Source organism: Agrobacterium tumefaciens (genome assembly GCF_005221325.1).
Lineage (GTDB): Bacteria > Pseudomonadota > Alphaproteobacteria > Rhizobiales > Rhizobiaceae > Agrobacterium.
Genome location: NZ_CP039893.1, coordinates 114,869 through 172,539, shown reverse-complemented (window position 1 = coordinate 172,539; position 57,671 = coordinate 114,869). Strand labels below are relative to the sequence as shown.

The following is a 57,671-nucleotide window of genomic DNA, read 5'->3' as shown; positions in this document are numbered from 1 at the left end:
TGTCGTGCAAGTCGAGTAAACCGGGAATTGCGATGATCGCGGTCAAACCTCCGCGACCTTCGATCTGTTTCAAATGATTGGAAATACATAACGGCTACATATAGTGGCAAGGATAGTGAGATATGCGCGTAGGAATTGCAGGTGCCGGAGCAATCGCGATGGGCTACGTGGCCTTTCTGGATAAGCAAGGTCACTCGGCAAGCGTCTGGTCTCCCACGGGGGCCGGAACGGTGGACCTCGCCAAAGGAGCCGCCCTGACGATCACCGGTATGATCGAAGGCGAGTTCAGTCCAGCGATCTGCCGTTCAGCCGAAGAGCTGGCTTCAAACGATGTCATAGTATTGGCGTTGCCGGCCTACGGCCACCGATCCGTACTCCAAACACTCATACCGTTCATCCGCAAGAACCACACGGTCATCATCAGTAGCCACCTGTCCCTTGCCGCATTGTTTCTCTCAAAGCGTCTTTCCGAACGCGGCATCGAAATCCCGATCGTGGCCTGGAGTACGACGGTGCTGACCAGCAAGCAACGCGGCCCCAACACATTCAACATCGGGACCATCCGGGACAAAGTCGATATGGCAACGGTTCCAACTCGTTTCGCAGACGCGGGACTGGCGATATGCGCGAACGTCTTCGGTGACCGGTTCAACCTCAAAGATGACATTCTCACGATCGCATTAAGCAATCTGAATCCGCAGAACCACCTCGCCGTTGCTCTATGCAATCTGACGAGGATCGAGCGTGGCGAGTCCTGGGGCCAGAATACGAACCTAACATCGGCGGTTGGGAACCTAATCGAGGCGCTCGACCGTGAGCGCGTAGCGATCGCCTCCGCGTTCGGGAAGGATGTCCGCACCGTGTTCGATCACTACAGGCTAACCCACAAAGTCAAAGGTGATCGTGTCTGGGAATTGGCGGTTGCCGTCATTGCTCGCGGAAACGACCCGATGGGCCCGAAGAGCCTTGATACACGGTACATCCTTGAAGATGTTCCCTTCGGCCTGATGCCGACGCTCTTGCTTGCCGAGCTCGCCGGCATAACCGCGCCCCTTCACAGGAGCGGCGTGAACATCATCAGCGCTTGTTATGACCGAGATTTTGGTCGTGGCAACGATATCCTCGAAGAGCTCGGACCGCTGATGCGCGAAAATCTTCTTGAGCGAGTTGTCACCGGGTTTCCTCTTAATGCCCACGAGCTCAGATCGGTTGCGCAGGTTAGCTAATGTTCAAGAAACTCAATAAAGTGCCCCAGGGAGCCATCACGGTCTACATCGATGGTGAGGCAGTCGCAGCCGAGGCCAATGAAAGTGTCGCCGCAGTTCTTTTGCGTCAGGATCCTGTCTGGTCACGAACGACCCCAGTTTCCGAAACCAAGCGCGCACCTTACTGCATGATGGGAGTCTGCTTCGAGTGCCTTGCCGTGGTAGACGGTGCATCTGTCCAAACCTGTCTTGTCTCGGTTCGCGATGGAATGAGGATTGAGCGGCAACTCGGACGGCGGAGGATTGCATTATGAGCCGTCAGGTTGATCTGCTCATTGTCGGCGCCGGGCCTGCAGGTATGTCGGCAGCGGTCGTGGCGAGGCGCTACGGACTGGATGTGCTGGTTGTCGACGAACAGCCTACCCCGGGCGGCCAGATCTGGCGTAATATCGAAGCGGTTTCGGGTACACCGCGGATGGACATCCTCGGCAAGGCCTACGCGGAAGGGCTTGATCTCGTCCGGCAATTCCGCGCCAGCAGCGCTCGTTACGAACCAGGCACGCAGGTATGGCAGGTCGAAGCCGGCCCGCGGGCCTATGTCACGCGCGATGGTGCCGCAAGCTCTATCGAGGCGAACTACCTCCTTCTGGCAACGGGTGCGCAGGAAAGGCCGGCACCATTTCCGGGCTGGACGTTGCCGGGTGTGATGACAATCGGCGCTGCCCAGATCGTGCTGAAGACGTCAGATCACATCCCATCTGAGCCGGTCTGGATAGCAGGGAGTGGCCCTCTCTCACTCCTTTATGCAGCTCAGCTTCTTAAAGCGGGCGGTCGGATTGCGGGTTTCCTTGACACGTCTCGTGCAGGCCAGATCAGCAGCGCGCTGCCCGATCTCTTTTCCGCGTTGAAAAGTGCGCCAATGGATATCCTCAAGGGAGTCGGCTGGCTCCAGTCGATCAAACGGCGAGTTCAGTATATCCAGCACGTGGCCGAGATCGAAGCGACGGGCAAGGAAAGTCTTGAGCGCCTTCGCTACGTGACGGCGAGCGGCCAGTCCGCCACTGTCGACGCGAAGCTTTTACTCGTTCATGAAGGCATTGTCCCGACAATCCATCCGACCCTCGCTTTGGGCTGCCGACACGTCTGGAACGCCGATCAGGACAGCTTCGCGCCCGAGCTCGACAGTTGGGGCGAAACGTCCGAGGCGAATATCTTTGTCGCCGGAGATGGGGCCGGGATCGGCGGAGCAAAGGCGGCATGCCTGCGCGGCGTGCTGACGGGTCTGCAAATTGTATTCAAGTCCGGACGAGTGTCACAGCTAGAAGCCACCCTTCAGGCGGAACCGACACGCAAACGCCTTAGGGAGGCCCTTGCAACCCGCCCGTTCCTGGACAAGCTGTATCGCCCCCGCCCATCGATATTCGTTCCACCCGACCATACGATCGCTTGTCGGTGCGAGGAAGTAAGTGTCGCATCCGTGCGCGCCCAACTTACATCGGGTCGGCCGGGTCCTAATCAGATCAAAGCCTTCACCCGTGCCGGGATGGGTCCCTGTCAGGGCCGTCAATGCGGATACACCATTGCGCGTGTTCTTGCGGATGCGGAAGGTCGGGCCGCCCCGGATGTTGGCCTCTATCGTGTGCGTCCGCCATTGAAGCCAGTCACGTTGAGCGAACTTGCAGCCCTCGACAGTCAGGAAAGATCGTCATGAGCGGGAATGCATTGGACACGATTGTCATCGGCGGGGGATTGCACGGTCTTTCTGCTGCGATGAACCTGGCACGAGCTGGCAAAACGGTTGTGATCCTGGAGCGTTCTTGGGTCGGCCGTCATTCTTCCGGGGCGACGGCTGCGGGCGTCAGAACATTGAACCGCGATCTCGCGGAGATCCCGATCTCGCTCGAGGCCATGGACATGTGGCATAACATTGAGCGCATTGTCGGCGACAGTTGCGGTTTCCATGCTTACGGGCAGATGAGCATCGCGGAAAAGCCCGAGCATCTCACCGTTCTGGAGAAGCGTCTCGCCAAGATTCGATCGGCGGGTTACGACCATGAGGAACTGATCGACCGCGCGGAGCTTCTGCGCCTTGTTCCTTCCATCTCGCCACATTGCATGGGCGCACTGATCGCTCGAAACGATGGTGCCGCAGATCCCCACCGTACGCTCAAGGCTTTCCGCCAGGCGACAGAAGCCGCCGGCGTCACAATTTACGAAGGCGCGGGTGTCATCGCGATCGAGCACGCGGGCGCCGACTGGCGCGTCAGGACGGAGACGATGGAATTCATCGCGCCAACCGTCGTCAACGCCGCCGGAGCCTGGGCGGTTAAAATCGCCGCCATGGTCGGCGATGACATTCAGATCGGCCACAAAGCCTCGATGATGATCGTCACGGAACGCACTGCGCCTCTGTTGAAGCCGGTCGTCAGCGTTGTGGGCCGCCCGCTTTCCTTCAAGCAGTCGGACCAGGGGACGCTTGTCATCGGTGGGGGGCTTCAGGGAAGAGCGGATCTCGACGCCCAGCGAAGCTTCGTCAACTTCAAAGAGCTCTCAAAGGGTGCCCGTGCCGCGACAGATCTGTTTCCCATCGTGGGGCAATTGCGTATCGTGCGGACATGGGCTGGCATGGAAGCCATGACAGCGGATCACCTACCCATCATAGGCCCGTCGCCCAATGCAAGCGGCGTTTTCCACTCCTTCGGATATTCCGGTCACGGCTTTCAGCTTGTTCCTGTCCTGGGAGCTATTATGACCGATCTGATTGTGCATGGCGGAACGAACAGAGTCATCGAACCTTTTTCAGCTAAGCGTCTGATAAGAGAATAGGCCGACCACGTGGCGCAATAACGCGCACAGAGGTGGTTCGGTTTGTCTGAACAGTTTCGGGCGTTTCGCTAAGTGGATTTCCGCCTCGATTATGCTGCCACCATCATTGGTGCCAGCGCGTTTAAGTAGGCCTAATCCGGCGTCTGCCGGTCAAGGGATGAATGTGGGCGTCGGCTATTGTAGAAGGTCAGATATCGGCTGATGCCGACGCGGGCCTCGGATACTGTTTTGTAGGCGTGGAGGTAGACTTCCTCGTATTTGATCGAACGCCAGAGCCGTTCGACGAAGACGTTGTCCCGCCACGCACCCTTGCCATCCATCGAGATGGCAATCTCAGCCTTCTTCAGCACGGCGGTGAAGTCCATCAATCCCCGCTGTCCAGATTTCCCGAGCCAGCTCTCTCCGCACAAGTTACAAACAAATCAACAATCAAATGCTCTTATCTCATGAGAGACGTACAAAATTGACACCCCAATATATCCTGCCAAACATTAGTTTATTTATTAAGTTATCTCTTAAATTGTATTGGCGCGAATCCAACGACGCTCTGCCTCAAAAATCAATGTGATGCTTATGCGCTAATACAAAGGTAATGGACCTAGCGGTCGGCGCAAGCGAGGCGCGATTATCGAACCAACAAACGCGCTAACCATCCTCAGAATCGTGTTTCGTTTGGTGTTGTCAATAAATAATTTGGTCGGCAATTTATGATTCAAATGGTCGGCGAGCAGAGTATCGGCACACATATCCGCGGCCGGGTTTGGAGGTTATAATTAATATAACGAGTGGGTGGGTTGTTGGCGCGCGAAAAGACTAGTTCCGCTTGCGAAACGAAAAGCCCCTCAGGTTGGTCCACCGACGATTACAAACGACTTCTGTATGCCGCAAAGCACCCGACGAGTTGGTTTTTGGCGAGCCAAAACAGCCAACGTTCTCTAATATGCCACATGAGTATTGCGAGTTCTTAGAACAATTCCCTACGCGATGTCGGCATGCAGAGCCAAGATACCATAGCGTCTCGATCATCCCCCGATTGAGGGATGAGCGAATCCCCAAAGAGGCCTAAGCTTGTATTTCACGTGACGATACCAATATAGTATAGATTAAGAAGTTGTTAATTTATCTGAAGAATATTTATTATCACGTTTTAAGTTTCTTAGCCAAGTTACATTATGTTATTTGCAATAACGCAAAATAATGTTCGTTCCGAAAGTTGACCGATTGCGAACGTCGCGACTCCACAATACAATAAAACGAAATTTTATTAAGGATGACAGAAATATAGAAAAGATACAATAAACACGGCACTTATTGAAACAATATTAGATATTTTAAACATAGAAACATCCGTGCATTGGGTAAGCCACTTAGTTGGGCAGGGCGATCATCTTTTCATAGATGTGAGCGGCGACGGCAATATCCATACTAGCAAGTCCCACAGTGGTGAAGTGCGCCGGTCCCCCGCGAGCGGATATAGCATCAAAAAGAGACTTGTCCGCCCGTATTGCGGAGTAGTGCTTCACACCGACGCTTGGTCCAACTTCGCTCAACTTCTGGCCTTTTCTTGAGAACAGCAGTGCTAGAGCGTTCACGTTTCGCTCCTCCATAGCAAGCATGTCGTCGCAGATTATTGATGCTTTAGCCTCAATTAGAGATTCGAGATATCGCTGAGGAACATCGTCCATGCTAAGGGAGAGCGTCACAGCTTTCGGTGCAAGATCTCCTGGATTAAAAGCAGGTGGTGAACTGGTAGCAATAATTACAAGGTCCGCTCCGGAAAGAGCGGACGTTTCCCAAACGGCGGCAAGAGGAATTTTTACAGTGTCCGCCAACTCTCGGACAAGGCGCTCGTTCGAAGTCCCTCTGCTTAAAATCCAAATTTTTTTGATTCTAGAAGAAATATTTTCATTCAAGGCCCTGACGATCTCACGGCCAAGCTCTCCAGCTCCAAACAGGAAAACCTCAATTTTATCTTTGGCTTTTAGCAACAAATCGACACAGGCGGGGGCAAACCACGCGGTGCGGCCGAAGGATATAGCTTTTCCCTCTAGCGACAGTAATCGCTCGCCGGTGGATTTACGCCGGAGAACAATGTCGATGTGCCTTAGAGGAAGATTGTTCCGTTCATTGGAGGGAGAGAAGTGGATATTCTTGACACCAGAATAGTCTTTGAAGCACCCAATCAGAACGCCTTCTCGCCATCCGTTGGGAATTGAATCAAACTGAAGATACTTCTTAACCTGTCTCTTCTCGAACTGGCTGTCCCAGTAGTCTTGAAGAGAGTCTTGGACGAGAGCCGGCGTAATAGCGACGCCGAGTTCCTGCAATTTTTGCTCAGACCAGTGGCGCTCACTGATTTCCGTCGTCATTTCTTATTATGAGCCCTCTTAGCCCCATCCGCCTTATATACGGGGCGTAGCGGTATACTCACTCCGACAATAACACTGAAATGGTCTTTGAAAACGCACCATTTGCGCTGATTGAATAATTTCAGCAGTACCTTTTGAATTTTAAAAATCAAGTGACGACAAATTGTTAGGTCGGCCTAGGGCGACTTTTGCGACACATGTGGGCCCAGCAGCCGAAAATTCAAATGCGCTATTCAATGCTATCAATCTGTCGTGTTTTTACACGGCATCAGACGGTCACCAATGACGTCAATGGGCATCCTTAGTCAATATAAGAACCAATAGCTCAGACTTACCACCGGCAGGTATTTTGTAGTAAATACGAAAATTTCGATGACGGCAGCTAATTGGCAGGTTCGAGATTTGACGCTTTTCCTGAGGACCGGTGAGATGGCGAGCCGCTTGGAACAGGCGAGAACGGATTTCACAGCTTTACTGCCCGAAATCCTCTACTTTCAGCCTTCCGCCAATAGACCAGGCCGGTTTGATGATGAGTACATCCTAACTGATCAAAGGCTGGTTTATGTCTACCTTCCTGAAGATATTGCACGCCAATGTGCCTTATGTCGGAACCTACCTTCCAACTCCTCCAACTGCGGAATAATGGCAACTGCAATACCCCCGTGGCTGATGGATGCCCGCAGGCTGAATCGAGAGATGCGGGACGGGAGCGATAGAGGAGGCATCGTCAACTACTATCAAGGCCCACACACAAATCAGTTCTTTGTAGCGATTATGCCAAGCAACTGCTTTGTTCGGTTCGCGACCCGCCGCATCGATAGTCAAGGCTACGGTTTCTATGCACGGGGAGGAAATTACACCGAAGAGGGAGAAGATGACGATGAGATGGACGACGAGAACGAGGCTGGTGAAGCGGAAGCAATAGAGGCTCAGACCGGAGACATTATCAACTATCCGATCATTGCTTTAGGTTCATGCAATCTTTCAGCCTAATTCCCATCAACTAATTCCAATAGAGCCAACATATGAGTGTGTGCCTCGAATTTCGATTGTTTTCATGTCTCCAGATCTTATCGATATTCAGAATAAAAAGTTTCTATTCGTCTAGAAAATTATTTTTCATTTTGGAAATTTTCCAAAAACTGCAGTAATATTTTTATATTTGGCAATTATGTTTAATGTTTACTAGTTTTTTGGCTTTGATTGAGTATCATAGACAACACAAGTCAAAATTATTTATTTACTTCTTTATGTTTATAAGAACAAGTTATCAGACACGCTTTGACAGATTATTGGCTTCTACAAGCTTGTCTATAATGCGTAACCCGGCGTTATAAAAACTAGACGGCAGCTCATCATCAAGAGCAGCCTCACGAAGGAAAGCTGAACGGTTCCATCGATTAAGTGATTATCGAACGGTTGGCTAGTGCTTGGTTACCAACTATTGTAAAAATCATGTTGAACGGCAAACTAAATGCACCACCCGTAAATTCTGCGGCGTTTTTACAGTTATGAATATCCGTAACTCCTTACGCGACAATGATGAAAAGTTTACAACCTCACCGCATAAAAGACGTTTAACAATTTTTGCTAAATTTTGATAACGGCTATACTTACCATTTATTTCGTTCTACGAATATAAAACCACAATTTTCACAATATTATATTTGCAAAACATCATCCAAGAGACTGAAAATAAACCAGTAAAAACAAGTTTCAAACCACTTGCCTCTATCACAACACACCAACACAACAAAGAACGAACATCTTATTCAAATAGCGACAAGTCTGAAACAAAACTGGTGCAATCTATCACATTCGAAATGGTGGTCCTTCAAACGCTTCGACAGCTGTCGCGCTCACCAAAGGGAATTTCTGTTCCTGTCGACGCGCATGGATTAGAAACTCCTGAGCGATACCGTGAATCAATTTATTCTCCATATCTGCGTCGAGCTGCAATAGCATATCGGGCGTGATCTGGTTCTGGTTAGCAAATAGCAGGGCATATCGATATCCATCGATCCCTTCCAGTATGGGCCTCAGCCGAGGCTCCCTCCAAAGTTGAACCAACTCTTGGATAATAGAAAGACCTGCAGAGGGGCGTAACATCTGCTCAACTCTGGTCCTGGCCACGCTCATGAAGCTCTCCACGTCTGCTAACTCGTTGCGAATAATATGCCAACGAAAATCCGCGTTCCAATAACGACTTTGCGCCATACACCTGAGCAACGAGATAGATCCTCCCTCAAGAATAAGCCCGCCTTTGGCCTCGTGATTGTGCACCTCCGCAATGAGCCGTTCATGAGCTTGCTTGGCTGTAATGATACCCTTTACCAAAGGGCGATCATCAAGGTATAGACGAGTCGTTCCTTTCAGTTCTTCCACTGTTGGTCGCCCGCTTCCGGTTGATAGTTGAGGACAGCATTGGACGCGATCGAGCGAGAGGACTGGGAGGCCAGTCTGCTGGGCAAGAGCTATCGCAGTCGATGTCTTTCCTGTGCAAGTTGGACCGAAAATTAGATGCAGGTCCATTGGTTTTTTGCGGTATCTTGAATACAAATTGGTTCTTGGACTAGAGAAGTGTACTATCAGAGGCGGTTATATTGTCTCCTTGAAATTCATTATTGAAGAGTAACTGGCTTTACCGCCTCCCAAAGGGCAACTTGTTTTTCAACAAAGTGTGGGGCATGGCTGTCTCCTTGAAAGCAATTTGTCACTAACGAAGGCACCCTTAAGTCAAATAAGGCTGGCTAAATCAGCAATACAGAGGCAGCTATTCATGCCACTCGGGGACGTTTTTCCGCGCTTTACTGCCACTTGTCTGCGCTTATTACATCATTGCTGGCGACAGAGTGAGATATTTTGTACTATTTGATTTGATGAGACGTCAAAATAAGGGCGGCTATTCACAATTGAATGTCCCTATAGTTAGGCACATATGGTAGCAATTTCTTAACAACGGCGTCTATTATTTACTTCCTGCAGTCGTTGTCATTGTAACAAAATCAACGATATTGTTGAAATAACAGCGCCATTTCAATAAATGCGACAGTACATAATTTTTTAATTATACATCAGCATATTATGGCTCACTTCAACATAAATGAACGCTCAATACAATAACATACATTTTTTACGCCATTACATTCGTTGTTAAACATAAATTTTGCATTAATGTGCAATTTATAAAACGTGCAATACTTGCAACAGGATCCGTAGATTAGTTTCTAGTGCGGTAGTTATATCTCTTCCAAGAGTGTTCGAGAGGATTGCCCTTTGCCAAAATGCCTCCACAATTGTGGATAATTGCACAGACGGCGTTACACGCGGTCTGAACAGCGCCCTCCACCCATCCACCCGTGAAGGAACAACTGCAACCCGCCAAGTAAACTCCGGTATCATTAGTCGTGTCCAGCGTTTGAAAGAAAAGTTCTTCAGAATAAAAATCCTCGCCACGCCGGTTGAGTTTGAAAGCTCCCCCGGCATTCTCGTCTGTAAGCCAATCATGTTGAATAACATTTTGGTCGTAATCAGCGCAGGCGGGAACTAGATGCTGGGCAAACGCCGGGAAAGATCTCGAAATCGCGTCTCGCAGCAGACATAATCGCTCTTTTTTGTCGGGGACCGCCAATAGCTTGTGGGAGTCGTCCTCCCATGTATAACTGATGAGCACCAGACCTTTACCATTCGGATCCTGCGGCTCATAGTCCAGGCAGTACACTGCTTTTGCGATCCCGTCCATGAGGACACAGGAGGGGAGTATATGGTCTAACCAGAATTTTCGTTCAGTCAGCAGGAAGAGTTTTGACGAGCCTGTCATATGGCTGTTATCAACAGCTTGGTTCACTGGTGCACGAAAAATGGTGGTATCGCATGTCAGACAATGCCTGAGTTGGATATTTGCGAGTCCAGATGTAACCACCACCTTATCATAAAGTTCAGATATCCTGCTCTTAAGCCTTATCTTTATTTTTGTCTCTTCCTTCTCAATCGCCCTGACTTGAACATGGCGTATACGCTGACTTACAGACACACCGTTAACCACTTGAGAGGCTATTCGACGAGGAAGTTCTGAGATTCCCTCAGAGCACATCCACTGATTTTCTTCATATTCGTTTACGACCAAGCGAAGGATCTCAATAAACCCGCTTTCAAAAACAGGACCAAACCCGCCAGATCCTATTCCCATTAGCTTGAATAGGTCCCAATCATGAGGGAAGCTCCATGTTTCACCACCAGGAGGATGCGTGCCCAGAAAGATCCTCTCTATCGCGGAAGAGAAGGACTCCCTCCCGAAACGGTTCAACCAAATTTGCCAGGAGTCACGAGCCCGCCTAATGTCTCCTGATTTCAAGGCCTGAGTAATTGCGACAGGCGAAGCCAACACAATATCTCCCTCATGGAAACCGTCCTTCAAGAACGCACGCCAACCATTGTAAACGCGATGGAACAGCTTCGGTGGCTGCTGCCCGGCGTTCCACATGTATCGGACGCCTTGGTAGACCAAGTTAGTGTCGACTGTGCCGGGATTTGGGAACGGCCTCATCGAAGACAGGCCGTACCGCTCGAGGAAGAAAAACAAGCAGGATGCAGCAGGAGGAAATCGCATCGCCCCCATTTCGGCCACGACGCTGGGAGCGTCCTTGAAAGCATGTGACCAAAGCTTGCCTCCAACCCGATCACTTGCTTCATATATTGTAACATCGTCTACCCCAGCATGAAGCAGTTCGCTTGCCACCACGAGTCCGGAAATGCCAGCGCCAATGACCGCCACTTTAGGCTTAGGAACATCTTCCGGAAAGAAGCCGATCCGTCCACTATCGGAGCATTGGTCAAAAAACGGTCTGTAGTCATAGAGCAAGTCGATTGTTGGAAAGGAACCTGACGAAGCCTTCAGCATCAGGTTTTGACCATAAGCGACCATGTCAAATGGTATGGCCTCTTCAAGGGTCATGGTAAACCCGCTAACGCGTTTCATCGTGCCTTTCTCGTACAGCGGCATTTGCAGGGTTCGAAAGCGGGCAGTCTTAGAGATTGAAATGGCCACGAAATGACTAAGATCGCTGGGTGCACATCTTTTACCGCTCAGCAAAAACAGGGTTTGGAGAAGTTGTGCTTCGGAAAAATCCATGCAAAATGGTGCAAGGTCGATGGCAACGAGGCCACTCACTGTTGCTCGCGCCCAAGGTTCCGATTTAAGTATCCGCCCCAGAATTTCCTTTCCAACATAGATGTAAGCGGAGAGAACTGCTACCTTTCGACCAGCTGAGATCTCGGGAAAGCGACCGTCGGCCAGCCTTTTGCAAGCTAACCCAGCGCTGCACTCGGTGGAGATTTGAGTGATCCTCCTTCCCCTAGAAGCTTCTCGTTCTAAGAAGGCATCGGAAACCCTCCGGTCCATTTCATCAGCCTTATCGACCATTATCAGATCCACCATTTTGGTAGAGAAATGATCGCATTGGTTATCAAAGAGAGCTGAAGCTGACATTGCTAGATAAGATTCGTCTCTGTGTAGATAACCAACGACATCAACCGTTTCTATTTAAGTTGAAAATCGGGGAACATACTGTTCGTTGACATGCCAATGGAAAGCGACAATTTGGACTTTTTTTAATATGATATTCACTCGGGTCCACCTCGCTGCTCAATCAAGTTGAATATTGATTGACAATTGATACAATACTGTTTGCGTTTGAAAAAGCGACCTTAGTGCCTACAATCATTCGTATCACACGCCGTAATTGCTGAATTCCCACCAATAATCGCGCAATTTGGGTCCACGCTTGGTATATTTATTTGGTCTGAAATGGGTTTGAAATCCCCAACTCATAAAGATGGTGGCCATTACCTCGTTAGCACAAACCCTAGAACGCATCAGACTGAAGGAATACTCCTGCCTAGAACTAGTGGAAACTCTGATAGCGCGTTGTGAAGCTGCAAAATCACTAAACGCCCTTCTGGCTACAGACTGGGATGGCTTGCGGCGAAGCGCAAAACAAATTGATCGCCATGGAAACGCCGGAGTAGGTCTTTGCGGCATTCCACTCTGTTTTAAGGCGAACATCGCGACCGGCATATTTCCTGCAAGCGCTGCTACGCCGGCGCTGATAAACCACTTGCCAAAGATACCATCCCGCGTCGCAGAAAGACTTTTTTCAGCTGGAGCACTGCCGGGTGCCTCGGGAAACATGCATGAGTTATCGTTTGGAATTACGAGTAACAACTATGCCACCGGGGCGGTTCGGAACCCGTGGAATCCAAGTCTGATACCAGGAGGGTCAAGCGGTGGTGTGGCGGCTGCGGTGGCAAGCCGATTAATGTTGGGCGGCATAGGCACCGATACCGGGGCATCTGTTCGCCTTCCCTCAGCCCTATGTGGGGTAGTAGGATTTCGACCGACGCTTGGTCGATATCCAGGAGATCGGATAATACCGGTTAGCCCTACCCGAGACACTCCCGGAATCATAGCGCAGTGCGTAGCCGATGTTGTAATCCTCGACCAGATAATTTCCGGCACACCGGCGAGAATGCCACCCATACCGCTGAGGGGGCTAAGGATCGGCCTCCCTATAACCTACTTTTATGATGACCTTGATGCTGATGTGGCCCTAGCAGCTGAAACAACGATTCGCCTGCTAGCAAACAAAGGCGTAACTTTTGTTGAAGCCAACATTCCTCACCTAGACGAACTGAACAGTGGGGCCAGTTTACCAATTGCACTCTATGAATTTCCACACGCTCTAAAACAGTATCTCGATGACTTTGTAAAAACTATTTCTTTTTCTGACGTGATTAAAGGAATTCGTAGCCCTGATGTAGCCAACATTGTCAATGCGCAAATTGATGGACATCAAATTTCCAAAGCTGCATATGAACTGGCCCGTCATTCCTTCAGACCAAGGCTTCAAGCCACATATCGCAACTACTTCAGACTTAATAAATTAGATGCAATTCTCTTCCCAACTGCACCCTTGGTGGCCAGACCCATAGGTCAGGATTCCTCAGTTATACACAATGGCTCGATGATGGACACATTCAAGATCTACGTGCGAAATGTGGACCCAAGCAGCAACGCAGGCCTACCTGGCCTGAGCATTCCTGTTTGCCTTACACCTGATCGCTTGCCTGTTGGAATGGAGATCGATGGATTAGCGGGTTCAGACCAACGTCTGTTAGCAATAGGGGGGGCATTGGAAGAAGCCATTGGATTCCGATATCGTCCCGGTTTACCCAATTAAACCTTCTATTTTTACAATTCTTTAGATTGATGACATACCACCATGTGTTGCGTCCATAGACAAGGAGAAATTATGTTCTGGAAAAATTAATAATCTGAAATGAATATTTCTTAAACACATCGAATTGATGTAACAATAAAACGCTCTATAAATCCACGATAGATAAACAAATTCATTATTGAAAATGAAATATAGCCGTTTTAGCAATATGTCGCTTCGTAAATGATAATGCGTATTCGGATTTAAATGAAACAAATTCCTAAAAAATGTAATTTTACTTAGTTAAAATGATATCTAATCGGATTACATAATATAACATCGGCCTAATGTATTCAAACCAATCTATATATCTATGATCCGCGTTCCGCGATCGGTTACAAATTTCTCAAATCTGCATTATGAAATTCGCGGCTTTTTTGAAATGAAGCGCGGCGTAAGGATAGATGTGACGGAACATGACCCAGCTTTGAATGTGGATGCACCTGTCACAACCACATCATTATTATACGCTATCGACGGCCCACTTGGCACACAAATATGCGCGGCCTTACGAAAAGTCAGCAATTTCAGCCAGCGCAAAATCCGCCAAGCGTGACTAGCGGTTGATCGCCTTTTTTGGATGAAAATAGTTCAAGCTTTAAAATTGATGCTCCCGAAACTGTAGGCACGAATCACGCAAGGCCAGCTTATATAGAGGGGCCCAATATTAGGTTGTCTCACACAAAGAAACCTCACATCATGAACTTCTCAGATACTCCGTTGGCTGATTAATATCCACAACCTGTAATCATTTTTAAATAATTTGTGTCGTCAATCTAGATGTTACAATTTTACATTGCTAAATCTATGCAAAGAATGAGATGTCAAAACGGAATTGAATTAACCGAGCTTCAGAAATTAAATTTCAATAGCGGACTATATAAAAAAAATTATGATAAACATATTACTTCGTCCATGATGAACAGAAAGTCATACGGTATTATGTTGTGACAACCCTTCCATAACCGCACCAATAACAACATCGGAAATCGTCTTACATATTGGACACACAACGATTATATTAATGCTGAATAAATAATTTTTTACTTAGGTCGAATCGTTACATTTTGTTACAAACGGACACCGTTGCTTCATCCCCGCCAACACACCTCTGCACGTTAGACCAAACGCTTCCACAAGGAAGTGAAAGCCATATCACACCACATCTTGGGCTCCTTTTTCAGCCCGTTATCCTGAAAGAGAGTCTTGCCGACCGCGATTATTTCAACACAGAAAGGACCAATCCGGGATGGCGCTAAGAAGCTATTGCCGCCGATCTTCATATGCGAGAAAATCGGATGTTGAAGCGACGTACTCGGAAGAAAAGCAATGTAAGCATCCAAATCATGTGTTTCTTTGCTTGTATTTTGATAAACATTTTTCTGCCACAACCTCATAGTTTGTTTTGTTATCCCTTCGGCATAGGGTGGGACGGTGGAGATAACTGTGCCTCCGTCGGAAGCGCCGTCATAAAATCGCTTCTGTGCATACCCTCGCATTTCTTGAAACGAGCAATAAACGTACATCAAAGATACATTGGGTATATCTGTTGGACCTGGGCAGCCCGCAACTTCGCAAAAGCGCTTGACCACTTCGTCTTTAGGTGGATCAATGGGAGCATCAGTATTAGTGATTAAATTTATCCACGAGCGTTGAGCAGCTATGAGGCTTTTTTGTGCAAAACTGCGGTAAGCATTTGCTGTGTGAATTAGAACGAGTTTAAGTTCACGCCGGTCTTGTAGATTCGAGCTGTCGATAATGTTGAATACTGGCTGACTGTCATACATCTCGAATTAGTGACTGATTTTTGAATATAAGTTCAGTTATATCTCATAATTAAATGGGCTTCGGTGCCCCTATTATTGGTGACTCAATAGCATCAATCACGGGATTTTTTTTGAATTGATTGCGTCCAATCTCAGCACCGAAATATTTCGCCTTTCTACCCCATTAGACTATCTATCGTGATAGTGGATTTGTTACAAATGGGACCCGCCGCCGACAGAGGCGTGATGTCAGGCCAGAACTTTGAAAACTTGCGCAACTATCGTATAGTGGCCGACAAATTGACGCCGACCTAACTGACTGCTTAGCATTTGAGTGAATTACGCAAGGTAATGCGCTACACTGAATTATTAGCTCAAACTGTCCCATGTTATATATTATATGAGTGTATATTTTTCGCTTATTTATATGCGCCCAACAATTTTTTTGTCACTTAAGGGTCGAAATTACTGCAATTCCAATCTTGCATCTTGGAAATTCACTTCGGTTCGCAAATGGCTGTGAATGTAAGAATACTTTGTAATTCACGCATCCCAACGTGTTGTGACCTCCCTTTTTTTGCAGGTGCTTTGTCAGCGTAAGCCACACAAGGTGGAAGGAACCGTTTGGCCAGCTTGGACGCTTCACTGGGATCTACCAGAAAACGTTACTCCCCTTGAAGTTCTCGCACGCCATTCTGTCCCGAGGCTTCTAGAGCGGCTCGAGGAAAATCTGGCCTTACAAGTCATTGAGCACAGAGGAATGTTCAATTTAGGAAAACGAATTCAAGAATGCACCGCGAGCTCATTGTTGACCGCGCTGTGCAAAGGAGGACGCAATCTGAGCGAGTTGGACGTCTGTTTAACTTTAGATAACGTACCTATCGTTTCTCATGATCTTAACACTTGGCGAGTGTCTGAAAATTTGGGAGATAAGCTCTTCAACAAAATTCACTCATCAGCCATCAAGGATGTGCCTGTTATTATTCGAGAAGTGTCAAATGGGGTAATACAAGATCAGTATCTTGAAACCGTTGATCATATTCCCTTTTTAGACGAACTATTAAGGAAAGTATTTTCGGCTAATCCAGATGCCACCATTTTCCTAGACGGTAGGAACTATGAGGCTCACGTGATTGTGGCTTGGCTTAGCCACCGACCGGAATACCATCAAAGAGTTGTCGTACTTTTCTATACATTCGAATACCTAAACGGTGCTGCCTTCGTCGATGCAATTTTAAAAGCTCAGCCCGCATCTGATTGGAGGAAATCAATCGCTTTAATGCCCGCTGTTTTTCCTGAAGAACTTTGCAGACTAGCCTGTTTGCGTCAAGTTACTGAACCTACCGTTGATGATTTGTATTTGGCAGGCAAAGCCTGGATTGATTCCATTCTAATGCAAGACATGCGGATTGTGGCGATACATGTTGTTTTCTCCAGGGTAACCAGAAACTTGTTGGGCCAAGTTATCGATAAAGATGTCTTGTTAGCTTTCGATTCAGATGAAGCCGCAGTGAGGCTCGCGTATTACGTAAAGGAAGATGCGATGATCAGAGCTAAACGCCCCCACCTGAAGTTTGCAGCGGTCAATAGATGCTATGACTTCGCTGCCTCTCTGGAGTGCGGCGAGCGGGGAGAGTTCTCCATCGACATTAAAACAGGCAGGGCTCGACGTCATGAGACAGACGAGCGGAAACACTTACGTTGGAGAAAAGGAACACCAGGAAATTCGGCAACGATTGCGGACTGGGTAATCTCAGACCGATCTGAAGATGAAATGGCTGTCTGGGAATGGCGAAATCAAGGCATTGATCGTGAAGTTTCTCATCTCAGCCCCCATCTGGACGTCAATGTAGACACGTCGAAATAAAGATATCCGAATTAGCATAATTTGTTTATTGCTTTCGTCTATCAATATGATTGATTGTAATTGTCGTCTTATTAAAAATGTACTTTTTATTTTATAATAAAGTTTCGTATATATACATTTTTGGCTTGAATATAAACTGGTAAATACTGTTTCTTTTTCTCTAGATTGAACATCATACTCATTGCTGATCCATATAGATTTCCCGAACATGAAGCCATTTACAATTGAATATATCCTGCCGCCGCCGCTTTGCACCCGCCGCCGCTTTGCACCCGGTCGAGCTTGCACATCGCGAGGCATTCCGCCACCTGGTTTCAAAATTATTCCACCTTTAATTTTTCTTGCTGTTTCGTTTGTCTGCGAGGTAATAACCATCCGGCCTAGACTGCGGACCTCATGATCTTGGCTCATCAGCGATGATGCGTTGGATCTTTTCCGGATCACATTGCTCGTCGATCAGGAACTGCCGAACACCTCCGAAAGCCTTGCAGGCTCTCCGTATCCATTCGCCGAAGGCCGTCTGTCCTGATGTGGTGATTGGCTTTAAGTCCATGGCTTATGTCATGCGCTACAGTGATTTCCCCATTGAGGTCTTGTCCGTCGACGATCTTGGTCGTCGGCGGGATTGGTCTGACGCGGAGAAGGTTCGGATCGTTGAAGAGAGCCTGCAGGGATTTCGGCAGGGCTCGGCGACGGCGCGGCGTTATGGATTGTCGCGGTCCTTGTTGACGGCTTGGCGTCGTCAATATCGGAGCGGGCTTCTGAGTGGTTCCGCGCCAACAACCTTCGTGCGACTTTCGATTTCGCCACCGGCGGCGACATCTAGCGAGGTGGTCTCCCCGCCGCGATCTGAAGACGACAAGACGATCGAGATCGGCCTGCGGAACGGCCGACGGCTGACGATCCTGGCCTCGCTTGATCCGACCATTCTTGCCCGTCGTGGATGGGTCATGATCGCCTTTCCGGCCAAGGTGAAGGTGTGGATCGCGGGCGGGGTGGCGGACATGCGTCGCGGCATGAACAGCCTGGCGCTGAATGTGCAACAAGGTCTTGGCCGTGATCCTCGTGGCGGCGAAGTCTTCCGCTTCAGGGAGCGCAAGGGTGATCTGATCAAAGTCCTCTGGCATGACGGCGTCGGCATGTCGCTTTACATAAAGCGCCTTGAAGCTGGCAAATTCATCTGGCCGGTCAGCCAGAACGGGTCGGCCGTGCCGGTGTCGGCGGCGCAGTTGGGATATCTCCTGGAAGGGATCGACTCCGCAATCGACGCTGGGCGCAACGACCTGCGACGGCGGGCTGATCGCTATCATTCCTCTGTTTTGTTGGGCTTTCTGCATGCGACATGGTAGCTTTCGGCCATGGATGATGCTGCTTCGGAGATAGCCAGACTGCGCGCCGCGCTTGCGGCATCGGAAGCGCGCGTCGCCTCCGCCGAGGCCGATCTCGCACAGGTGCGCGCCGTCGTGATGACGTCCGAGGCAATGATCCGGCGCCTCAAGCTCGAGATCGCAAAAAATGCGCCGCGAGCAATATGGCCAGAGTTCGGAACGGGGCGCCCGGCTGATCGACCAGATGGAATTACAGCTCGAAGAACTCGAGGCCGACGCCACCGAGGATAAGATCGCGGCTGAACGCGTGGCAGAGAAGATCACAAATGTCTCCGCCTTCGAACGCCGTCGGCCGGCCCTCAAGCCGTTTCCTGACCATCTGCCGCGGGAGCGCCTGATCATCGAAGCCCCATCGACTTCCACCTGCTGCGGCTCAGCCCGGATCGTCAAGATGGGAGAGGACGTCACCGAGACGCTGGAGGCGATCCCGCGCCCGTGGAAGGTGATCCAGACGGTGCGCGAGAATATCAGCCAGCCACCGGCGCCCTTCCATGCGACCCCGAGGGGATGGACGGGACCGAACTTGCTGGCGACGATCTTGTTTGAGAAGTTCGGCCAACATCAGCCGTTGAACCGCCAAGCTGAGCGCTACGCTAGGGAAGGCGTCGATCTCAGTCTTTCCACGCTTGCCGATCAGGTCGGAGCCTGCGCGACGACGCTGCAGCCGATCCATGATCTAATCCGCGCCCATGTGCTGGCCGCCGAGCCGCTGCATGGTGACGACACCACCGTGCCGCTTCTGGTTAGGGGAGCAATAAGGCAGGCACGGTTATGGACTTACGTGCGCGATGACCGGCCCTTCGCCGGCGGCGCGCCTCCTGCGGCACTCTTCCACTTCTCTCCCGAATTGACGCAGGGCTTGGAAGGATGCTCGCCTGAGCCGACGCTGCGCAGAACTATTACGACAGCTTTGATTTCCTTTCGCCGGCCAAGACTGGGCCAACACAGTGGCCGCCTATCGGCTTTTCTCCAACCCAAATGTTAAGGAGGGCGAAATCCTCAACGGCCATCTCGCCCCGACAACTCAACGCTATGATGCTTCCAAAGGTCCGATCCTGGTGCTGGAGGACACGACCGAATTCACCTATCAGCGCCGTAGTCCACATGCCATCGGCTTTATGAAGAGCGTCAACAGTGGCCGTGACAGACAGGAGCGGCTGCACCACTACGGTTAGCGGGATATTGATCCGTTCGAGCCTTGCGGTGACCTTGGATTGATATGTTTGCGTGGCACCAACGGCTGAAGCGCAAGTGTACGGCCTTCCACTTGCCGTAGCGTCCTGGCAGGTCGCGCAATTGCGCGCCAGAGTCCAAAAACCAAATACAACCAACGATAAACGACCGGTTGTCCAAGCCAGTGCATCGCGGATCATCAGCTTTGCCCGGTGGCAACGCCGAAATCTTTGACCACTGAACATCGCTCAATTCATATCCCCTGGCTGCCATCCACAGACCTCCGTGCCTCAATACGGTAGCATATGAATAGGCCTTCAAGCAATTTAGGCCCCCCGGATGTCGATTGGTCCTAGCCTCATAACACCAATTTTCGTACAGCGCTCTATGTAATTCGAGTACTTTGACAGTCCCGCTGCTGCAAGAAAACGTCCCAGCAAAAAGCGCTTCAACTTCTATTTAAGTCTCAGATCGTTTAGCTCAATTCGCAAGGAGTGACTGATGCTTTCCCCGAATTGAACCAGTGGATGGTTTTCGGCCCAGTCTGTTCGAGGCTCTATGCCGAGTGCGAATAACCCCGACTGGTATGCACGCCAGACTGCTAGTTTAGGCAGATGGGCGTGGCTGTATGTCAGGCCAACGGAGATGCCGAGGGCAGGATTAGCTAGCAAGATCGGATCGGTTTCGAGAACCTGGTTGCTATCCACTACATCGACTTTTTCACCGTATTTATCATTCGGAGCGGGTGGGTCTAACAGCATTTTTGCCAAGAGATGTTCGGGCAGCCCGGTTATCTCCAGATCCTCATCCAGGAAGGGGTACCCGTAGTTCAGGTGGTAAATGATTGCGTGATACGTGGGAACAAAACCTCGGTTCGTGACCGTATCGTTGATATCCAGCACTGACCCAAAGATGGGCAGGGTTAAGCGTCGGCGCAACTCGATCGTTTCACCAAAGACGCAAGCCTGTCTAACCAAACCCTCGCAAAACACGTCTCCGGATTCAGGGTCTACACCATATCTCATCAGTCTCGCCTTCTCAGTCGAAATCCGGCCGTGGTGCGGCACTTTCTTCGATTTCAGGTGCGGATGATTGTAGTGGGAAATGTCTATCTCGCGCGGTCGACTGATGTGATCAAGGCCGCAGGTCACCATGAAGCCATCGAAGTTGCGCATGAAGCCCCATCCCTCCTCCGAGCCGGGATCGACTGTGGGAAATCGCATTTGCGTGGGCGAGTGCCACCCGATATTGATGCCTTTGAAAGAAAGGCTGGCAATGTCGAAACCACGATCGACCGCCACTTCGAACGCCACCCCAGTCGCGTTGCGGGCAATCAGAATGCGTTGGCCGCGGCCGGGGCCATCATCCAGCGTCGTAAGTCGTATGTCCGCGACACCTCTTAGATCAGGCGTTTTCTTAAGCAGGTTGATATCCATATTGCCCTCTTTAGTTCGTCACGCACGGCAGCCGTTCCCAACCCAACGTTGCTCAGGACGACGTTGGTTCAGGTTCGGTGTGGTATTGCAGGTTGTTGAAAAGTCGTCGTAACCCAGTCTCATCTACAGCTAGCGCTGCCTCGGCCGGTGAGAACCACTTGAGTTGACGCTGGCCTTTCTCGGGAAAGCCTTCCTCAAGTTCGGATACAGACAGGAGATGGACTTGAACCAGGCACGGGAAGATTTCATCTTTCGAAACCTTCTTCAGGTAGCTGAAGTGCCCGAACGGCGTCTTCTGTATATGGCCACGCACGCCAGCTTCTTCCCAGGCTTCTTGCCGGGCAACCTGATGCAGTTTCTTTTTTCGCATCGGCCAACCCTTAGGGATTACCCAACGCCCGCTGTCGCGGCTCGTGATCAAGAGGACTTCGATCTCGTCGCTACCTTTGCAAATCCGCCTGTAGCAGATCGCAGCGCATTGGGTTTTAACCTCATCCTTCGCGAGATCCGTAACGAACGGGAGGGGTGCGAAAGGTCCGGGCTTAGGAGCTTTACTCGACATCAGACCCCTTGGCTTTCACACGGGTGTCACGGAAACCCTTTAGGTAAAGTATTGGGCCGGGCGGTAGATCAAAGGCTTGCAAATTGGTGTTCCAAAAACACACGGCGCGAAAGAACCACGACGTCGGATACGGGTTGATGCGGCGCCGCGAAAGTCCGCGTCGCCTTTGGGTTTATTGTAGTGGCTGAAAAGCGCGCAGATTTGTGCATTGGTCGTTCAGCCCACTATGCGGTTAAGCGGCGGCTGAAAGGTTCTGCAGCAATGGTCTGGCTCTGGTCAGGAATTCTTTGCTGCCACATACGAAGCGGAGCTTTTGAGACAGTTCGATCCGATCCCAGTCAATTGTGTGAGAAGCACCAAGACCTGCCAGGATAGGCAGAGCCGCCATGACGTCCCACGTTGAATCTCCCACTGACACGTAGCCATCCGTCTCCCCCATCATAACCTCGATGAGCGAGAGGGTGGCGGATCCGCAGAACCGGAAGCTGATCTGCAGCTCGTCCGAAATAAAGCGGATTACTTCCAGCCGGTCGGCTGTTGGTACCGAAGGATGGAAGCTAAATCCGGTTGATGCTCGCGACATGTCGAGGGCCGGCAGCGGCTTGATCGGTTTACCATTAAGGAGCGGTTCGACCGATTTGCCTCCAACAAGCATCAGGTCCCGGACTGGAGCGAAAATGGCACCGAACGCGGGCCGCCGATTCTCGTAAAGACCGATCGAAACCGCCCAGTTTTGCCCCCCACGCACGAAGTTGAACGTTCCGTCGATTGGATCAATAACCCAGATGCGGCCCGACGTTCCTGTGATTTCGCCGCCTTCCTCACCAAAAATCCCGTCATCCGGGAAGGCTCCTTGCAGTCTGGCAATCAGGAATTCCTCAACCTGCTTGTCCGCCTGGGTCACGAGGTCCAGATGGCCCTTCTTTTCGACGGGAAGGTCTGCCAGGGATTCAAAATGGCTCAAGGCCAGTTTGCCAGCTTCCCTAGCGATGTCTTCAACAATCGCCTCAAACGGACGCGCGGAAAGAGTCGTAGGAGCCATCTCAACCATGGGCTCTGTCCCTGATCTTTGCCACTTGCGCGACGTCATCGCCCAGGAGCTGATCCAACTGACCTCCACGAACCCATTGAACGACCTGAGCTTCAATATCGACGCCATATTTCAGCAGTTTCTCGTGGTAGTCCGCCGGTAGGTAGCAGAATGCGGCGAAGCCCTCTTCGTGAAGCTGGCGAGCCTCTCCACTGGCGAAGTGGTAGATTTCGATGTTCATGGCGTCGAGATTGGCCTGGCGCGCAAGAGCTGCAGGGTCGATCAGACGCGAATGCATGAGACCGACGGTCGGCACGTCTGGGATTGCCTGCTTAACAGCCTTCAGTTGCACGTAGTCGAAAGAGGAAAACTGCAGAAGGTCTGCACAGCCCAGCTCGTCGATCAGTGCCCTCAGCTTCGGGAAGAACACATCGTTCGCGTCGTAGATCTTGAGCTCCAGCTGGTAGATGATACCGAGTTCACGGGCGAGCTGCAGCGCCTCCTTCAGCAACGGCACACGTTCACCGCTGAATTGCTCGCCAAACCAGCTGCCGGCGTCGAGCTTGCACAGTTCGGAATACGTCATGTTCTGCACCAGACCGTGGCCGTTGGTGGTGCGGTCGACCGTCTCGTCGTGAATCAGGACAAGTTCGCCGTCGCGGGTAATTCCTAGATCGGTTTCACAAGTGACGTGTTGGCCACCGAATTCGAATGCCTTCCTGAACGCTGCGAGGGTGTTTTCGGGAGCACCGGCACTATGGCCTCTGTGACCGCCAAGACGTATCGTCTCAGGTGTCATTCTGAGTGGATTCATTTTAGTTCCTTTCATTTAACGCAGCCGCGCGTCGAAACGATCGCGCAAATAGTCGCCGAGCAGGCTTATGGACAAGGTGGTGAGCACAATAACGACGCCGGGCAAGGCGATGAGCCACCATGCAATTGCGATGTAGCTTCTCCCGTCAGCAACCATAAGCCCGAGGCTTGTCTCTGGAGGTTGAATTCCAAGCCCTAGAAAGCTCAGCCCGCTTTCCAAGATGATGATTTCGGGGAAGTTCAAAGTGATCTGAACGATAAGTGGTCCCGCAATGTTTGGGAGAACATGTCGCAGATAAATTCGCAGGGATGGAACGCCGACAATCCGGGCAGCTTCAGCATATCCCTCCTGGTTGGCGCTCAGAACAAGGCCACGCGTGAGGCGTGCATAGCGCTCAAATGACGCGACGCCCACGAGCATCAGAAGTATGAGCGGACTAGACCCGAGAAAGGCCAGCACGCCGAGGGCGAAAATGATGAAGGGCACCGACGCTTTCGCATCCGCAAATCCCATGATCGCGTTGTCGACCCAGCCGCCGAAGTGGGCAGTCACGAATCCGAGGCTTGTACCAATAAACGCGCAGATCAAAGAGCCGAGAAGTGCAATCATCAAAGACGTCTGGGTTGCAACCAAGATATTGCTGAGGACATCGCGACCAAGATAATCGGTCCCCAGCAGATGTCCCGGCGCACCGGGCGGCGCAAAGCGGGCAAGAGGTGACTGCTGAAGATAATCAAAAGGGCTGATCCACTGTGCCGTCACACCCACCAAGAAGACGACAGCTATCCAGATCAGGCACAGCCAGATACTGACCGGAATCCGGCTGGCAGATTTCAGAAATTGCCTTTTCGGCGAAGCGAGCGTGTTAGTGGTCATTTTTTTGAAGCCTGATTTTAGGGTTCAGCACGGCGTAGAGAACATCAACGATCAGATTGACCGTGACCATGAAGGCCGTGAAGAGAAGGATCATCGCCTGAACCACATTGAGGTCGCTTAAGGTTATGGCCCGCACAAACCCGCTGCCCAGTCCTGGCCAGGCAAACACGGTCTCCACAATCGCCGACCCGCCCAGCAAACCGGCCGCCACAAAACCCAACATGGTCACCATCGGGATTGCGGCGTTGGGTAGTGCGTGGCGAATAACCACCTCCCACTTTGGGATGCCATCCGCACGAGCCGCGGCGATATACGGCTGTTCCAAAACTTCGATGAGCGCGGAGCGCGCGAAGCGTGCGATCGCGGCGGCATTTACGAGGCCAAATGTTGCCACGGGCAGGATTGCGTGTTGCCAGGTGGAACTGCCGGAGCTCGGCAGCACACGTAGCCAGACAGCGAACACAAAAATGAGCGTGAGTCCGAGGAGGAAGTTGGGCACACTGTATCCGAGGACGGCCCCTGCCATAACAGACGTGTCGGCTGCACTATCACGACGCATCGCCGCGACGATTCCTGCCGGAATACCGACAAGCAGACTCAATATGAATGCTGATATCGTCAGCGTCAGCGTTTTCGGGACGCGCTCCGCAATGACGGCGAATACTTCGCGACCATCTGCCGCCGACACCCCAAAATCACCCCTGAGCGCATGGGCGACATAGATCAGGAACTGCTCGGGGATCGACCTGTCCAAGCCCCATGCCGTCCGGAATGCCGTTAACGCTTCTGGTGTCGCGTTCTCGCCCAACATCGAACGGGCTGGATCGCCGCCCAACCTGAGAATAATAAAGACGAACGTCACGGTCAGGATGAGCACAGCCATTGCCCGGACCAGGCGCCCAAGTATGAAGTTCATCATTGCGCCACCTCCGCGTGCTGCGCCAGACCGACCGGTGAATCTATCGATCGGGCGAATTCCTCCCCCCTGTGACACGCTGCCATTTGTCCCGCGATTGGCCGCAGCGCTGGGGTTTCGGTCACGCATCTATCGATCGCGAACGGGCAGCGAGACCGAAAGGCACAGCCATTCATAACCTTCCCGACGTCAAGTTCCCCCTTGATGGGCGGTTCTATATTTCGGACAGTCGGGTCCATCGTCGGGACAGAGGCAAGCAGCGCTCGCGTATAGGGATGTCGCGGCCACTCATAGACAGATTTTATATCACCGGTTTCCACGACACGGCCGAGATACATGACGGCGATGCGATCGACGAGATGACGAACGATGCGCAGATCGTGCGTGATGAAGACATAAGCGAGATCCAGCTCCGTCCAGAGAGACCGCAGGAGCGCAACGACCTGAGCTTGTACCGAGACGTCGAGAGCCGATACCGCCTCATCGAACACGACCAGCTTTGGATCGAGGATAAGTGCGCGTGCGATAACGACGCGCTGCCGTTGGCCACCCGACATCTGGTGCGGATAGCGGTTCATCATTGCACTTGAGAGACCGACACGGTCGAGCATGGCCGCAGCCCGATCCCGCGCTCCTGTGCGGTCTGCGACGCGGTGCACCCATACGGCTTCAGCCACCTGCTCGCCGATTGTCATTTGCGGATTAAGGGCGGAAAGCGGGTTTTGCTGTACCAGGGATGTTTCCTTGCGAAACGCCGACCAGTCTCGCGATGTGCGATCCTTGTGCGCAATCCCGTCGAACAAGACTTCGCCCTCGGTTGCGGAAGCCAGTCCAAGGAGAAGTCGACCGAGTGTCGATTTCCCGCTGCCGGATTCTCCCACCACACCTATGCGTTCGCGTCGAGCGAGTTCAAGATTGATGGAGTTCACCGCAACGTGCACGGACCGTTTCGTGAACAGTCCGGATTTCAATCGGAATACCTTGGTGACGTCTCGGGCTTGAAGAAGAGGCGTACTCATGGGCTCACCGGATGATAACAGGCGGCATCATGGAGCGGGCCGACATTGATAGAACCGGGAAAGCTGGCGATGCATTGCTCGTTCGCGCGAGGACACCGCGGATGGTAGTAGCATCCGGCAGGAAGGTTATCGAGAAGGGGTACGGACCCTGGAATCGGTATTGGCGGTTCGAGATCGTCCGGGTCGATTGTCGGCATGCAGCCGATCAGGGCGCGAGCATAAGGATGCGCGGCACGCTCCAGCAACTCAACGACCGGGGCTGTCTCGACGATCTTGCCGCAATACATTACCGCTGCACGATCGGCCAGGCGAGCAATCACGCCCAGATCGTGTGACACGATCAGAAGCGCCATGCCCGTCTCTGATCTGAGCTCTTCCAGAAGATGGAGTATCTGGGCCTGCGTCGTCACGTCGAGTGCCGTCGTGGGTTCATCGGCGATCATGAGTTTTGGCTTGGCGGCGAGTGCGTGCGCGATCATTACGCGCTGGTTCATGCCGCCCGAGAACTCGTGCGGGTAGGACCGCAGGCGGCTTTTGGCGCGGTCAATTCCGACACGCTCTAGAAGGCGCATGGCTTCCAGCCGCGCATCGTTACCCTTCAGTCCTTGATGACGATAGAGACTGGATTCCAGATAGTAGCCAATCGAATGCACTGGATTGAGGCTACTCGTCGGATCTTGGTAGATCATCGCGATAGTCGGCTTACCATCAGCTCGCTGATCGACGTCCAAATTGATGGAACCACTCGTTTGAACAATCCCCCGTGGTAACGCCTTTGCTATGGCATAGCAGGTCATGCTCTTCCCGCAGCCGGATTCGCCGACGAGTCCGAGCGTCTGACCCGCATCCAGCGAGAAACTGACACGGTTTATGATGGTGATGTCTCGCGCCGGTACCTGAACGACCAGATCGCGAACTGTTAGTAGACTTGACAACTCAAACTCCTCCCGAAGGCGGCGCGCGTCTGCAACGCGCGCCAACCCGCTAGCGCGTTCAGCCGAAGCTGAGATTGTTGCGGAACTCCATCATTTCGAAGCTCACGGGCTTCCAGTGGACATCCTTGCGCGCGGCGTAGACGTCGTAGGGCTGGTAGAGAATGACGGCTGGCGCCTCTTCTTCGAAGATGTCCCGCATACGATTGTAGGCGTCGAAGCGTTCCTTACCGTTTGGCAGGATAGTCACCTTCTCGCATAGCTCATTGAACTCGGCCGGTGCCTTCCAACCCCAACGTTTTTGAACCTGACCGCTGGGTCCGAACTCGGGAACGATTGTGGCGTATGCATCCGTCATCCACTGCCCGTTTGACCAATTTCTCATCCAGGTCTGGTTGTCGGGAGGAAAGCTGCCTGGGGCGTAGGTTTTCATGACCACATTGACGCCGATCTGCTTCCACATTTCGATCATCATCATCAACGCGGGCATGGCGTTGGCGTAGTAGTTGCCCATCGTGTGGTAGGTGATTGGCGTACCGTCGTAACCGCTTTCCTTCACCAGGCGCTTGGCTTCCTCGACGTTGTATTCCATGGCGCGCCGATTTCGATCGAAGGTTTCGCCATAGTTCGGGAAGTTAAAGCCGGCGGGAATATCGGCCAGCTTCTTCCAAAGGGCTTCGACCATCACCGGCCTGTCGACCGCCAGGGCTAGAGCGCGACGCAGCTTCTTATCCTTGAAAACGTCCTGGTTCATGTTGAAGGTGAACATGTGGAAGTTCTCGATCAGCGTTCCACGTGTTTCCAGGTCGGGGTAGCTGTTTACGAGCTGGATATCGTCCGGCGTGAGCGTGGTAATGATATCATATTCGCCGCTGATCAGTCCTGCGACGCGGGTAGCGGGCTCGGGGACGATCTGATAGGTGATCTTCGAGGCTGTCGGCTTTGCACCCCAGTAGTCATCGTTCGCTTCGAGCACGACACGGTCGCCGGCGACGAACTCAACAAACTTATACGGACCCGTTCCGAGCGGTTTGTTGCCGAAGGCGACCGCTCCAAGTTTCTTATAATATTCCTTCGGAACGATGCGGCTCATCCAGGATGCCGCATAAGTTTCTATGAGATAGCTGGGGGTCTTAGTTCGTAGCACGATCGTGTACTTGTCCTCGACGACGGGTTCGTCGAAGGCGAGCGAGTAGGACTTGCCGAGCGGGATTGTCTTGATCGCTTCCGGCCCCCATAGCCGTTCCGAGGAGAATGTGTATGCGACATCGTCTGCCGTCATCTCCACGCCGTCGTGGAACTTGACCCTCTGGCGCAGTTTGAAGCGCACCGATTTGTCATCAATCCGTTCCCAGCTCTCGGCGAGCGCCGGCACCAGTTCGATAGCATTGCCGGGCGCTCCCTTGGCAAAGAAATCACGCGCAATCAGCGTGTCGAAGATCTGATTGACAATGCGGGGACCGACATTGCTAATCGCATTCACCGGCTCCAGCGAGTTCGGCAATCCGTTTACTCCGAGCCGAAGCTCCCGGCGTTCCTGCGCGAAGGCGAACCTGACGCCTGCAGTTGAAGCGACCGCTATTGCAGCGGTGCCCATCATAAAATGCCTGCGATTGGTCTTAAGCATTTAGTTGTCCTCCCAGATCGGTGTGAATGTGGCTGATATTTTCGTGCGAGCTTCGAACCTAATTCGCGATAACGAACTTCTTCCGCAGCTTTTCAGGTACTGTCTCGATAATGCTTCGGGTTCCGGCGTCGGTGACAATGACACCGATATCCTCGATCCTGGCAGTTACCGAGAGGCTCGATTTGGTGAACTTCGAGTGGTCCGCAACAACGATCACGCGGCTCGAAACCTCGATCATGGCGCGGGCGACACTCGCATTCACTGGCGACGAGGTGCATATCAATCCGCGGTCAATATCGATTGACGCGGCATTGAGAATGAGTTTGTCAACATTGAACTGCCGAATGAACTGTTCGGCCAGAGGGCCCCGAAAAGAGCGGTTCGTGTCGGTATATTCTCCTCCGACCGAATAGATGCTCTGCCCTTCACCCCGGGTCAGTTCCTCAACGATGTCGAGACCGTTCGAAATGAAGGTGAGGTTCCGGCGCCCGGCAAGCGTCCTCGCGACCTCCAGTGCCGTTGTACCGGCATCGAGGAGAACCGTGTCGCCATCGACAATCATTCCGGCGACGACGGCCGCAATGGCCGCTTTCTCAGTCTGATTCCAGACCGCACGGGCGGCGTTGGGCTTGTCCTGAGCGACTTGGGTTACACTGACAGCACCGCCGTGGGTCCTGCGCAAAAGTCCAGCCTCATGGAGTTCGCTGAGATCTCGCCGGGCAGTCGCCACAGAAATCTGAAAGTGCTCCGTTAGCTTGCCGATAGGCAGAAACTGCTCGCTACGCAACAGCTCGACGATTTTTGCCTGACGGTCTTGAGTCGAGTTAAACACCAGCGCTTCCCTTTGGTAGAAAAATGATCTATATCGCTCACATTATGAGCGGAATCGTTCTTCGTCAAATGAAAGTTTCATGACAGTGTTGCTGCGATGCAGCAGATGGTTAGAGCAGTTATCAATCGAATTCTCGAAAAAAACAGAAAATGATTCTCCCCGAAACCATTGTTATAGTGAGCGAAATCAATCAGGCTGGCAGGGACAGGCAAGAGTTGGGCGAGAGAAAAATATGACGGACTTTAATGAGATGTCGGGCGGCGTTGAGAACCTGGCAGCCAACTCACCTCTTTTTCGCAAGCCAGCAAAACGAGTCGACATCAGTTCAATCCTGCCCGCGGAGCGGCGCGGGCAGGATGCCGGTGGGCAGCGATCCTCCCTGCTCGCCCACCGGCTCCTTCGCCGAAAGACGGCTAAACCGAGCCCATTATGGAGAGCAACCACGCGCGTCAGGTCAAAATCCAACATAGCAGATAGCCTACTTCGTACGCCGCCGCATCCAGCGGGTGTCTCATCGGTGGAAGCCGCTACGCAAAGATCTTGGTGAGGAGCATAGGTTGGAATCGACCATCGTCATGATCAACCTGTTCGGGGCCGTGGCATTGCTGCTGTTCGGTCTGGCTCAGGTCAAGGATGGTGTCTCGCGCGCACTTGGTTCAAAGCTAAGAACCGGTCTTGCCACCGGGACGAAAAGCAGCGTCCGATCGTTCCTGACGGGTTTCGTTGCGACCGTTGCGCTTCAGAGTTCCACAGCGACCGCGCTTATGGTTTCGTCGTTCGTTGAGCGGGAATTGATAAAGCCACGCATGGCGCAGGTCGTGCTGCTTGGAGCCAATGTCGGTACGGCTATCACAGCCTGGATCGTTGCGACCGGCATTGAGTGGATTTCACCGTTCCTGTTGGTTGTGGGCATCATTCTTTATCGAGGTGGCTCGATCTCCCGCCAAGGCGCTGGCACGGCAATGATAGGTATCGCGCTGATGCTGCTCTCGTTGCATCTTCTCAGCGCAGCGACCGAACCCTTACGCCATTCTCAGGCGCTTGGAGCCTTCATCGGGCTGCTCGACGACGCGTGGCCTGTCGCGATGATCTTTGCCGCAATGATCGCATTTGTGTCATCTTCAAGCCTTGCCGCGGTCGTCCTCATCCTGTCATTATCTACGACCGGCCTTCTGTCTGGTGGCCTTGTTGTCGCTCTGGTTCTCGGGGCCAATCTGGGAGGTGCTATCCCGCCGGTGATTGCTGCTCTGTCGGGGCCGGCAGCCTCCAGACGAGTTACGTTGGGCAATCTGATAGTTCGGGCGATTGGCTGCGTGCTCACTCTGCCCGCGGCCAGCATTTTGGCCGACTGGCTTTCGATGTTGCCCCTCCCCTACGCCAAGCTACCAGTCGATGCGCATCTGGCCTTCAACATCGCTCTGGCGCTCCTGGCCTGGCCATTTTCCAAACTCCTCGCGCGCTGGATGACCATCCTGATCCCCGAGCAGGCCCAGACGGAGAACACCCCCAAATTTCTGGATTCGGATGAACTTTCGACGCCGATCGTGGCCCTCACCACCGCTTCACGCGAGGTGCTTGGTGTAGGAGATCTGATCGAACGAATGCTCCTGAAAGTGTCGGACGCCTTTGAACGGAACAATGCCGCCAGGCTCAGGGATATCTCGCCGCTCGAACGTCAGGTCGACCGGCTGCAGCAAGAGGTCAAAGTCTATCTCTCGAAACTCGGGCGAGCCGGACTGTCTGAAGATGAAGGTCGCCGTTCCATCGTCATCATCGACTACGCCATCAACCTCGAGCACATCGGTGACATCATTGAAAAGGGTCTTCTGCCCGAAGTCACCAAGAAGATCGGGCAAGGCCTCAGATTCTCCGAGGACGGGTTTGCCGAGCTTCATCAGCTTTTCCAGCTGACCATCGACAATCTCAGGATCGCCCAGACGATTCTCATCACCCGTGACGTCAACCTCGCAAAACAACTTATGGAGCGAAAGATCGAGGTGCGCCACATGGAGAAACGGTCTTCGGAGCGACACCTTGAGCGATTGCGCGACGGGCGGGCGGACAGCCTGCAGACGAGCTCCCTTCATCTCGACATCCTGCGTGATCTCAAACGTATCAACGCCCATATCGTTTCCGTCGCGCATCCGATCATGGACGAACAGGGACTGCTTGGAGAAAGCCGTCTCCTCACTGGCAATTCAACTAACTGACGGACCACAACGACCCATACACCCTCCTCAGTGGAGCGCCGCAGACGAAGAGTTCCAAATGAAGAACAGAGTATACCTTATCACCTACGTCGACCGGTTAAGCGGAGGCGGCTTACCGGAGTTGAGGGCTTTGCTCGACGGGAAGCTGCAAGGCCTGTTCGGCGGTGTCCATGCCTTGCCATTCTTCGATCCTACCGACGGTGCTGATGCCGGGTTCGATCCCACCGATCACACGTTTGTCGATCCTCGCCTCGGCAACTGGGATGACGTGCGCGGCCTAGCCGGTTCCGTGGAGATCATGGCCGATCTCATTGTCAACCATGTCTCGGCGCAATCGAGCTGGTTCCAGGACTTCATCGCAAAAGGGCCTGAATCAGAATTTGCAGACATGTTCATGACATTCGGCAAGGTCTTTCCGCGTGGTACCAGCGAGCAGGACCTCCTGAATATCTATCGGCCGCGCCCCGGCCTGCCGTTTTCTAAAGTGGCGCTCGCCGATGGCAGCCAGCGGATGCTCTGGACGACATTCACCCCGCAGCAGATCGACATCGACGTCCAGAGTGCCCATGGTTCCTCATATCTCGAGACCATCCTCGAACGCTTTGCTGAAGCCAAGGTGACGGCAATCCGCCTCGACGCTGCGGGCTACGCCTTCAAGAAGGCTGGAACCAGTTGCTTCATGATCGACGAAACCTACGCGTTCCTGGGAGAACTGGCGGGAACGGCCCGTGACCGCCGAAGGGAGGTGCTGGTCGAAATTCACAGTTACTATCGCGACCAGATCGAAATCGCCAGGAAAGTCGATCGAGTCTACGATTTTGTGCTGCCGCCATTGATATTGCATTCGCTGTTCACGGGCGACGCGACACCGTTGGCACGTTGGCTTGAGATCAGTCCGCGCAACGCGATCACCGTCCTCGATACCCATGACGGGATCCGCGTCATCGATGTCGGCGCGCATGGCGACGGGCGACCCGGCCTTCTGGAGCCGCATGCGATCGACCATCTGGTCGAAGAGATCCACAGGCGCTCGGAGGGGCAGAGCCGTTTGGCAACAGGCGCCGCAGCTTCGAACCTCGATCTCTATCAGGTCAATTGCACCTATTACGACGCGCTGGGCCGCAGCGACCACGACTACCTCGTCGCCCGTGCAATCCAGTTCTTCGCACCCGGCATTCCGCAAATCTACTATGTCGGTTTGTTGGGCGGGACCAACGTCATGGAATCGCTGAAAAAAACGGGCGTCGGACGTGACATCAATCGGCATTTTTACGAGGATCGCGAAATTGATCTCGCGCTTGAAACCCCTTTAGTTCAACGACTGTCGGACTTGATCCGCTTCCGTAACACCCATCCGGCCTTCAACGGATCGTTCAAGGCGGCAATCGATGCCGCCGGAAGCCTTGTTTTGAGCTGGACCGTCGACGCCGAGTTCGCCGAGTTGACAGTTTCGTTCACTCAAAGCAAGGCGATAATCACGGCTTCAGGCTGCAGCGATTTCACTTTCTCGGGAGAGGTCACATGAACAACCTGATGGGGACAGGAAGCAATAACCCACCCAACGTTCAGCCATTGATGTCCTTAATAAACTGTCGGACGGACAACGACGACAAGGATACTGACGACGATTAGATGGAGGTTACGAATGCAGACCTGGCTGGAAAAGTTGACTGATCTCGCCGCAATCGAGGGCGATGAATCCATCCTGAAGACCGGGCTGGCGGATGTCGCCGACCATTTCGGCTTTACCGGTTACGCCTATCTCCACATCCAGCACAAGCATATCATCGCCATGACCAACTATCATCCAGACTGGCGATCGCTCTATTTCGACAGGAAATTCGACGCGCTCGACCCGGTCGTCAAACGCGCAAGATCCAGGAAGCATATCTTCGCCTGGTCCGGCGAGCAGGAACGGCCGGGACTATCGAAGGAAGAACGTGCCTTCTATGCTCATGCAGCCGATTTCGGAATCCGCTCCGGCATCACCATTCCCATCAGGACCGCCAACGGCTCCATGTCGATGTTCACGCTGGCATCCGAGAAGCCGGCGATCGACCTCGATCGGCAGATCGATGCGGTTGCCGCAGCGGCCACTGTCGGGCAACTGCATGCCCGCATCTCGTTCCTGCGCACCACGCCCACTGCCGAAAATGCCGCATGGCTCGATCCGAAAGAGGCGACCTATCTGAGATGGATTGCTGTCGGAATGACAATGGAAGAGATCGCCGACGTGGAGGGGGTCAAGTACAACAGCGTCCGTGTCAAGCTCCGCGAGGTCATGAAGCGCTTCGACGTCCGCTCCAAAGCGCATCTCACCGCGCTCGCAATCCGACGAAAGCTCATTTGAGGGTTGACCCAGTCCAGCGGTCAACGCATCAGTCGTGATGTGGCGGGGCGAGCCCAATACGCGTGGGTTGTCTAGTTACGTCTCCGCACAATGTGGATGCCTGTCTCATGACGCAGGCCCACCTCCAAGTGTCGGTTATGTCCTCAACACGCTTGTGAGTTTGGCTGAGCCGCAGCGGGCGCAATTCGTGGGAGCGACGACGAGGACGCGCTCGCGGGACAGATTTTTAGGAAACGGTTTACGTGATAGGTGCTGGTGCTCGAAAGCGTTGACGGCTGAGGATTTCACTGCAAATTATGCCGCAAGTTCGTCTTCCTCGGCGACTGCCTCGAACTCATCGAGCTGCAGTTCCATCTGCTGAAGGAGCCGCGCCTTACATTCGATCGGGTGCCCTAGATTTAACGGCGAACCTTGTCGATCCTCAGCATGCCCTTTCGCGCCTAGCGGCACGGTTCCGGTTGACATTTGAGCACATTTTTGAAGTAAACATCCCTTCGGTACCGTCAGCAAAACCTTTATGTCTCATGAATTGCTCGGTGGGCTCTTCAGCCCAGTCTGACAGCTCAAACTCACGGTATCAAAGGAACGTCGCGAGAACCCAGTCACCGGAAAAGCCTATCTGCGACCCGCGGCTTTTTCTGCGGAACGAAGAGGTGCATCATGCCAGTCAGGCGGCCGGAGCCGAGGGACCTTTCCTCACTCGGGCTAGCGGCTTTGATAACGAGCGCTCCGGCTTGATATCCAACAGCGGTGTTTCATCCAGGCAGTCAAGACCACGGACGACAATCGAGTTTCCAGCGACTCTTTCCACTTTCACGATCGACGTTCCGATCGGATTGGGCCTCACAGGTGATCGAAGAGAGAAAGCACCATGAATCTCCCCGTCGTCAGCAGGACTTAGTAGGGCGATATCGCGCGGTGACTCGTGTAGCCAGTAAAGAACCTCAAGCTTCGGATACAGTTCGACGCCCTTCAGCGCGACTGCCCACAGCTCTGAAATTTCAAGTGTGCATAGTGGCCCGGATTCACTGCCCTGCCGAGGAGTGTCAGCTCGACTTTTCCAAGGGGTCCGGATCTTTCCAACAAAGAAAAGCGATGCGTCGCCTTCTTCGGGTAGCGTGACCGCGACTTCGTTTGTTCGCAATTTGGTTGAGTGCATGACAGCTCCTGCCAAGTCTAGTGAGCCAACAGATATCGCTTCGCTCGCAGAATCTTGTAAGAGGTGAGTTAACGGGTTATTTCAGGTTCGCCGCATTTGATTTCAGTTGTAACATGCTTCTGCCGACGCAGGCTGCGCGGCATTGCGGTACTCAACCCGCACCGCTCGGCAATGATGACCCCAGATAATCCCGTCTCGCGCAAACGAAAGGGTGCCGTGACAGCCGTCCTAAGGTGATCATTTCGTTGGCTTAAAATATGCGCGGTAACGCCGACGAGGTGGCGTCATTTAACGCTGGAGACCACCAGGCCGACCCCACGCCCGTTGAAGCTTGTTAGAATTTCCGCGCGGCGTAAGGAAAACTAAGGCTTCTTTTTAAGCATCGTTGACAAAGCAAAAACCAGTAATCCCATTATCCAAAAAAATGAGAAATCCGTATAGAACTGACAAAAATATGTATCTCCTGAATCTTCACTATAAAGAGTGAGCAAATATTTATATAGTGGAAAATATATAAATCCTGGAGTGAAAATTATCGCGGCGTAGACAAGCATTTTTTTGGTTGACGTTTTCATGTTTGCCTCATTCAGCTGCAAGACGCGATAGGTAACTATCGATAGCAAGAGTTTCGTTTCGTTAATAAACTTTGATTAAACTCAGCAGTATCAACGTACTACTTAGGCCGTTTCCCAGTGCATCAGTATCGCAGCGCCGGACGAGAGAACAATCATCAGACTGCTCATCAATTGGTTCTCGTGGACATGCATCTGGGCCCAGTCTATGTTGAAGACGCCGCCTAATTCAGTCGACATTTACTCGCGCGCTACACATGGCGTAGAAATGCTTAAGTGCTCGCTTCGACGTAGGCATCCGTTGAATGCCGCAGTCCAGGCTCTTGATCGTGCATGTTATGCTTCTGAAGCAAGGCTAGGGCACGTTGAACGACTGATGGCATCCACTTTCAGCCCTTCCCGACATATGTGCGGCAATTTCAATGTGAATATGATGTAGTAGAGCTACGAGCGTAGTTCTCCTTCTTTAAAGAGGTTTCAAGTCTATTAGATCCTCAATATCTTCTAGAATGTGCGTGGGATTGCTGCACGCCAAAGCCTCTCTCTTAGCATAACCCCACGTAACTCCCGCGGAGGCAACGTTTTGACTCATCGCTGCCTCAATATCACGTACCTCATCTCCGACAAGAAGCACTTCATGGCGGGACCTTTCAAACCGACGAAGTATCTTATTGATCCTTTTGCCCTTCCCAAATATTGGCGAGCTGCCCTCTATATAAGCAAAGTATCTCTCCAATGGCCCGAGCACGCGCTGAATATTTTCGACGCTGTTCGAACTTAAGATTGCAAGCTCGACCCCTTGATCTTGGAGGAGAAACAAGACCTTTTCTGTCCTAGGGAACATATCGAACGTGGCTTCGCGAGCCAGTTTACGCAAGTCTCTCACGATCAGAGGAATGCGCCACACCGGTACTCTCATCCACTTCAGAACCTGGCAAACTGAAAGGCCACGCAGATATTCAATCTGAGTGTCGCTGGGCGATACGAATCGGTGACGTTCGGACATTTCCCTTAGAGCGCGTATCATCCAGGCGCCGCTGTCGGCCAATGTACCATCAAAATCAAATATAATTAGCTTATAAGCATCATTTTTAGCCATTCATACTTTCCATTTTTCGTATGCACGCCATATTTACATCATTAACATTCTATTAATTCGATATTTGCATATCGTTATACGCAAAACTACATGTTCACGATAGAAACATACTCAATTTTCCGATTTTGCAAAAATATATCAGGGATATTAGGGTTGTTCCTGTTGGCGGCGATCTCGCTTCAGGTCTATCACTCCCTGAATGCTGGTTAAACAGAAACTATGTTTCAACGGTAACATTCGCGATCGGTTTGCTGCCGGGGTATGCTGGGAGCGACATCCCTCGTTACTCAACGCTACCGAATTCAATCACACGGCTAAGAAGTATCTGGTGAGTCAACGCGCACCACCTTTGTGACGGCGCGCTAGGCCAAAGACGGAATTTGCAGCAGTTCGACCATCAAATCGAGCACGCCATCTTTCGCCCCCTCATGCGGACTCGGTGGAACAAAGGAGACCGACCACCTTAACGAACGTTTGGAACGCCGGCGAAGTATGTAGCTTTGCTTTTTGTTTCTGCTCGGAACCTGCCAAAATAAATTCAGTGTTTCAGTTGAAACGCGGTTTTTTCCAACATGCATTGCTAGGACTGCTCAATGCACCAATATGCCGACCCAGAAAGAGGGCCAAGCATTGATGTGCAAATTTCTTGAAGCAGCAAAAAGCATGTTGATGAGACCATGGCGGGTGTCCGTCAAACGGGAAAGGTCATCAAACTCTTCTTCGTGCACGATTGTATATATCTGTGAGGCAGAGTTGCAGGTAAGAGATTGCGTGCAATTATGCATTGATCGAAAAGTCGACTATTTGATAGTCGAAAAATTTAGCCACCATCGTTTTGATAGACATTCTGTTTTTGTCCGCGGGTATCGCGAGCTTTGCATTGAGGTCGAATTTGCTGACCGTCTCGTTATTGTTCGTGACTTTTATGACAACGGATTTGACGTCCAAGACGTTTGATTAGGTGCACCGACAGATCGCGTTCCGTAAGGAGATCGATCACCATATAGAGCGAAGTCTTAGCGGTCTCAATTCTTGCGCTGGGTACTATGGCCGACCGCGGCGGAAGGCAAGTATGCCCATCATCAAGTCTGCCATCCACGTTCCATCACAACTTTCGCCACCCAACTGGAACCAGTCATGTTCAATACCAGAAGACCCTTCGAGTCTACGCCGCAAGGAAATCTGATGGTGACAAAACGCCTGAATGCCGACAGCGCCGCTGCAAGGGTTGGCGACGAAAGTGTCCAGCAATTTAGCCGCGAATATGCTCGAATGTTCGAGGCTCCGCCCAAGCGGGATGGGATGTGCAAAGCGTCTGGCGCGGCCTACCGTAAGTGCGAGCAACATGTGCACCGACACAAATTCCCGAAGTTTAGATCGCCGGAGGCGTTGAAATCGACGGTATCCCGACCTTGGCAGACGCTGGATTTGATGTGCTAGGAGAAGTTTCCTTCTTGGGGGACCTTCGGTTGATCGAGGCGAATTTCTGTGAAACAAAGCGAACCTGAGTGGACAAATGATATTGCGGCTCGGTGAGCCAAAACGTCTCACGTACCCTACGAGAGCGCCTTGATCTTTTCGCCAACACTGTTGATAACGCCGGATAGCGCGACACATGGTTCTCGTCGTCGTCTCGTAGTTCGCAACAATTCTACGAAATAACTGAGGTTACCTCCCTCGGACGTCGGGGGCGCGGCTTTTGAGTTCTTCACGCGCGAGATTGAGGGTATCACTTATAGTCTGTTGCAGGGGCCTTGCAGAGCGCATCTTCTCAAGGTCACTGCCTTGACCGAGGCTGAGATTGCTTCTAACTGAACTTTCTATGTCTGCCAGCCGCTCATCGACAGTTGGCTTTTGCGTGGAGCGCCAAGTGGCCTTCTCGTACTCATCTTGCGCCCTCAACCAATCATAGTGTTCCTTCTGCGATTGAATGAGTGCTGCCATATCAGGATTATTGACCACGGTATCAAGCATCCTCGCCTTCAGGCTATCTTCCATGTGGGGCAATGCCTTGAACAAGGCGTAAGTTCCACTGAAGTTTTCATCGCTTGGCAACTCATCGGTAAAGGGGGTGGAAAAGTGCTCAAGCATTTTCTCGACAAGACGTCGACGATCTTCCGAGCTAAATTCACCGACATGGGGCGCAACATACTCAAGCGCGTGACCTTGATCGTACGGTTCTGCGATATTCAATATATGATCTACGAGCGCTGATTTTCGTTGCGGTGTTTGCACCTTTAAAGTTCCCCCGATTGCATCAATTCTCTCCCCGGCCAGGGCGTAGTCCCTTGGCAAGGCTGGACGAAATTCAGGATGCTCAGAGAATCCTTCTGTGGGAACCGCGTGGTCATATAAGGCCTTGCTTGCTGCGCCAAGTCTATTGATTTGTCCGTGAAATCTTCCTCCAGCACTACGCTCAACACTTTCCTTTACAGATTTATTAGAGAGCTTAAGGTTTGAGATATTCCTTGCAGTCTCAACAGGATCGTTAGTGACCATGCCATCCACGATCCGGGAGATCAGATCGTCGCTCATCACACGATGGAAGGGTGACACCTCTTTTTCTATGGGTTGCTGCTGTGTCTGTGAATTGGATACAATATTCTGCATAAATCTCACTCCGCGGAAATCTTGCGATCCGACCACAATATCAAATAAGACCGCGCCGGTTATAAGAATAACGTTTCAACTGAAATTTCTGTTTGCCGTCATGCCGCGCTGTCTGAGTGATTTTCGAGCGGATTACGCTGTTGAACTAGAAAATCGAAGGGGGCCTCGACGCTGGAGGCCAAGCCATCAAACCTATCGAATATAGCGGTGGATCGTAAGCGCCCGGTGAGCCTGTAGTAGAAATTTTCATCGAACATCGGAAGTTACGTCCATAACTTTGTCGTCAGCGACGTCATCGCGGATAAACTATGGGCCTTATGAAGATTTTGACAGGGGTCGAGCGTCGGCGTGACTGGTCTGATGACGATAAGCTACAGATATTGGAAGAGGCTGCCGCTTCAGGCGCAAGGATCGTGGATGTCGCCCATCGGCACGATATCCGTCCCCAGCAGATTTACACCCGGCGCAGGAAGTTCGCGGCGACCAACCCAGTGGTTTCGTTCCTGCTGTTGCGCTGATTGCGTCGGAGCCGATCAGTGAAGCGGAGCGGCCGAATGCGACGGCCAAACCTACGACTGCGAAGCGCTCGGTAAAACCATCGCGCATTGAGATCGGTTGCAAGGGCGTTTGTGTTTTGAAGGTCGAGGCTGATACCGCACCTGACTGGCGCTGATCCGCTCGTTGAAGGGGCATGATAGTGAAGGGTGCAAATTCCCGGGTCACTCTTTCCTGCGGCGTAACCGAGATGCGCAATTTAGCGCCGCCAATAATTATGCGGAGTCGGAGACGACGATGGGCGCAGGAAGGGTCACTGTCAATCGGGCCTGTGATTGTGGCTTAGTCAATTCTGTTTTGTCCGAGCCGGGGTCATGGTCCTTTACTTTTACGAGAGTTCGGATGCCGCCGGTGAGGCAGTTCACCAGTTCAAGCGCGAGGCGGCCGAGTATCCTGAATTTGGGAACCGGCTTATCTCGTTAAAATTCAGATCCGCGCAATTTCGCCGGATGTGGCGCTTGTGTCACTGAATGAAGGCATCTAGAGGCTCATCAAAACCTACGAAATAATCGAAATGATTGACGACACAGATCAAGCCGGCACCCGCTGAGGAACACGATGGGCGAAGCCACCACTAGACGCGCAGCTTAAGCACGTAGACCAAGCGATACAGCCATATCCGCCCTCACACGATGATTGTCCGCGCTTGACTTTGCCAGCTGTCAGTTAAAGACGACCTTGGGAATGAAGCCAAGAATACTGATCAAGGTTTTCACGGCGCTCATCTGCGCATGCATTTCGATGATCGCTTCAATGTATCGAACATGCTGTGGGCCGCCGGCTTCTTTTCCGGTTTTGTAAGTCTCCGGGAGAGCCTGGAAGAGTTCATCGGCTTTTGCCACCAATCGCCGGTGCGTCCTGATAGCGTCAACCGTGATGGTTTCCAGATCCGCCCGAGGTAATCCGCGCGTCAGCCCGATCAATGGGCGGAGCTCGACCTTCTTCGTCACTGTGGCATCTTGCAGTTCCATTCCTCACCTATCCCTTGTTGGTCCGCGGTGCGCCTCCGCTGACGTTGAACCCTGTGAACCCTTGCCGGGGGTTAGAATCCGAGATGAATCGGCCCTGCGACCTTTAGCCGGAGCCTGGACATACGCCGCAGGCCCCCGGACACAAAGTCAGAGGGTTCCTGGCGCCATTCCGGTCAGCGCCAACCGTTCATCTGCGGATTCTAAGCCGCAACGCAGCGCGTACTGCGTCGAAGACCCTTATAAGAGTCATTCCATGGAGAAGCCAGTCATGATGTGGATCGCGTAGGTGCAATTTTTCACGAAACCGCCGTCAGAGATGATTTCACGCGCCTGTCGGATTAGTTTTGAGCTAATTTTTCGCTTTCACGTTGCTCGCGGCGCTGCTTGCGTCGTTCCTGAACGATCAGGAAAGTCTGGCGGGCGCTCAGCCGATCCTCATCACTGACGGCGCCGAAGGGTTCACCAACAATATCATGGCGCAAGGCATCCGGCTGCGCGGTCGCATAAAGATACGCCGCACTGTGCGTGTACCGGCGCAGCGCTTTGTGCAGATCCGACAGTGCCGCACCCGGTCTCAACAATCTCTCGATGTCATTATTGATCCCGATCCTGAACGGCAGGACTATCTCCCCTTCAGCGGAAGTAAGAACTGCAATTGGCCCAGTTAACAAGGCGTTTACCGCCTTGGCTGCCTCAAGCGGGTACCGGTCGACCTTGATCGGACCGCGGGAGGCTTTCCATGGGCTGAGGGGCTATGTGGTCCTATCGTTCATTCATCCTGCCTGAAACGGGAAGCACTAGCTGAAATTGGCCGGGTTAGCGAAGAATGCTTCGCATTTCGTCCTGTTGAGCCGCACCTCCGAGTTGCCGAAATAGAAATATTTGAAGCTCTTGATGAAATGCTTGTAGCCGAGCTTGTCATAGTCTCTTGTCTGGCGGGCATATGCGAAATCGAGCGTCGGCGAGCGGGAAGTCCTGCTTGAGCCGACATGCGGTGCGCGATCAGCCTCGACAATGTCAAAATGCGCGAACTTACCGTCGGGTGTCAGAAAATACTCGACGCGCCAGTTAGCTGGATCCGGTTTGGGGATCTTGATGCGGCGGGCTTTACGGAGGATGTCGGCTGCCTGCTTTGCAAGACCGCCCCTGAAAAAGTCATCCTGCTCCATCGCCCAGAAAAAATAGTCCGGGTCCGTCAGCAACAACTGCGGTAGCGTTTTACCCTTATACTTACCGATTGGCATCTCTGACCACATGATCGCCTCCGCATACACCGTGCGGAAGATATTGTGTTGATCTGGAGCGTCTTCAATGATCCGTCCGAGCTGAATATGCTGCAGGCAGCGGCAAGCCTGCAGGGAGTCCGGGTGGCGCGATTCCAATTTCATCGCACTCTGGCGGCAGGCTTAACGCTCTTGAGCGCCGATCCCCGACAGGTCGATCCTGATGCCGGCCTTGTTTGGATCAGACGAGACAGCTTCTGATGAAGCGTCTTCATCTCTTGGATTTTCGCGAGAGTCGTTTTTTGTTTCGGCTTCGTCACTTTGGGTTGAAGCGGGTTGAGCAAGTTTTCCCTGACCAGGATCTTCGGCCCGAAACACCGCCAGCCCCTCAAAATATCCCGTCTGCCAAGCGATGACCGCATCATCCATAACCTGTGGCAGGACTTCTTTTGCTGTGGGATTGCCGTACCATTTAATGACGATGCGAAAGACTTTGGCAAACAGTGCTGTCCCCATGCGGATATTCTCACAAGGCTCGACCATTTCCGGCTTCAATTGACCGGCCTCGACGATTCCGACCCCTGCCGGATACTGGGTGATGCCAACGCGAACGGTGTTGCGTCCGAGATTGTCGCGGATGAGAGCCAGAGCCTCTTCCGGCGTTGTCGGCTTTGGCACCAGAACCATCCTGTTGCCTGAGCGCACGGTGACAGCCAGCGGATCCTGCGATCCTGCCTTCGCGATGAATTGCTCGACGATTGCTGGCTTCAGGGAGGGGTCGGCGCATTGCTGGACAAGGACGGGATCGAGCATCCCGGGTACTCCCTATGTGTTGAAGGCCATAACGACGGGCAGGTCAAAGAGCCTTGCCCAGGCTGAGACGCTCGCTTTTTGGATTGCGACGATCGATGTGTTTTCCGTCCACCAGCCATTGCCGACGGCAACGATCACCTCGGGCGAATGCAGCATCGATTGAAGGACCGGCCAGAGAATGAGCTGCTCGTAGCAAATCAGCGGCGCGACCCTTGCTCCGTCAACCTCAACCACCGGATTGCCGAAGAAGTCGGCCCGCGCGCCACCTCCTTGCCCGGTCCATGGCAACCATGGTTGCCACATCGATCCGGGAACCGGCATGCGCTCGCGATAGAGGATGTTCGATTTATCGGCCGATATCGCCACCATCACATTGTCGTAGCCTTTGGGATCGACGACGGCAGCACCAGCGATGACGATGAGGTCCGAGCCACGGAGACCTTCACGCCAGAGCCGCGCAACGGTCGGCGTCCAGAAGCCGAGCGCACTTTCGGGCAGCACCGCAACATATACGTCCGGCTGCTCAGCAATCGTCCGACGCACTGTCGCGATCAGGTCACGGTGATAGTTAAGCGAGCCATCGCGCCCAAGGTCTCCCCCTCGTTTCAGATCGACGGCCATCCATCCGGGTGTTAGTTTCGGGGGCGTCCAGTTCGTGGCGGACCAGACGCAAAGTCCTCCGAGGACTGCGACCGCGATTTGCCATCTTCGACCGGTCATGAGGACCAACAGGATCGCGGTCGCGCCAAGGCCTGACCAACCCCGCCCGGGAAACAAGCCGCCGGCGGCTGTCAGCGGATGCGCCCAGCCCGTGATGCCAAATGGCGGCAGTCCTGTCAGCGCCATGGCGAGCAGATAGCGGAGCGCTCTCGCCGCGTCCGTCCCTCTCGTCCCCGAAGAGTCTCCGCCACGAGGTTTCGTCCAGCACACTGCATGGACAATGACGAAGGATGCGGAAGCCATCGCCCAAAGCGCCAGACCGGGCCAAAGATCGGCGGCATAGAAGTTCGCCACGCCCTGCGGCAATCCGCGCGAGGCCGCCAGGAAATAGCCCGCCGCAACAAGTGCGGCGATCATACGTGACGGCGCCATTGCCCAGAGCAACGGAAAGAACATGGCGAGCGGGAGAAGAAGCACCTCGCCGCTCCAGCCGATCCTCCCACAGGCAATCGAGGCGATGATCAGAAGGATGGGTTTCCAGCGCTCGTTCCTCTGGTCGTCACCGCGATCACGGATCGAAGGTGAGGACCGGCCGCGCCAGGCCGAGCAGACCGGAATCCGGAACCGGGCCAAAGTATCGACTATCATAGGAGCTCGCGAAGGATGAGTGAAGGAAGAGATGATACGGCGGCACAACGCCGCCGGGATCAGGCAAGAGCATCCTGCCCTCGCCGTCCGTGCGCCACACAGACGATGCGGGAACCAGACGACCGTCGATGAACCCGCGATCGGTGATGTCGACACGCTGTCCGGGAAGTGCTGCGACCGTCTTGATCAGCGGCGCAAAGCCGCCGGCGCAAAGCCCTCGGCGCAGATATCCGCGCCGCCATGCGTCTGCGAAGACAGCTGTCATGGGTGGGCATAAAAACACCAGGTCGCCGATCGCGACCGGACGCTGAAGCTCTTCGATACGCCAGAGGCCGAGCGGCTCGCTTGGGGTCAGGTTCAGGCGATAGCCACCCGTGAACGCCGTCGCCGTCACTACGGACATGACGACGGCGGCGCCCGCGAGAAACTGAAGAATCCTCTTCCGTCTCATTGCTTCAGCACCGGCGCCTGGCGCTGGGTTAGACGCTGTTCCTCGGCTTGCCTTAGCGATTGAGCGGTGCGCTCGTGGGCCGCGAGCTGTTGCGCTGTCCGCATCACCGGCCAGGCTTGTTTGAGCTGCTGCTTCTGCTCCGGCGTCATGCCCTCAGAGAGTTTTTCGTACAGCGTTCCGGAAGGCTCGCGCGCGGCGTTGTTCAGCAGCGTTCGTTCCCCGAACCGCTCCGTAACCGACTGACTGAACCCGTCGATTTCGACCTTGGTTTCACGATTGCTGAGCGCGTAGGCCATCGTCGCCGGAAGATCGTTGCGGTCGATGGCGTCACGCACCCGCTCCAGCACAACACGCGCTGCCGGCGACAGTGCCGGAATGTCGATCGAGACCCGCTGGCGCAGCGTCTGCTCGTCCGCCTGGTGCCGCATCGTGGCAGTCTCGCGCATCTGAAGATATTGCTCAAGATCGCGCTTGAGAGCAGGCACATTCACCTCGGCGATGCGACGTGCCTCGCGCTCTGCCTTGCCTGCCAGAATGCCGGTCTTGCCCTTCAATGGACCGATAGTCTCCGGCTCCGCCTCAAGCTTTTGGAGGACCTGCTTCGCCATCTCCTTATCTGCCAGAACGGTATCGAAGTTGATGGCGCGGAAGGCGGTTACGGGATCGGCGAAGACGTAGCGGAAGCGCGCCGAGACCTCCTCCCATTGCTGCTTCAGCGTGGGATCGGCGCCGAGCTTGTCACCGACCGTGTCGGCAACAGAGCCGGAGAATGTCTTGATGCCTGCGACCATGGGCCCGGCCTCCTTCATCGTTTGGGTTTTTGGGGATTGGTCGGGGCCGAGGCGCTCACCGAGCGCACGAAGCCTATGAACGAGATCGGAAACCTTTGTTTTTTGGCGCAGCGTCCAGTCGAGCCGGTCGCGCAGCATTGTTCGAGCCACCTGCATGATGTGCAGGCCATGGTTTTCGGCAAAGCGGAGGGCCTCGCGGTAGAGTTTGCCACGCTCGTAATCGAGCGTCGTCTCCTTGGCGTTCTTTCGAGAAAGAACCTTTGCCAGGCTACCGTTGAAGGCGAAGGAACGGCGCCCGTAATAGAGCTGAAGATCCTCGCGATGACGGGTCATCGCCACATAGGTCAGATGCCGATCGAGCGACAGAGAGGCCAGCACCTTGACCCTGTCGACAGTGGCGCCCTGAGACTTGTGGATGGTCGTCGCATAGCCGTGATCGAGATTTCTGTAGAAGCGTTGTTCGACCACAACATGCCGCCGATGATCCCGATCCCCGACCACCGCAACGATGCGGTTCGGCGCAGCCTCAACGACATGGCCGATCATGCCGTTCTTTACCCCAAGTGAGGTTTCATTCTTCAGGAAGACGATCTGATCGCCTGCGTCGAAACGGCGTTCGCCGTCAGCCGTTCTAAAGACGTGGCCCTCGCCGACGATGCCGCGCTCGACCAGCTTCTCGCGCGCCATGACGTTGAGCATGCGCACGTCGCGGCGCAGATGGGCGAGGATCAATGTCGTCTTCGTCTGATCGTAATCATGGTTCCAGTCGGCGATCAGGCGCTCAACCGCTTCCGCCTTCAGACGTTCGCCAACAATTCTCGCATTGGCATTGTAGAGCGCCAACGCCTTCTCGACATTGCCGCGCGCCAGATCGAGCGACGCCTTGCGCATCCAGTCCTCGCGCTGGCGATAGATCGTTTCGAGTTCAGCGTAACCAATCCGATCGACAATGGCGCGGAAGGCAGCGCCCGCCTCAATGGGCTGCAGCTGTTCGGGGTCGCCGACCAGCACGATCTTTGCCCCTGCCCTGACGACGGCATCGACAAAGCCCGCCATCTGTTTCGAGGCTACCATGCCGGCCTCGTCCATGACGAAGACGGTTTTATTGTCGAGCACGTCACGACCGCGGTTCCAGCGCAGCTCCCAGGATGAGAGCGTGCGGCTCTCGATGCCGGCTTCGCTCGAAAGGCCCTCCGCCGCTTTGCCGGCGAGCGCGCCACCAACGACACGATATCCGGCCAGCTCCCACGCCTCCCGTGCCGCCTTCATCATCGTGGTCTTGCCAGCACCCGCGCGTCCGACGACGGCGGCGATACGGGCAGGTCCTGCAATGCGCTCGATCGCTGCTTTCTGCTCGTCGGACAGCCGCTCATGCCGCTTGAACGTGGCTTCGAGAGCGGAGTGGGAAACGCCCCTTCCCTCCCGGTTCGACAGCCATGTTGCCTGCCGCGCCATCGTCGCTTCCAGCCGAATCATCGCTCGCGTCGAATAACGCGCCGGCACTTTCTTTCCGGTCGCAAAATCGATCGTTTCGCGCTGCAGCCGCAGCACTTCCGGGTTCAGGATGATCCTGACCATGAGTTGTTGGAAGACTGCGGGATCGTCGATATAACGGTGCAATACCTTGGCTATATCGCGTTCGTCGAAGACGCTCTTTTCCCGCGTGATCAGGTCGAGCACGATGGCGGGATTGCGTAGGATCCGGCGGGCATTTTCCGAGCGTCGCTCCTCGTTCAGCTCGATCCGCTCCAGCTCCGGCCTGACACCCCGGCTCGCCGCTTTGCGCTCGATCGCCTTGGCACCGACGCCGAGATGGATGGTGGGCTCAAGTTCGATACCCTGCTTCTCGTAGGAGCGTCCATCGATGCGAAGATCGATCCCGGCAAGCGCCAAATGATGGTTCTGTCGCTCGAACCACCCATCCCGCAGCACGTTGAAGGCATCGGTCGATCCGGCCCAAAGTTCGTAGAGAATCTTGCCGGACTTCGTCCGCACCGGCTGGCCGTCCTCGCCGATGACCGCGACTTTCTTCGACCCGAAGCTGTCCTCGGAGAGAGGCCGTAACGTGGTCATCAAATGGACGTGCGGATTGCCGGGATTGTCGTGATAGACCCAGTCCGCCACCATGCCTTTCGCCCGGATGTGTTTCTCGACGAAATCACGGACCAGGGCGATGTTCTGCTCGGGTGTGAGCTCCAGCGGCAGTGCAATCGTCAGGTCACGGGCCAGCTGCGCGTCGGAGCGTTTTTCGAAAGCCTCGACCTTGTTCCAGAAGGCTTCGACCGCGCCCGAAACCGCACGATCCGCAATGAGCGCTTTCGCCCATTTCGGGGCATCGGCAGGAAGCATGAATTCCTCATGCAGCAAGCCCTGTTTGCGCGTGTAGTCGATGGTGCGGGCTTCACGCTCGTATTCCATCTTCGCGCAGTGCCGGTAGGCCGCGGACAGCACCACGCTGCGGCCGTCGCCGCGGCTGATGATGCTGGCTGAGAAGTGTGCGATGGCCACGGCGATAAAAGCTCCCGGTTCGAACCTCGTTCGTCGGGAGCGGCCAGGCGATTCCGGCCTCTGAGCAAGACGTCGCGCCACGACGTATAATTGCGCCCTTGGACCCTTGGAGCCATTCCTTCGGAACAGTCGGGATCATCCACCAAAGCGAGCGATCTGCCGATGTGCAGATCTGCACATGTCTTTTCCAGCGCATCCGGGAGACTCTGGGCGTCGCAAGAGCAACGCCCAGAGTTCAAAGGAGCAACCGGAATGAAGAAGCCGTCATCGAAGATCAGGGAGGAAATCGCAAGACTCCAGGATCAGCTCAAGCAGGCCGAGACCCGTGAGGCCGAACGCATTGGGCGCATCGCACTGAAAGCCGGCCTCGGGGAGATCGAGATCGACGAGGCGGACCTTCAGGCGGCCTTGGAGGAGATCGCCAAACGGTTTCGCGGAGGCAAAGGTATTGCAACCGGAAAGAAGGATTCCGGAGATGGCCGAAACGCAAGCGGGGCCTCCACGGCGCAGTCGTCTGGCGCGGATGCGGGCGGCATTGGTGAGGCTTGAGCGGATGGCAAAGACGATAACATCAGATGCGCGCAAGAAGGACACGCGCGAAAAAATCGAACTCGGCGGCCTGATCGTCAAAGCCGGACTGCGCTACGAGAAGCGTTCTCTGCTGCTCGGCCTGCTGATCGACGCCAACAGACGGATCAGGGGCGACGAGACGGAGAAGGCCCGACTGGCGGCAATCGGCGCGGAGGCCTTTGGCAATGAGGGCGAATAGGCTGCTACTGGCAATCCTGCCCGCGGCGATCATGCTCGCGGCGATGATCCTGACGTCAGGCATGGAATATCGGTTGTCGGCGCTCGGAACATCAGCGCAAGCGAAGCTGATGCTGGGAAGGGCTGGTCTCGCCCTGCCCCATGTGGTGGCTGCCGAGATGGGCGTCGTTGCGCTCTTTGCCGCCAATGGTTCGACGCATATCAAGGTGGCCGGTTTAAGCGTTCTGGCAGGAAGTGCTGTGGTCATCATCATCGCCATGACACGCGAAACGATCCGCCTGGCTGGTGTTGCCGGCAATGTGCCAGCTGGCCAAACGGTTCTCGCATATGCCGATCCGGCAACGATGATTGGCGTTGGCGTCGCCTTCATCGGAAGCGTCTTTGCCTTGCGGGTTGCGATCAAGGGGAATGCAGCCTTCGCAATGGCTGCACCAAAGCGGATCGCTGGCAGGCGTGCAGTCCATGGCGAGGCCGACTGGATGAAGATGCAGGAGGCCGGAACGCTGTTTCCTGAGCACGGCGGCATCGTCATCGGCGAGCGGTATCGCGTTGATCGCGATAGTGTTGCCGCCATGCCGTTCCGGGCCGATGACAAACAAAGCTGGGGCGGCGGCGGCAAGGCGCCACTGCTCTGCTTCGATGGTTCCTTCGGCTCGTCGCATGGCATCGTCTTTGCCGGTTCCGGTGGATTCAAAACGACCTCAGTAACAATACCGACCGCGCTCAAATGGGGCGGCGGTCTCGTTGTGCTGGATCCGTCAAGCGAGGTTGCTCCGATTGTCAGCGAGCACCGGCGCCAGGCCGGCCGGAAGGTGATCGTGCTCGATCCCACAGCGTCTGGTGTCGGCTTCAATGCGCTGGACTGGATTGGCCGTCATGGCAATACGAAGGAAGAAGACATCGTCGCCGTCGCCACCTGGATCATGACCGACAATGCACGCACAGCGTCCGCCCGCGACGACTTCTTTCGCGCCTCGGCCATGCAGCTTCTAACCGCACTCATCGCCGACGTTTGTCTGTCCGGCCATACCGATGAGAAAGAGCAGACGCTGCGTCGTGTCCGGGCTAATCTTTCCGAACCGGAGCCCAAGCTTCGGGCACGTTTGACGAAGATTTATGAACAGTCGGAATCCGACTTCGTGAAGGAGAACGTCGCGGTTTTCGTCAACATGACGCCGGAGACGTTTTCCGGTGTCTACGCCAATGCGGTCAAGGAAACACACTGGCTGTCGTACACGAACTATGCCGCCCTCGTTTCTGGTGACAGTTTCTCAACCGACGATCTCGCCGAGAGCGGAACGGACATCTTCATCGCACTTGATCTGAAGGTGCTGGAAGCGCATCCCGGCCTGGCGCGTGTCGTCATCGGCTCGCTGCTCAACGCCATTTACAATCGCAATGGTGATGTGAAGGGGCGCACGCTATTTCTGCTCGATGAAGTGGCCCGTCTCGGATTCCTGCGCATCCTTGAAACGGCCCGCGATGCCGGTCGCAAATATGGCATCACGCTAACGCTGATCTTCCAGTCGCTCGGCCAGATGCGCGAGGCTTATGGAGGGCGTGATGCGACGAGCAAATGGTTCGAATCCGCATCCTGGATTTCGTTTTCTGCAATCAACGATCCTGACACCGCTGACTACATTTCGAAGCGATGTGGCGACACCACGGTCGAGGTCGATCAAACCAATCGTTCCTCCGGAATGAAGGGATCGTCGAGATCGCGGTCGAAGCAACTCAACCGCCGGCCCCTGATCCTTCCGCATGAGGTTCTGCGCATGCGCGCCGACGAGCAGATCGTCTTCACCTCGGGCAATGCACCCCTTCGATGCGGGCGCGCCATGTGGTTCCGCCGCGAGGACATGAAGGCCTGTGTCGCAGAGAACCGGTTTCAGAAAAACTCTTTCGGCACGGACAGTCCGGCTTTGAATTAGATCGAGGGAGCAACCATGAGATATTGGGAAGCCTGTGAAGCACAGGTCACAGCTGAAGAGGCAATCGAAGAATGCCGCATCCACGAGATCGACGCCGTTGTCCGCCAGCTCGATGACGCCCTCATCAATTTGCAGACCGGTGATGTCATCGCCTATGTCGATGAGGCAGGAGAATATTCCGGCGCTGATATTCTTGGATATCTGGGATATTGATCGATGAATTGTAAAGTGAGGTCCATGGCCTCGATGGTTCGGAACGAAACCTGTCAACCAGCTCACAAAATCCGGCGTTCGTCACGGAAGTCAGTGTGGTTGCTCGTGCTGTTTTGCGCAACGATCGGGACGGCACAAGCGGGCGATCAGCTCCTAGCGTCGTTCACGCTGTGCGATACGGGAAGACGGACGACCTGCGTTGTGGACGGGGACACCTTCTGGCTGGAGGGCGTCAAGATCCGCATTGCCGATATCGACGCGCCGGAAATCTCGCAGCCGGCCTGTGAAGAGGAACGCCTGGCCGGCGAAGCAGCGAAGTTGCGATTGCTCCAGCTGCTCAATGCGGCGGCCGAATTTTCGCTGGTGGCTGGTGTACGGGACGAAGATCCTTATGGCCGAAAGCTGCGTGTCGTTTCACGCGCGGGCAAGTCGCTCGGCGAGCAGCTGGTGCGGGAGAAGCTTGGCCGACGCTGGGGCAGCCCCCGGATCGATTGGTGTGGCGGCGATATGCACTGAAAGGTCGCCTGCCTGCATCCGCCGTAGTGTTTCCGCGAGAGGATCATCACCGGAATCGGCCGAAACCGCGTTGCGGGTTCGGTGAGCGGAGCGAGTAGAACCGTGCGGCGAAGCCGTCTCACCCAACCGGAGCCGATTACCGATATTCATCACGAAAATGAATCGAAAGTGGCCATTCGATTCAGAAGTGTCGTTGGACCGTAGCGTGAAGATCGACGATCAAGCGGGGATGGGTATTCATCACTACCAGCTTTATTGCCAGAGGATCGACGCCAACAGGAACATGGCCCGATATTACGCGCTTGCGATCCGGCCAACCCTGTTCGGAGAAACCGCGTTGGTACGGACATGGGGACGGATCGGCAAGGCGGGCGGGGAGATGACCGAGGTGTTCGGCAATGAGAATGATGCGATATCGCGCTTCCTCGAACTGGTACTGCAGAAGCGCAAAAGGGGCTATCAACCGGCAAGAAGCTGTGGAAACCCCTGCAGGAGCGCGACTCTAAGGACAACGCCGCATGACAACGTAACGATCGCCTGAAAGGGTTTTCCCGTCTTTAACGAGGAAACCGTCATGACCACAACCAATGAAATCGCCGAAAAGATCGCATCCGAACAGAACCTGACCAAAGCCCAGGCGAAATCGATCGTCGAAACCGTCTTCGCGTCGATCACGACGGCAGCCACGTCTGGAGCGGAAACATCTATCCCGGGATTCGGCAAGTTCAAGATCAAGGATACCCCGGAGCGTGAGGCTCGCAATCCGGCAACCGGCGCCACCATCAAGGTTGCCGCTGCGAAGAAGCTTACGTTTCAGCCTGCCAAAGCACTGAAAGATGTGCTGAACAAGTGAGCCGCACCGCGGTAAGCGGGGTCATCAGGGGGGAGCCGCCAAAGGCAGACGGCGCAGCGTCATCGGCGCTGCTTGCCATCACGCTTAAGCTGATCTCGATCTCGATGGCAATCGGACGGTGGTGGCAGCATTGCGGGTGTATGCCACCCTCAGAAGGGCGGCACGGCGTCAACGGAACCGTCCTGCTCGGCCATGATAACGGCCAGTTCGGCCAGAGCCAGTTCCAGCTCCGCGGCAATCTGGCGACGCTCGTCTGGGTGGCAATGGTTCATCTCGGCGCGCAGTTCTTCGATATGTTGTTCCAGTAGCATCGTCATCTCCTTGACGTTTGAGAAAGATGACGCCGCGGGGCGTGAGGAAATGACGGGGTCAGGGATCGCGTCGGCGACCGCCAGAGGCGGCGAGTGGGGTGCCGGTTTTGTTGAAGCGCAGGGAACCGGAGCGGAAGCAAAATCGGGGGGCCACGCGAAGTCCTTGAGGCCGGCATTTGCTCGCGGCACGATTGGTCATTCTGAGCAGACCCCGCCTATCCGTATCGCGACCGGAAGACGAAGCGGGCTAGATGCCCGGTTCCTTCTTGGTTTGAACAAGGGAAAAGCCCCGCCGTTTCCGGCAGGGCTTCGTCTTTGATCAGGCGTCGCGCTTCGGGCGGTTCCAGACCAACGTATAGTCGCCTTCCCTCTCGGTCGGCCAAAGTGCCGCATTGATCGGGGCCGGAAAGCTCGGATCGTCGAGCTTGACCGAGATGTAGGGCTCTCCGTCGCCGGAAACCTGGCTCCAGGCGGCGCCGACTTCGGCCGCTCCGGACATGATCCGGAAGTCGGGAGCGTCGCGGGATGTGCGTTCGATCGGGTTCAGACGGGCCTTCATGGAGACCGTCAGAGTGCGTACGTGGCCGAGGATGGTGTTGCCGTTGGTGGTGAATTCGCCGATGATTGCCATTGTCGTGATCCTTTCGGTTTGATCGGGCCGCGACCATCGCGTCCTCGATGACTGTCGATTTGATCGGGGACGATCGGACCGCATCCTTAAGGGACCGGAATGCAATGGAGGGCGGCGGGAGACGGCTTTCTTGGACCGCGAGGAATGCGAACGCAGGTCGCAGGGGAAGAAAGTTGGCGATGCCGTTGCGGGAGAACGATCGAGGCGCAGCCGCTCTTCGATCAGACATGTCAAATCGAGGCCGCGTTGGCCGCGCCCACTTGCTATGCCCGAATGGATGGCAACAATGGCCAGATCGATCGTTTGGGAATTTGCCCGGCCAATGCGACGAGGAGCGTCGCCGAACTTTCCGTCTCGATGGCGGCTCCGGTTTCAGATCGGTTACATGTCGTCCATGCATGCTCTTGTTCGCCAAAAATTATCCGTTGTTGGCAAGACGCAGGGGCCAGTCACAACAACATCGTTTCGTGCCCGCACGAGGTAAGATCGTGTCCGCTGACACCGGACCGGACAAGCCGCGCTGTCCGTTCCAGAATTTGCGATCAGCATATTCTGTCCTGCACTCAATCGCAGCTGATTGATGCCGCCCCCTCGGTCGACGGTGGGTGTGTCCACGGATCCATGTCGCGGCCATGAACGGATCGGTGGAAAGGAGTGAGGATACCTCTCAAGGAGAGCGAGCGCTCCGGACCGAGACACCGATTTCCTTCAGTGCGGGAACGAGGCCCGGGTGTCGAAGAAGCTCGATTGCCGGCGTCGCCGCGAGCTTGCGCGTCACCGCACGGTCGTAGACCGCCAGACAATGGGCGCCTGTCAACCGCGATGCGTACAACAATCCGTCGGCATCGAAGGACCCGTAGACGGCCTCGCTCAGCGCCTGCCCATCGTTGTGTGTTTTCGCACGGGCAGCATCGGTGCTAACTCCTAGCTTGAGCAGACCGGTGGTTCTCAGATCGAGGACGGTCAAGGGATCGACAGCGGAAACCTCGGCAATCGCCCAGTCTTCGAACTCTATTTCATCAAGCACCCGGTCGGCGCTGCCCTCGAATCGGTCACGCACGATCGTTTCGGCAATCGCCGTCGGCAGATCCTGCGCGATGTAGGCCACGCGAAATCGACTGTGAGGGCTGGAAAAGCGGCTATTGCCAAAGCCCATGCCGAGTGGCGTCGCCATGTGGGCACGTGGCAAAACGCGCAGCCAGGCATTCGGCCGAAACGCCAGTGCGAGATCGGCAACTGTTGTGGGATTGAGCTTCACAGTGTCAGCCGAAATCACGCTCGGCCGCAGCAAGGACCTCGTCCAGACGACCATTTTTCATGAGATCCAACGGTGAGCCGCCGATATCGGGCTTTGTCCGGATCAACCACTGCCAGGCGACACGAGGATTGGCGATGATCCGCGTCACCTGAGCCATGCCCTCTACCGGGCGTCCATCGACGAACTGCGCTAATGGAAAGACATGCTTGCGTTCGCCCTTCAGCAGGCCAATCACCGCGCCACGCCTCTGCCAGTCGTGCAGCGTCGACCGTTTCGTGCCAAATGTCTTTTCGATCTCGGCCGGTCCCGCGACAGGACCGGCCCAGTCCTCGAGACGCGTCGGCTCTGCAAAAGCTGCAAGTCTGCGCCTTCCTTCATCGAGATCGACGGGCGCGGGAAGACCGGCGCCCTGACTGACCTCGACGGACTTGCCAACCGCAAGCGGCGCGAGGCGGACGTCCGCCTCCGCGATGAGGCCAGCGACCGCGACCGCGACGGCTTGCGCCAGCTCGCGCTCGTCGGCAACGAGCCGGCGTTGCTGGTCGGCGGCAAGACGTGCGGTTGCTGCGGTGACTGCGGCGACGACACGCCCCGTCGCGGCAAGCGCCGTCTTGGAAAGACGTGGATTATGACGGGCGAGGACCTCGACGACGTCGGCAATGGCCGCCGGGTTCAACCCAGACAAGGAGGTTGCTGACGATTTTCTGACGGATGTGACCATGTTCCTGCTCCTATCATCTACCACGATAGATAGTACAGATTGTCCGGAATGTCTAGATTGTAGGGCACATTACCATGGGGCGGATAGGTCCACAGAAAGCTATTGTTTTGCTCGAACCAAAGGACGCCCAAAAAGAGACGAGCGCGATTACGCTACCTCCCTCGTCGCGCAGGCATCCGCCCTTGGCTGAAGACCGTGGAGATAATTGACCGCCCGCTGCGCATGCGCGGCCGCCTGGAAAATTGCCCGTTTGTCGTTGGCCAGCACCGAGAGCCATGACTGCAGATAGGACGCGTGATCCGGCCGCGGCTCAAGTTCCGGCGCGATACCGAGGTCAGCGCAGAGGAAGCAACTGCCAAGTTCGGCAATGAGTTCTTCCCGCGCTCGCTCCGTCCGGTCCTTGGCATAGCGCGACAGGTCGCGTCCCACGCGATGTTCTGCCGCCGTCCAGTGGGTCGCCTCATGGCTGAGGACTGCCGCATACCCGGCGGCATCGCGGAAGGCTTCGAACGGTGGCATCTGGATATAGTCCATGGCCGGAGAATAGTATGCCTGGTTGCCGCCGTGCCGAATGACTGCGCCGGTATTGCGGAAGAACTCGTCGGCGTGACCGATGCGCTCGATCGGGCTCAGGAGCGGTTCGGGTACGCCATGATAGTGGTCAGGCAGGCCGTCGATCTGCGCTACGTTGAACACCGTGTACGATTTAAGGAACGGAATATCGCGCTCCACCTCGCCGCCATTACTGTCGGTCTCCGACTTGGTGAAGCGGCTTGCATAGATGACCGTCGTTCCGGTCTCGCCCTTGCGAACAGCTCCATCCAGCTGCAAGGCCTGTTTGAACGTCATCCATGTCGGCGAGACATAGCCCCTCGCTGTGCTCTCCGACCACAACAGCAGCACGTTGAGGCCACTATAGGCTTCGCCATTGTGGCGCAGCGGCCGGGTGATCCGTCCGGTCGTATTTGCGGCCGACCAGGGCTTCATCCACGGACGGACGCCTTTTTCCAGATCCGCAACGATCCTGTCGGTGATCCGCGCATAGAGATCGGCGCGCTCGCCCTGCCCTTTTCTTTTCATATCCTTGAACCTCCGTTTTCGGAGGTCGCGACCATCGCGACCCCGTCACGTCGGTCAAAAGCCGGGGAGATCAGGGATGAGCGCACGCGGAACGCGCCGCAACTGCAAGTGAAGGAGGGCGCAAGCCCTTGCGCGAAACCCTAGCCCCGGCAGGACCGGAGGCGGGACGGGTCGCGATGAGACCGATTATTGCGCCTCTTCCTCGGCGCGAGCGAGCGATTTCACCAGCAGGACAACTTTGTGCCGCACGGCAGCCGAAGGGATCTGCATGAAGGCGCGGTTGAGATTGACACCTTCATTCGACGTCAGAAACAGCGCGACCTCGTCGATCTCGCGTGTGATATGGGGATCATCGTCGTCTTGCCGCCCACCCTGGTTTCCGTCGAAGAAATAGGACATCGGAACATCCAGCGCCGTCGCGATCTGGCTGAGGCGGCTGGCGCCCACGCGGTTGGCGCCCTTCTCGTATTTCTGGACCTGCTGGAAGGTCACGCCAAGCTTGCCCGCCAATGACTGCTGGGACATCCTTAAAAGCTTCCGCTTCAGCTTAATACGGGCGCCGACTTCGACGTCGATCGCGTGCGGGGCTTTCCTTGTATCACTCAATTATCCGGCTCCTTCCGCATGTGATGGCTGCAGAATGAAGCAACGATTGTATCCGTTGCAAGGCCGCATTCTCATACGCGCATGATCGAAGGGAGGATTTCCCCGGCTTTGAAACTACTTGTCCGGGCTTGGCCCGGTTGCAACCTCTTCGGTCCGCCCAGCCTCTGCCGACGTCTGTCTCTCTCGCCGGATTTCCTCGACGCGCAACTGCGCTGACAGGCGATCCGCCTCATCGACCGGAGTGACAG

The 57,671-nt window shown here is 54.4% G+C and carries 53 protein-coding genes and 4 pseudogenes (2 of these 57 running past the window's edge); 22 read left to right on the top strand and 35 right to left on the bottom strand.

Features of this window, described 5'->3' with window-relative positions; genetic code table 11:
- From CFBP5499_RS29630 to CFBP5499_RS29610, 5 genes are all read left to right on the top strand, one after another.
- Positions 1–19 carry the 3' end of an ABC transporter ATP-binding protein gene (locus CFBP5499_RS29630; RefSeq protein WP_080830658.1) on the top strand. 1,829 nt of this gene lie to the left of the window's left edge, so only the last 19 of its 1,848 coding nucleotides appear in the window; its start codon lies beyond the left edge, outside the window; its stop codon occupies positions 17–19.
- Positions 20–122: 103 nt separating this feature from the next.
- Positions 123–1,226 carry an NAD/NADP octopine/nopaline dehydrogenase family protein gene (locus tag CFBP5499_RS29625; protein ID WP_080830659.1) on the top strand — a complete coding sequence of 368 codons (1,104 nt, stop codon included), beginning with the start codon at positions 123–125 and terminating at the stop codon, positions 1,224–1,226.
- Positions 1,226–1,519 carry a (2Fe-2S)-binding protein gene (locus CFBP5499_RS29620; protein ID WP_080830660.1) on the top strand — a complete coding sequence of 98 codons (294 nt, stop codon included), beginning with the start codon at positions 1,226–1,228 and terminating at the stop codon, positions 1,517–1,519. The genes CFBP5499_RS29625 and CFBP5499_RS29620 overlap by 1 nt, the downstream gene beginning before the upstream one ends.
- A complete protein-coding gene (locus CFBP5499_RS29615; protein WP_080830661.1) occupies positions 1,516–2,916 on the top strand; it encodes an NAD(P)/FAD-dependent oxidoreductase in 1,401 nt (466 codons plus the stop codon). Before CFBP5499_RS29620 ends, CFBP5499_RS29615 begins: the two co-directional genes overlap by 4 nt.
- Positions 2,913–4,031 (top strand): NAD(P)/FAD-dependent oxidoreductase, encoded by a 1,119-nt coding sequence (locus CFBP5499_RS29610; protein ID WP_080830662.1) that lies wholly within the window; start codon positions 2,913–2,915, stop codon positions 4,029–4,031. The genes CFBP5499_RS29615 and CFBP5499_RS29610 overlap by 4 nt, the downstream gene beginning before the upstream one ends.
- 131 nt (positions 4,032–4,162) lie before the next feature.
- On the opposite strand, the pseudogene CFBP5499_RS29600 reads toward CFBP5499_RS29610, so the two are convergent.
- Together CFBP5499_RS29600 and CFBP5499_RS29595 are read right to left on the bottom strand one after the other, a co-directional pair.
- A pseudogene (locus CFBP5499_RS29600) lies at positions 4,163–4,393 on the bottom strand (integrase core domain-containing protein); the annotation flags it as partial.
- Between the two features lie 1,005 nt (positions 4,394–5,398).
- Complete coding sequence (locus tag CFBP5499_RS29595) at positions 5,399–6,400, bottom strand: hypothetical protein (protein ID WP_080830663.1); 1,002 nt, start codon at positions 6,398–6,400, stop codon at positions 5,399–5,401.
- Between the two features lie 372 nt (positions 6,401–6,772).
- Between CFBP5499_RS29595 and CFBP5499_RS29585 the strand changes: the two genes are divergently transcribed.
- Complete coding sequence (locus CFBP5499_RS29585; protein ID WP_080830664.1) at positions 6,773–7,393, top strand: RolB family protein; 621 nt, start codon at positions 6,773–6,775, stop codon at positions 7,391–7,393.
- Between the two features lie 819 nt (positions 7,394–8,212).
- Here CFBP5499_RS29585 and ipt read toward each other — a convergent pair.
- Together ipt and CFBP5499_RS29575 are read right to left on the bottom strand one after the other, a co-directional pair.
- A complete protein-coding gene (ipt, locus tag CFBP5499_RS29580) occupies positions 8,213–8,932 on the bottom strand; it encodes an adenylate dimethylallyltransferase Ipt (protein ID WP_080830665.1) in 720 nt (239 codons plus the stop codon).
- 688 nt (positions 8,933–9,620) lie between these two features.
- Positions 9,621–11,888, bottom strand: coding sequence for an FAD-dependent oxidoreductase (locus CFBP5499_RS29575; RefSeq protein WP_080830666.1), 2,268 nt, complete (start codon positions 11,886–11,888; stop codon positions 9,621–9,623).
- Between the two features lie 346 nt (positions 11,889–12,234).
- On the opposite strand from CFBP5499_RS29575, the gene iaaH reads away from it, so the two are divergent.
- Complete coding sequence (gene iaaH, locus CFBP5499_RS29570) at positions 12,235–13,638, top strand: indoleacetamide hydrolase (RefSeq protein ID WP_080830667.1); 1,404 nt, start codon at positions 12,235–12,237, stop codon at positions 13,636–13,638.
- A gap of 1,157 nt (positions 13,639–14,795) precedes the next feature.
- Here iaaH and CFBP5499_RS29565 read toward each other — a convergent pair.
- Entirely contained in the window at positions 14,796–15,464 is a 669-nt protein-coding gene (locus tag CFBP5499_RS29565; RefSeq protein ID WP_233284300.1) for a RolB family protein, read from the bottom strand.
- Positions 15,465–16,203: 739 nt separating this feature from the next.
- Here CFBP5499_RS29565 and CFBP5499_RS29560 point away from each other — a divergent pair.
- Positions 16,204–17,310 (top strand): glycerophosphodiester phosphodiesterase family protein, encoded by a 1,107-nt coding sequence (locus CFBP5499_RS29560; RefSeq protein WP_233284299.1) that lies wholly within the window; start codon positions 16,204–16,206, stop codon positions 17,308–17,310.
- A gap of 394 nt (positions 17,311–17,704) precedes the next feature.
- Here CFBP5499_RS29560 and CFBP5499_RS30315 read toward each other — a convergent pair whose 3' ends face one another.
- On the bottom strand, positions 17,705–17,863 hold the full coding sequence (locus CFBP5499_RS30315; RefSeq protein WP_175416948.1) for a hypothetical protein: 159 nt from the start codon (positions 17,861–17,863) through the stop codon (positions 17,705–17,707).
- Here CFBP5499_RS30315 and tnpB point away from each other — a divergent pair.
- Positions 17,862–18,659 carry an IS66 family insertion sequence element accessory protein TnpB gene (tnpB, locus tag CFBP5499_RS30870; RefSeq protein WP_244557735.1) on the top strand — a complete coding sequence of 266 codons (798 nt, stop codon included), beginning with the start codon at positions 17,862–17,864 and terminating at the stop codon, positions 18,657–18,659. The two genes, CFBP5499_RS30315 and tnpB, sit on opposite strands and share 2 nt — an antisense overlap.
- 9 nt (positions 18,660–18,668) lie before the next feature.
- A pseudogene (locus tag CFBP5499_RS29545) lies at positions 18,669–19,539 on the top strand (IS66 family transposase); the annotation flags it as partial.
- A gap of 287 nt (positions 19,540–19,826) precedes the next feature.
- Here CFBP5499_RS29545 and CFBP5499_RS29535 read toward each other — a convergent pair.
- From CFBP5499_RS29535 to CFBP5499_RS29485, 11 genes are all read right to left on the bottom strand, one after another.
- Positions 19,827–20,144: a transposase gene (locus CFBP5499_RS29535; RefSeq protein WP_158523317.1), complete on the bottom strand. Its 318-nt coding sequence runs from the start codon at positions 20,142–20,144 to the stop codon at positions 19,827–19,829.
- 182 nt (positions 20,145–20,326) lie between these two features.
- A complete protein-coding gene (locus CFBP5499_RS29530) occupies positions 20,327–21,307 on the bottom strand; it encodes a DUF4432 family protein (RefSeq protein WP_080830668.1) in 981 nt (326 codons plus the stop codon).
- A gap of 52 nt (positions 21,308–21,359) precedes the next feature.
- A complete protein-coding gene (locus CFBP5499_RS29525; protein ID WP_080830669.1) occupies positions 21,360–21,869 on the bottom strand; it encodes an NUDIX hydrolase in 510 nt (169 codons plus the stop codon).
- Positions 21,870–22,101: 232 nt separating this feature from the next.
- Positions 22,102–22,920: an inositol monophosphatase family protein gene (locus CFBP5499_RS29520; protein ID WP_172690342.1), complete on the bottom strand. Its 819-nt coding sequence runs from the start codon at positions 22,918–22,920 to the stop codon at positions 22,102–22,104.
- Positions 22,913–23,713: a glycerophosphodiester phosphodiesterase gene (locus CFBP5499_RS29515; RefSeq protein WP_080830670.1), complete on the bottom strand. Its 801-nt coding sequence runs from the start codon at positions 23,711–23,713 to the stop codon at positions 22,913–22,915. Before CFBP5499_RS29515 ends, CFBP5499_RS29520 begins: the two co-directional genes overlap by 8 nt.
- Before the next feature lie 15 nt (positions 23,714–23,728).
- Positions 23,729–24,589, bottom strand: a complete 861-nt coding sequence (locus CFBP5499_RS29510; protein ID WP_080830671.1) for an ABC transporter permease — start codon at positions 24,587–24,589, stop codon at positions 23,729–23,731.
- Positions 24,579–25,508, bottom strand: a complete 930-nt coding sequence (locus tag CFBP5499_RS29505) for an ABC transporter permease (protein ID WP_080830672.1) — start codon at positions 25,506–25,508, stop codon at positions 24,579–24,581. Before CFBP5499_RS29505 ends, CFBP5499_RS29510 begins: the two co-directional genes overlap by 11 nt.
- The gene (locus tag CFBP5499_RS29500; RefSeq protein ID WP_080830673.1) at positions 25,505–26,524 is read right to left on the bottom strand and encodes an ABC transporter ATP-binding protein; all 1,020 of its coding nucleotides are present in this window, start codon (positions 26,522–26,524) and stop codon (positions 25,505–25,507) included. Before CFBP5499_RS29500 ends, CFBP5499_RS29505 begins: the two co-directional genes overlap by 4 nt.
- Complete coding sequence (locus tag CFBP5499_RS29495) at positions 26,521–27,459, bottom strand: ABC transporter ATP-binding protein (RefSeq protein WP_172690363.1); 939 nt, start codon at positions 27,457–27,459, stop codon at positions 26,521–26,523. The genes CFBP5499_RS29500 and CFBP5499_RS29495 overlap by 4 nt, the downstream gene beginning before the upstream one ends.
- A 58-nt stretch (positions 27,460–27,517) precedes the next feature.
- Positions 27,518–29,083 (bottom strand): ABC transporter substrate-binding protein, encoded by a 1,566-nt coding sequence (locus tag CFBP5499_RS29490; RefSeq protein WP_137066588.1) that lies wholly within the window; start codon positions 29,081–29,083, stop codon positions 27,518–27,520.
- 58 nt (positions 29,084–29,141) lie between these two features.
- Positions 29,142–29,918: a DeoR/GlpR family DNA-binding transcription regulator gene (locus tag CFBP5499_RS29485; protein ID WP_068950882.1), complete on the bottom strand. Its 777-nt coding sequence runs from the start codon at positions 29,916–29,918 to the stop codon at positions 29,142–29,144.
- A gap of 554 nt (positions 29,919–30,472) precedes the next feature.
- Here CFBP5499_RS29485 and CFBP5499_RS29475 point away from each other — a divergent pair.
- From CFBP5499_RS29475 to traR, 3 genes are all read left to right on the top strand, one after another.
- On the top strand, positions 30,473–32,125 hold the full coding sequence (locus tag CFBP5499_RS29475; RefSeq protein WP_080830675.1) for a Na/Pi cotransporter family protein: 1,653 nt from the start codon (positions 30,473–30,475) through the stop codon (positions 32,123–32,125).
- A 58-nt stretch (positions 32,126–32,183) separates the two neighbouring features.
- Positions 32,184–33,650, top strand: a complete 1,467-nt coding sequence (gene gtfA, locus CFBP5499_RS29470; RefSeq protein ID WP_080830676.1) for a sucrose phosphorylase — start codon at positions 32,184–32,186, stop codon at positions 33,648–33,650.
- 120 nt (positions 33,651–33,770) lie between these two features.
- Entirely contained in the window at positions 33,771–34,475 is a 705-nt protein-coding gene (gene traR, locus CFBP5499_RS29465; protein ID WP_080830677.1) for an autoinducer-binding transcriptional regulator TraR, read from the top strand.
- 127 nt (positions 34,476–34,602) lie between these two features.
- Here traR and CFBP5499_RS30740 read toward each other — a convergent pair.
- From CFBP5499_RS30740 to CFBP5499_RS29455, 3 genes and pseudogenes are all read right to left on the bottom strand, one after another.
- Positions 34,603–34,900: pseudogene (locus CFBP5499_RS30740) on the bottom strand (transposase domain-containing protein); the annotation flags it as partial.
- Positions 34,901–35,142: 242 nt separating this feature from the next.
- On the bottom strand, positions 35,143–35,634 hold the full coding sequence (gene tsaA / locus CFBP5499_RS29460) for a tRNA (N6-threonylcarbamoyladenosine(37)-N6)-methyltransferase TrmO (protein ID WP_080830678.1): 492 nt from the start codon (positions 35,632–35,634) through the stop codon (positions 35,143–35,145).
- Between the two features lie 1,038 nt (positions 35,635–36,672).
- The gene (locus CFBP5499_RS29455; RefSeq protein ID WP_080830679.1) at positions 36,673–37,305 is read right to left on the bottom strand and encodes an HAD-IA family hydrolase; all 633 of its coding nucleotides are present in this window, start codon (positions 37,303–37,305) and stop codon (positions 36,673–36,675) included.
- A 1,079-nt stretch (positions 37,306–38,384) separates the two neighbouring features.
- On the opposite strand from CFBP5499_RS29455, the pseudogene CFBP5499_RS30735 reads away from it, so the two are divergent.
- Positions 38,385–38,604 (top strand): annotated as a pseudogene (locus CFBP5499_RS30735) (helix-turn-helix domain-containing protein); the annotation flags it as partial.
- 369 nt (positions 38,605–38,973) lie between these two features.
- Here CFBP5499_RS30735 and CFBP5499_RS29450 read toward each other — a convergent pair.
- The gene (locus CFBP5499_RS29450) at positions 38,974–39,915 is read right to left on the bottom strand and encodes a hypothetical protein (protein WP_080830681.1); all 942 of its coding nucleotides are present in this window, start codon (positions 39,913–39,915) and stop codon (positions 38,974–38,976) included.
- A 317-nt stretch (positions 39,916–40,232) separates the two neighbouring features.
- Here CFBP5499_RS29450 and CFBP5499_RS29445 point away from each other — a divergent pair, with 317 nt between their 5' ends.
- Positions 40,233–40,433 carry a transposase gene (locus tag CFBP5499_RS29445; RefSeq protein WP_158523318.1) on the top strand — a complete coding sequence of 67 codons (201 nt, stop codon included), beginning with the start codon at positions 40,233–40,235 and terminating at the stop codon, positions 40,431–40,433.
- A 699-nt stretch (positions 40,434–41,132) separates the two neighbouring features.
- Here the strand turns inward: CFBP5499_RS29445 and CFBP5499_RS29440 are convergent.
- The 7 genes from CFBP5499_RS29440 to traA all read right to left on the bottom strand — a co-directional run bounded on the left by CFBP5499_RS29440 (position 41,133) and on the right by traA (position 48,535).
- On the bottom strand, positions 41,133–41,441 hold the full coding sequence (locus CFBP5499_RS29440; protein WP_080830682.1) for a transcriptional repressor TraM: 309 nt from the start codon (positions 41,439–41,441) through the stop codon (positions 41,133–41,135).
- A gap of 338 nt (positions 41,442–41,779) precedes the next feature.
- Positions 41,780–42,112 (bottom strand): ProQ/FinO family protein, encoded by a 333-nt coding sequence (locus CFBP5499_RS29435; protein WP_158523319.1) that lies wholly within the window; start codon positions 42,110–42,112, stop codon positions 41,780–41,782.
- 126 nt (positions 42,113–42,238) lie between these two features.
- Positions 42,239–42,829, bottom strand: coding sequence for a hypothetical protein (locus tag CFBP5499_RS29430; protein WP_233284298.1), 591 nt, complete (start codon positions 42,827–42,829; stop codon positions 42,239–42,241).
- 18 nt (positions 42,830–42,847) lie between these two features.
- Positions 42,848–43,477: a TraH family protein gene (locus CFBP5499_RS29425; RefSeq protein WP_080830684.1), complete on the bottom strand. Its 630-nt coding sequence runs from the start codon at positions 43,475–43,477 to the stop codon at positions 42,848–42,850.
- A 12-nt stretch (positions 43,478–43,489) separates the two neighbouring features.
- Positions 43,490–44,785, bottom strand: coding sequence for a conjugal transfer protein TraB (locus tag CFBP5499_RS29420; RefSeq protein ID WP_080830685.1), 1,296 nt, complete (start codon positions 44,783–44,785; stop codon positions 43,490–43,492).
- Positions 44,706–45,188, bottom strand: coding sequence for a conjugative transfer signal peptidase TraF (gene traF / locus CFBP5499_RS29415; RefSeq protein WP_371507049.1), 483 nt, complete (start codon positions 45,186–45,188; stop codon positions 44,706–44,708). Before traF ends, CFBP5499_RS29420 begins: the two co-directional genes overlap by 80 nt.
- A 44-nt stretch (positions 45,189–45,232) precedes the next feature.
- Positions 45,233–48,535, bottom strand: a complete 3,303-nt coding sequence (gene traA / locus CFBP5499_RS29410; protein WP_080830687.1) for a Ti-type conjugative transfer relaxase TraA — start codon at positions 48,533–48,535, stop codon at positions 45,233–45,235.
- A gap of 252 nt (positions 48,536–48,787) precedes the next feature.
- Here traA and traC point away from each other — a divergent pair, with 252 nt between their 5' ends.
- The 7 genes from traC to CFBP5499_RS29375 all read left to right on the top strand — a co-directional run bounded on the left by traC (position 48,788) and on the right by CFBP5499_RS29375 (position 52,816).
- Entirely contained in the window at positions 48,788–49,084 is a 297-nt protein-coding gene (gene traC, locus CFBP5499_RS29405) for a conjugal transfer protein TraC (protein WP_012478136.1), read from the top strand.
- Positions 49,085–49,088: 4 nt separating this feature from the next.
- Positions 49,089–49,304 carry a type IV conjugative transfer system coupling protein TraD gene (traD, locus tag CFBP5499_RS29400; RefSeq protein ID WP_012478135.1) on the top strand — a complete coding sequence of 72 codons (216 nt, stop codon included), beginning with the start codon at positions 49,089–49,091 and terminating at the stop codon, positions 49,302–49,304.
- Positions 49,291–51,234: a Ti-type conjugative transfer system protein TraG gene (gene traG, locus CFBP5499_RS29395; protein ID WP_080830688.1), complete on the top strand. Its 1,944-nt coding sequence runs from the start codon at positions 49,291–49,293 to the stop codon at positions 51,232–51,234. Before traD ends, traG begins: the two co-directional genes overlap by 14 nt.
- Positions 51,235–51,249: 15 nt before the next feature.
- Positions 51,250–51,447, top strand: coding sequence for a hypothetical protein (locus CFBP5499_RS29390; RefSeq protein WP_080830689.1), 198 nt, complete (start codon positions 51,250–51,252; stop codon positions 51,445–51,447).
- Between the two features lie 93 nt (positions 51,448–51,540).
- Complete coding sequence (locus CFBP5499_RS29385) at positions 51,541–51,963, top strand: thermonuclease family protein (RefSeq protein ID WP_371507050.1); 423 nt, start codon at positions 51,541–51,543, stop codon at positions 51,961–51,963.
- 229 nt (positions 51,964–52,192) lie between these two features.
- Complete coding sequence (locus CFBP5499_RS29380; protein ID WP_080830789.1) at positions 52,193–52,504, top strand: WGR domain-containing protein; 312 nt, start codon at positions 52,193–52,195, stop codon at positions 52,502–52,504.
- A gap of 33 nt (positions 52,505–52,537) precedes the next feature.
- The gene (locus tag CFBP5499_RS29375; RefSeq protein ID WP_003517400.1) at positions 52,538–52,816 is read left to right on the top strand and encodes an HU family DNA-binding protein; all 279 of its coding nucleotides are present in this window, start codon (positions 52,538–52,540) and stop codon (positions 52,814–52,816) included.
- 149 nt (positions 52,817–52,965) lie between these two features.
- Here the strand turns inward: CFBP5499_RS29375 and CFBP5499_RS30310 are convergent, their stop codons facing one another.
- The 7 genes from CFBP5499_RS30310 to CFBP5499_RS29340 form a co-directional block, all read right to left on the bottom strand.
- Positions 52,966–53,127 carry a hypothetical protein gene (locus CFBP5499_RS30310; protein ID WP_019565695.1) on the bottom strand — a complete coding sequence of 54 codons (162 nt, stop codon included), beginning with the start codon at positions 53,125–53,127 and terminating at the stop codon, positions 52,966–52,968.
- 319 nt (positions 53,128–53,446) lie between these two features.
- Entirely contained in the window at positions 53,447–53,758 is a 312-nt protein-coding gene (locus tag CFBP5499_RS30305; RefSeq protein ID WP_003517402.1) for a DUF736 domain-containing protein, read from the bottom strand.
- 667 nt (positions 53,759–54,425) lie between these two features.
- Positions 54,426–55,049 carry an RES family NAD+ phosphorylase gene (locus CFBP5499_RS29360; protein ID WP_080830692.1) on the bottom strand — a complete coding sequence of 208 codons (624 nt, stop codon included), beginning with the start codon at positions 55,047–55,049 and terminating at the stop codon, positions 54,426–54,428.
- Positions 55,021–55,737: a hypothetical protein gene (locus CFBP5499_RS29355; protein ID WP_080830693.1), complete on the bottom strand. Its 717-nt coding sequence runs from the start codon at positions 55,735–55,737 to the stop codon at positions 55,021–55,023. Before CFBP5499_RS29355 ends, CFBP5499_RS29360 begins: the two co-directional genes overlap by 29 nt.
- Positions 55,738–55,884: 147 nt before the next feature.
- On the bottom strand, positions 55,885–56,817 hold the full coding sequence (locus tag CFBP5499_RS29350; RefSeq protein WP_080830694.1) for an ArdC family protein: 933 nt from the start codon (positions 56,815–56,817) through the stop codon (positions 55,885–55,887).
- Between the two features lie 186 nt (positions 56,818–57,003).
- Positions 57,004–57,423: a helix-turn-helix domain-containing protein gene (locus CFBP5499_RS29345; RefSeq protein WP_080830695.1), complete on the bottom strand. Its 420-nt coding sequence runs from the start codon at positions 57,421–57,423 to the stop codon at positions 57,004–57,006.
- 114 nt (positions 57,424–57,537) lie between these two features.
- Positions 57,538–57,671 carry the end of a ProQ/FINO family protein gene (locus CFBP5499_RS29340; protein WP_233284305.1) on the bottom strand. 262 nt of this gene lie beyond the right edge of the window, so 134 of the gene's 396 nt are visible here — the last part of the coding sequence; its start codon lies off the right edge, out of view; the stop codon is at positions 57,538–57,540.

Bases quoted from the DNA above. Each gene is read 5' to 3' on its own strand.
- CFBP5499_RS29595 (WP_080830663.1), bottom strand. From the start codon at position 6,400: ATGACGACGGAAATCAGTGAGCGCCACTGGTCTGAGCAAAAATTGCAG.
- CFBP5499_RS30315 (WP_175416948.1), bottom strand. From the start codon at position 17,863: ATGGACTTAAAGCCAATCACCACATCAGGACAGACGGCCTTCGGCGAA.
- traD (WP_012478135.1), top strand. From the start codon at position 49,089: ATGGCAAAGACGATAACATCAGATGCGCGCAAGAAGGACACGCGCGAA.
- traC (WP_012478136.1), top strand. From the start codon at position 48,788: ATGAAGAAGCCGTCATCGAAGATCAGGGAGGAAATCGCAAGACTCCAG.
- CFBP5499_RS29560 (WP_233284299.1), top strand. From the start codon at position 16,204: ATGTTCAATTTAGGAAAACGAATTCAAGAATGCACCGCGAGCTCATTG.
- tnpB (WP_244557735.1), top strand. From the start codon at position 17,862: ATGGCTTATGTCATGCGCTACAGTGATTTCCCCATTGAGGTCTTGTCC.
- CFBP5499_RS30310 (WP_019565695.1), bottom strand. From the start codon at position 53,127: ATGCTACTGGAACAACATATCGAAGAACTGCGCGCCGAGATGAACCAT.
- CFBP5499_RS29420 (WP_080830685.1), bottom strand. From the start codon at position 44,785: ATGATAGTCGATACTTTGGCCCGGTTCCGGATTCCGGTCTGCTCGGCC.
- traR (WP_080830677.1), top strand. From the start codon at position 33,771: ATGCAGACCTGGCTGGAAAAGTTGACTGATCTCGCCGCAATCGAGGGC.
- CFBP5499_RS29575 (WP_080830666.1), bottom strand. From the start codon at position 11,888: ATGTCAGCTTCAGCTCTCTTTGATAACCAATGCGATCATTTCTCTACC.
- CFBP5499_RS29425 (WP_080830684.1), bottom strand. From the start codon at position 43,477: ATGCTCGATCCCGTCCTTGTCCAGCAATGCGCCGACCCCTCCCTGAAG.
- CFBP5499_RS29505 (WP_080830672.1), bottom strand. From the start codon at position 25,508: ATGATGAACTTCATACTTGGGCGCCTGGTCCGGGCAATGGCTGTGCTC.
- CFBP5499_RS29615 (WP_080830661.1), top strand. From the start codon at position 1,516: ATGAGCCGTCAGGTTGATCTGCTCATTGTCGGCGCCGGGCCTGCAGGT.
- iaaH (WP_080830667.1), top strand. From the start codon at position 12,235: ATGGTGGCCATTACCTCGTTAGCACAAACCCTAGAACGCATCAGACTG.
- traF (WP_371507049.1), bottom strand. From the start codon at position 45,188: ATGTCCGTAGTGACGGCGACGGCGTTCACGGGTGGCTATCGCCTGAAC.
- CFBP5499_RS29445 (WP_158523318.1), top strand. From the start codon at position 40,233: ATGAAGATTTTGACAGGGGTCGAGCGTCGGCGTGACTGGTCTGATGAC.
- CFBP5499_RS29490 (WP_137066588.1), bottom strand. From the start codon at position 29,083: ATGCTTAAGACCAATCGCAGGCATTTTATGATGGGCACCGCTGCAATA.
- CFBP5499_RS29450 (WP_080830681.1), bottom strand. From the start codon at position 39,915: ATGCAGAATATTGTATCCAATTCACAGACACAGCAGCAACCCATAGAA.
- CFBP5499_RS29355 (WP_080830693.1), bottom strand. From the start codon at position 55,737: ATGGTCACATCCGTCAGAAAATCGTCAGCAACCTCCTTGTCTGGGTTG.
- CFBP5499_RS29380 (WP_080830789.1), top strand. From the start codon at position 52,193: ATGGGTATTCATCACTACCAGCTTTATTGCCAGAGGATCGACGCCAAC.
- CFBP5499_RS29565 (WP_233284300.1), bottom strand. From the start codon at position 15,464: ATGTATGACAGTCAGCCAGTATTCAACATTATCGACAGCTCGAATCTA.
- CFBP5499_RS29390 (WP_080830689.1), top strand. From the start codon at position 51,250: ATGAGATATTGGGAAGCCTGTGAAGCACAGGTCACAGCTGAAGAGGCA.
- CFBP5499_RS29610 (WP_080830662.1), top strand. From the start codon at position 2,913: ATGAGCGGGAATGCATTGGACACGATTGTCATCGGCGGGGGATTGCAC.
- ipt (WP_080830665.1), bottom strand. From the start codon at position 8,932: ATGGACCTGCATCTAATTTTCGGTCCAACTTGCACAGGAAAGACATCG.
- gtfA (WP_080830676.1), top strand. From the start codon at position 32,184: ATGAAGAACAGAGTATACCTTATCACCTACGTCGACCGGTTAAGCGGA.
- CFBP5499_RS29510 (WP_080830671.1), bottom strand. From the start codon at position 24,589: ATGACCACTAACACGCTCGCTTCGCCGAAAAGGCAATTTCTGAAATCT.
- tsaA (WP_080830678.1), bottom strand. From the start codon at position 35,634: ATGCACTCAACCAAATTGCGAACAAACGAAGTCGCGGTCACGCTACCC.
- CFBP5499_RS29530 (WP_080830668.1), bottom strand. From the start codon at position 21,307: ATGGATATCAACCTGCTTAAGAAAACGCCTGATCTAAGAGGTGTCGCG.
- CFBP5499_RS29440 (WP_080830682.1), bottom strand. From the start codon at position 41,441: ATGGAACTGCAAGATGCCACAGTGACGAAGAAGGTCGAGCTCCGCCCA.
- CFBP5499_RS29525 (WP_080830669.1), bottom strand. From the start codon at position 21,869: ATGTCGAGTAAAGCTCCTAAGCCCGGACCTTTCGCACCCCTCCCGTTC.
- traG (WP_080830688.1), top strand. From the start codon at position 49,291: ATGAGGGCGAATAGGCTGCTACTGGCAATCCTGCCCGCGGCGATCATG.
- CFBP5499_RS29455 (WP_080830679.1), bottom strand. From the start codon at position 37,305: ATGGCTAAAAATGATGCTTATAAGCTAATTATATTTGATTTTGATGGT.
- CFBP5499_RS30305 (WP_003517402.1), bottom strand. From the start codon at position 53,758: ATGGCAATCATCGGCGAATTCACCACCAACGGCAACACCATCCTCGGC.
- CFBP5499_RS29500 (WP_080830673.1), bottom strand. From the start codon at position 26,524: ATGAGTACGCCTCTTCTTCAAGCCCGAGACGTCACCAAGGTATTCCGA.
- CFBP5499_RS29430 (WP_233284298.1), bottom strand. From the start codon at position 42,829: ATGAAATTGGAATCGCGCCACCCGGACTCCCTGCAGGCTTGCCGCTGC.
- CFBP5499_RS29515 (WP_080830670.1), bottom strand. From the start codon at position 23,713: ATGAATCCACTCAGAATGACACCTGAGACGATACGTCTTGGCGGTCAC.
- CFBP5499_RS29535 (WP_158523317.1), bottom strand. From the start codon at position 20,144: ATGGCAGCCAGGGGATATGAATTGAGCGATGTTCAGTGGTCAAAGATT.
- CFBP5499_RS29520 (WP_172690342.1), bottom strand. From the start codon at position 22,920: ATGGTTGAGATGGCTCCTACGACTCTTTCCGCGCGTCCGTTTGAGGCG.
- CFBP5499_RS29375 (WP_003517400.1), top strand. From the start codon at position 52,538: ATGACCACAACCAATGAAATCGCCGAAAAGATCGCATCCGAACAGAAC.
- CFBP5499_RS29620 (WP_080830660.1), top strand. From the start codon at position 1,226: ATGTTCAAGAAACTCAATAAAGTGCCCCAGGGAGCCATCACGGTCTAC.
- CFBP5499_RS29585 (WP_080830664.1), top strand. From the start codon at position 6,773: ATGACGGCAGCTAATTGGCAGGTTCGAGATTTGACGCTTTTCCTGAGG.
- CFBP5499_RS29625 (WP_080830659.1), top strand. From the start codon at position 123: ATGCGCGTAGGAATTGCAGGTGCCGGAGCAATCGCGATGGGCTACGTG.
- CFBP5499_RS29350 (WP_080830694.1), bottom strand. From the start codon at position 56,817: ATGAAAAGAAAAGGGCAGGGCGAGCGCGCCGATCTCTATGCGCGGATC.